We start from the raw sequence: 56296 nt of genomic DNA on the forward strand, positions 1-56296 counted from the left end.
GTACCCCGGTGACTCCGCCCTGTGGCGGGTGCGGCTGTGGTGGCACGAGGTGGGCGACCCGGCCGGGGCCCGGTTCCGCCTGGTCGTCGGGCCCGACGCACCCGCACCCACCCCCTCGTGAAAGTTTGCACAAAGCGGCGCATACGATAGGCGCCGTGTTGAACCCATTCGCATACCTCGCCGCCCGCTGGACCCCGTCACCCCGGATCGTCCAGCGTGCCGCCGGGATCGCGGTCCTGATGAGCGTGCTCATCGTCGTCACCGGCGGCGCGGTGCGGCTGACCGGCTCCGGCCTCGGCTGCGACACCTGGCCCAAGTGCACGGACGACAGCCTGATCGTCACCCAGGCGCAGGGCTTCCACGGTGCCGTCGAGTTCGGCAACCGGATGCTCACGTACGTGCTCTGCGCGGCCGTGGGAGGCGTGATCCTCACGGCCCGTTCCGCCAAGCCGTGGCGGCGCTCCCTGACGAAGCTCGGCTGGACCCAGTTCGCCCTCGTCATGGGCAACGCCGTCCTCGGCGGCATCACCGTGCTGACGGGCCTGAACCCGTACAGCGTGGCCGGGCACTTCCTGCTGGCGACCAGCCTGCTGGCCGTCACCACGATCACCTGGCAGCGCACCCGTGAGGGTGACGGCGCCCCCCGGCCCCGCGTGCCGGGTCCCGTCCGCAAGCTCTCGTGGGCCCTGATCGCCACCACCCTGGTGCTGATCGCGGCGGGCACCGTCGTGACCGGCTCCGGGCCGCACGCCGGTGACAAGAGCGAGATCAAGCGGATGCCGTTCGACTGGGCGGCCACCGCCCACGTCCACGCGATCTCCGCGTGGCTGGTGTGCGCGCTGGGCGTCGCGATGTGGCTGGTGCTGCGGGTGGTCGACGCCCCCGCCGACACCCGGGCGCGCGCCCGCGACCTGCTGGTCGTACTGCTCGCCCAGGGCGCCGTCGGCTACGTGCAGTTCTTCACCTCGCTGCCCGAGGTGCTGGTCGCCGCCCACATGCTCGGCTCCTGCCTGGTGTGGATCTGCGTACTGCGCGTGGCCCTGAGCCTGCGCGAGCGCTCCGACGAACCGGCCGGGACCCCGGCCCGCGAGGACGCCGCGCTCTCGGCGGTCTGATCCAGGGGGTTCAACGCCCGCCCCCTTCGCCGAGCCGGTACACGCGGCGGGCGTTGCCCGCCGCGAGCATCGCCGCGACCCGGTCCGCGTCCCCGCGCGACCAGGACCCGTCCGCGACCCAGCCGCCCAGGACGCGGCCCAGCGCCTCGCGGAACACCAGGGCCGCGGTCGCGTGCAGCTCGGGCAGGCCTCGGCCGCCGCTGGAGAACAGCAGCTTCCCGAACGGCGCGAGCTCCAGCAGCTCGGCCAGGACGGCGGCGGCCCGCGCCCCCGCCGGCGCCAGGGCCGGCCCGAGGTCGGCGTGGACGTGCGGGTACCGCGCCGCGAGCCGTGCCGTGTGCCGGTGGTGCGGGTACCCCCCGAGCAGGACGAGCCGCGTCCCGAGCCCCGCCGTGGCCCGGGCGAAGGCGGCCAGCGGCTCCGGCTCGGCCGCACCGGTGTGCAGCTGGAGCGGCAGCCCCGACAGCACGGCCGTCCACAGCAGGTGGCGCAGGAGTACGGGGTCCCGCAGCGGCCCTCCCCGGGCCCGCCCGGCCAGCCACCGTCCCGCCGCCCCGCGCACCTCGCCCGGGCCGGGCGGATACGGGGCTCCGGCCAGGGCGGCCGCGTATCCGGCCCGGGCCCCGCAGCCGAAGGCGACGGCCCCGGCGGCGGCGTGGTGGACGGCTCCGGAGAGCTCGGCGAGGAAGGCGGCGACCGTCCCGCAGGCGTCGGCGGCCCGTTCGGCCAGGGACTCCAGCCGGACCACCTCGAAGGCCTCGGCGTCGCCCGCGAGGGCCAGCTCCTTGGGGCCGCTGAGGTCCCCGGGGGCTCCCGTGTCGACGAGGTAGGCGCCCACCCCGGAGCCCCGCAGCAGCCGCCGCGCGCTCTCGGCGGCCCCGAGCTCGCGCCGCCGGGCCAGGTAACGGGCGGGCGCGCAGTGCGGCTCCAGGCCGAGCAGGGGCGGGCACCAGCGGCGTACGGCGAAGCCGGTCTGGGTGTCGAAGAAGGTGGTGCCGGCGGCGGGCGGGCCGGCCGAGTGGACCAGCTGGGCCTCGAAGGTGGCGAGCCCCAGCTCCGTACGGAGCACCCCGTGGCAGTGCTGGTCCACCAGGGGCGGCGTTTCGATCATCCGGGCATCCCGTTGCGGACGTGAGGAAGCGGCTTCCACACGTCCTAACGGGTGAGCGGGGTGTGAAGTATTGCCCCGGTCGTTGACCGGCCGGGTCAGGCGGCCGGGTTGGCCGGTCCGCCCACCTGGATCCCGGCCATCCGGGTCCACTCGTACGGGCCGGTCCTCACGCGCGCGGCGAGGTCCCCGTCAAAGTCCTCGTGGAGGGTCAGCCCCGCCTTCTCGGCGGCGAGCTGCGCCACGGCGTACGTGGGGGCGACCAGGTCGCCCCAGCCGCCGTCGGTGCCCACGAGGACGATCCGGGTGCCGGCCTGGCCGATGTGCGCGAGCTGGCCCTCGGCGCCGCCGTGCTGCTTGGCGAACGCGCCGATCTGCCGGGCCAGCTTCGCCGCCGTGCGGCTGTGCTTCTTGTCCGCGGCCTCTGCGGGCTGTGCGGTGTCTGCGGTCTCTGCCATGGACGGCATGCTACCGGCGGGTAACCAAGGGAGGAAGTGTCAGCGGAGGAAGGGATCCACGGCCACGGCCACGAAGAGCAGCGACACATAGGTGATCGACCAGTGGAACAGGCGCATCTCCTTGAGCTTCGCGCCCGTGATCCCGGCCTTCGCCCGCGCGCTCAGCGCGTGCGCCTCCCACAGCCACCAGCCGCCCGCCAGCAGCGCGACGGAGGTGTAGAACCAGCCGGTGTACCCCAGCGGGGTCAGCAGCAGCGAGACGGCGACCATCACCCAGCTGTAGAGGACGATCTGGCGCGCCACGGCCTTGTTGCCCGCCACCACCGGCAGCATCGGCACGCCGACCCGCGCGTAGTCGTCCTTCACCTTCATCGACAGCGGCCAGTAGTGCGGCGGCGTCCAGAAGAAGATGACGAGGAAGAGGATGACGGCGGCCCAGGAGACCTCGTTGCGCACGGCCGACCAGCCGATGAGCACCGGCATGCAGCCGGCGATCCCGCCCCAGACGATGTTCTGCGCGGTCCGCCGCTTCAGCAGCATCGTGTAGACGACCACGTAGAAGAGGAGCGCGCCGAGGGCGAGCGCGGCCGACAGCCAGTTGACGAGCAGGCCGAAGAACAGGGTCGAGACCACCCCGAGCGTGATGCCGAAGACCAGGCACTCGCGCGGGCTCACCATGCCGGTCACCAGCGGCCGCTGCGACGTACGGTCCATCAGGGCGTCGATGTCGCGGTCGATGTACATGTTCAGCGCGTTGGCGCCGCCCGCCGACAGGTAGCCGCCGAAGCAGGTGGCGAGCACCAGCCACAACGACGGCACGCCCTGCTGGGCGAGGAACATCACCGGCACTGTGGTGATCAGCAGAAGTTCGATGATCCGCGGCTTGGTCAAAGCCACGAAAGCCATGGCCCGGGCCCCGAACGGCCGGTGACCGGGGCTCGTCCCGAGCACCCCCGCTGGACGGGATTCGACGGCCGTCACGCACACCCCTGAGAGAGAATCCAGCAAGCTTCCGAAGCGATGCCTCCAGTAAATGAAGGCTCGGTAAAGGCTTGCGCGTACCACGCCACTGTAGACGTAGCTCTTGCCCCGCCCTGCGCGGGGGTCGCCTCGTGTTGGGCCGATCGGACCGACGGCAAGATCATCGACGACGGATCCCAGGTGAACGGCGGGCACCGGGACGGCGACGCACTGCCTGCACTCGAATAGCCGCACGCGCTGGCGGGGGTAGGCTCGGAATCGCCCCGGTGTCACCGTTCGTCACCGGGAAAACAACATGTGGAGAGGAGCCCTGACCCGGTGAGCACCAAGCCGACCACCCCAGAGCTCGAGTGGACCGAACTGGACCAGCGGGCCGTCGACACCGCCCGCATCCTGGCCGCCGACGCGGTCCAGAAGGTCGGGAACGGACACCCCGGTACGGCGATGAGCCTGGCCCCCGCCGCGTACACGCTTTTCCAGAAGGTCATGCGGCACGACCCTGCGGACCCGCAGTGGGTCGGCCGTGACCGTTTCGTGCTCTCCGCGGGGCACTCGTCCCTGACCCTTTACACCCAGCTCTACCTCGGCGGGTTCGGCCTGGAGCTGGAGGACCTCGAGTCCTTCCGCACCTGGGGCTCCAAGACCCCCGGCCACCCGGAGTACGGCCACACCGCCGGCGTCGAGACCACCACCGGCCCGCTGGGCCAGGGCATCGCGAACGCGGTGGGCATGGCCATGGCCGCCCGCTACGAGCGCGGTCTGTTCGACCCGGAGGCCCCCGCCGGCACCTCCCCCTTCGACCACATGATCTACGCGATCGCGGGCGACGGCTGCCTCCAGGAGGGCATCTCCCACGAGGCGTCCGCGCTGGCCGGCCACCAGAAGCTCGGCAACCTGGTGCTGCTGTGGGACGACAACCACATCTCCATCGAGGGTGACACGGAGACGGCCGTCTCCGAGGACACCATGAAGCGCTACGAGGCGTACGGCTGGCACGTCCAGCGCGTCGAGCAGCAGGCCAACGGCGACCTCGACCCCAAGGCCCTGTACGCCGCCCTCCAGGCCGCCAAGGCCGAGACCGGCCGCCCGTCCTTCATCGCGGCCCGCTCGATCATCGCCTGGCCCGCGCCGCACGCCCAGAACACCGAGGCCGCCCACGGCTCGGCGCTCGGCGACGACGAGGTCGCCGCGACCAAGCGCGTGCTCGGCTTCGACCCGGAGAAGACCTTCGAGGTCTCCGACGAGGTCATCGCCCACACCCGCGGCCTGGTGGACCGGGGCCGCGACGCCCGCGCCGCCTGGGAGAAGGACTTCTCCGCCTGGCGCACCGCCAACCCGGAGCGCGCCGCCGCCTTCGACCGCATCGAGGCCAACGAGCTGCCCGAGGGCTGGGAGGACAAGCTCCCCGTCTTCGAGACCGGCAAGGGCGTCGCCACCCGCGCCGCCTCCGGCAAGGTCCTGGAGGCCCTCGGCGCCGTCATCCCGGAGCTGTGGGGCGGCTCGGCCGACCTGGCCGGCTCCAACAACACCACCATCGACAAGAACTCCTCGTTCCTGCCGGTGGGCAACCCGCTGCCGGAGGCCGACCCGTACGGCCGCACCATCCACTTCGGCATCCGCGAGCACGCCATGGCCGCCGCCATGAACGGCATCGCGCTGCACGGCCACACCCGCATCTACGGCGGCACCTTCCTGGTGTTCTCCGACTACATGCGCAACGCCGTCCGCCTGTCCGCGCTGATGCACCTCCCGGTGACGTACGTGTGGACGCACGACTCCATCGGCCTCGGCGAGGACGGCCCGACCCACCAGCCGGTCGAGCACGTCGCCGCGCTGCGCGCCATCCCGGGCCTCAACGTCGTCCGCCCGGCCGACGCCAACGAGACGGCCATCGCCTGGCGCGAGATCCTGCGCCGCCACACCAAGGTGTTCGGCAAGGGCGCCCCGCACGGCCTGGCCCTCACCCGCCAGGGCGTGCCCACCTACGAGCGCAACGAGGACGCGGCCAAGGGCGGCTACGTGCTGTTCGAGGCCGAGGGCGGCAACGCCCAGGTCGTCCTGATCGGCACCGGCTCCGAGGTCCAGCTCGCCGTCGCGGCGCGCGAGGCGCTGCAGGCCGAGGGCGTGCCCGCCCGGGTCGTCTCGATGCCCTCCGTCGAGTGGTTCGAGGAGCAGTCCCAGGAGTACAAGGACAGCGTGCTGCCGCCTTCCGTCAAGGCGCGAGTCGCGGTCGAGGCCGGCATCGGCCTGACCTGGCACCGTTACGTCGGGGACGCGGGCCGGATCGTCTCGCTGGAGCACTTCGGTGCCTCGGCCGACGGCGCCGTGCTGTTCCGCGAGTTCGGCCTCACCGCCGAAGCCGTGACCGCAGCCGCCAAGGACTCCCTCGCCGCAGCTGCGCGCTGACCCGGTACAAGAACCAGTAGGAGATGCAATTCCGATGACAGACGCACTCAAGCGCCTCTCCGACGAGGGCGTGGCGATCTGGCTGGACGACCTGTCCCGCAAGCGCATCACGTCCGGCAACCTCGCCGAGCTGATCGACCAGCAGCACGTGGTCGGTGTCACCACCAACCCGTCGATCTTCCAGAAGGCCATCAGCAGCGGTGACGGCTACGAGCAGCAGCTCGCCGACCTCGCCGCCCGCAAGGTCACCGTCGACGAGGCCATCCGCATGATCACCACGGCGGACGTCCGCGACGCCGCCGACATCCTGCGCCCCCTCTACGACTCCACCGAGGGCCAGGACGGCCGCGTGTCGATCGAGGTCGACCCGCGTCTGGCGCACGACACCACGGCGACCGTCGCCGAGGCCAAGCAGCTCGCCTGGCTGGTGGACCGCCCGAACACGCTCATCAAGATCCCGGCGACCAAGGCCGGCCTGCCGGCGATCACCGAGGTCATCGGCCGGGGCATCAGCGTCAACGTCACGCTGATCTTCTCGCTGGAGCGCTACCGCGAGGTCATGGACGCCTACCTGGCGGGCCTGGAGAAGGCGAAGGCCGCCGGCCTGGACCTCTCCCTGATCCACTCGGTCGCCTCCTTCTTCGTGTCCCGCGTGGACAGCGAGATCGACAAGCGCCTGGACGCCGTCGGCACCGACGAGGCCAAGGCCCTGAAGGGCAAGGCGGCCCTCGCCAACGCCCGTCTGGCCTACGAGGCCTACGAGGAGGTCTTCTCCTCCGAGCGCTGGGCGGCCCTGGACCGGGCGCACGCCAACAAGCAGCGCCCGCTGTGGGCCTCCACGGGCGTCAAGGACCCGGCGTACAAGGACACCCTGTACGTGGTGGACCTGGTCGCCCCCGGCACCGTCAACACCATGCCCGAGGCGACCCTGGAGGCCACCGCCGACCACGGCGAGGTCACCGGCGACACCATCCGCGGCACGTACGACCAGTCGCGCGCCGAGCTCGACGCGGTCGCGAAGCTGGGCATCTCGTACGACGATGTGGTGCAGCTGCTCGAGGACGAAGGCGTCGAGAAGTTCGAGGCGTCCTGGAACGACCTTCTGAAGTCGACCGAGGCGGAACTGAAGCGCCTTACCCCCGCGGAGGACTGAGTAACTTGTCGGTAAACGGAGCGAACCCGCTTCGTGACGCACAGGACCGGCGGCTCCCGCGCATCGCGGGACCGTCCGGCCTGGTGATTTTCGGCGTTACGGGTGACCTGTCGCGCAAGAAGCTCATGCCCGCCGTCTACGACCTCGCCAACCGCGGCCTGCTGCCCCCGGGCTTCTCGCTGATCGGTTTCGCCCGCCGCGAGTGGCAGGACGAGGACTTCGCCCAGGAGGTGTACGAGGCCGTCAAGGAGCACTCGCGCACCCCCTTCCGTGAGGAGGTCTGGCAGCAGCTCGTGCAGGGCTGCCGGTTCGTCCAGGGCGAGTTCGACGACGACGCGGCCTTCGAGACCCTCAAGCAGACCATCGACGAACTCGACAAGGCCCAGGGCACGGGGGGCAACTTCGCCTTCTACCTCTCGGTGCCCCCGAAGTTCTTCCCCAAGGTGGTCCAGCAGCTCAAGAACCACGGTCTGGCCCAGAAGGAGGGTTCCTGGCGGCGCGCCGTCATCGAGAAGCCCTTCGGCCACGACCTCAAGAGCGCGGAAGAGCTCAACCAGGTCGTCCACGAGGTCTTCCCCCGTGACGAGGTCTTCCGGATCGACCACTACCTCGGCAAGGAGACCGTCCAGAACATCCTGGCGCTCCGCTTCGCCAACACCATGTTCGAGCCGATCTGGAACCGGTCGTACGTCGACCACGTGCAGATCACCATGGCGGAGGACATCGGCATCGGCGGCCGGGCCGGGTACTACGACGGCATCGGCGCCGCCCGTGACGTCATCCAGAACCACCTGCTCCAGCTGCTGGCGCTGACGGCGATGGAGGAGCCCGGCTCCTTCCACCCCAAGGCCCTGGTGGCGGAGAAGCTGAAGGTGCTCAGCGCCGTCCAGATCCCCGAGGACCTCGGCAAGCACACCGTGCGCGGCCAGTACTCGGCGGCCTGGCAGGGCGGCGAGAAGGTCAAGGGGTACCTGGAGGAGGACGGGATCAACCCGAACTCCAAGACCGACACCTACGCGGCCATCCGCCTGGAGATCAACAACCGCCGCTGGGCGGGCGTCCCGTTCTACCTGCGCACGGGCAAGCGCCTGGGCCGCCGGGTGACCGAGATCGCGGTGGTCTTCAAGCGGGCGCCGTACCTGCCGTTCGAATCGGGCGCGACCGAGGAGCTGGGGCAGAACGCCCTGGTCATCCGGGTCCAGCCGGACGAGGGCGTGACGGTCCGCTTCGGCTCCAAGGTGCCCGGCACCTCCATGGAGGTCCGGGACGTCACGATGGACTTCGCCTACGGCGAGTCCTTCACGGAGTCCAGCCCCGAGGCCTACGAGCGGCTCATCCTCGACGTCCTCCTCGGCGACGCGAACCTCTTCCCGCGTCACCAGGAAGTCGAGCTGTCCTGGAACATCCTCGACCCGATCGAGGAGTACTGGGACAAGCACGGCAAGCCCGCGCAGTACCCGGCGGGCACGTGGGGGCCGGTCGAGGCGGACGAGATGCTCGCACGAGACGGACGGAGCTGGCGCCGGCCATGAAGATCGACCTCACGGAGACCACCTCCAGCAAGATCAACGCCGCGTTGGTGCAGGCGCGCCGGGACATCGGCACGCCGGCCATCGGCATGGTCCTCACGCTGGTGATCGTGACCGATGAAGAGAACGCGTACGACGCGCTCAAGTCGGCGAACGACGCGTCCCACGAACACCCTTCGCGGATCGTCGTCGTGGTCAAGCGGGTCAGCCGCTCCCCGCGCAGCCGCCGCGAAGCCCGGCTCGACGCGGAGATCCGTGTCGGTGCGGACTCCGGTACCGGCGAAACCGTCGTACTGCGTCTGCACGGCGAACTGGTCGACCACGCCCAGTCGGTCGTGCTGCCCCTGCTGCTGCCCGACGCCCCCGTGGTGGTCTGGTGGCCGGAGGGCGCTCCGGCGGACCTGGCGGGCGACCCGCTGGGCGCGCTGGGGCAGCGCCGGATCACGGACACGTACTCCTCCGAGCACCCGATCGACGCGCTCGGCGCACGGGCGGAGGCGTACGCCCCGGGCGACACGGACCTGTCCTGGACCCGGATCACCCCGTGGCGCTCGATGCTGGCCGCCGCGCTGGACCAGGTGACGCTGTCGCCGGTCGTCTCGGCGACCGTCGAGGGCGAGGACGAGAACCCCAGCTGCGAGCTGCTGGCCATGTGGCTGGCGGACCGCCTCGGGGCTCCGGTCAACCGGACCCTGTCAGGGGGGCCGGGGCTGACCGCCGTGCGCATGGAGACCAAGGACGGCGCGATCGTCCTGGACCGCGCGGACGGCTCGCTGGCCACGCTGTCCATGCCGGGGCAGCCCGACCGTGCGGTGGCGCTGAAGCGGCGTGACACGGCCGAGCTGCTGGCGGAGGAGCTCCGCCGGCTGGACCCGGACAACACGTACGAGGCGTCCCTGAAGTTCGGCGTCTCCCGCCTGTCGGCCGAGGCTCCGGCGGCTCCGGCCGAGGCGGCACCGGCCACCGAGGCCGCTGACGCGGAGGCTCCGGCCACGGAGGCCAAGCCGGCCGCCAAGCCGGCGCGCGCGTCGAAGCGGGCGTCGGCGAAGTAGCCGGCCCGCCGGGGGCGGGGCGGGGGATCCATCTCCCCGCCCCGCCCTTCGCCCGTTCCCCGGGGCTCCGCCCCGGACCCCGCGCGGCGATTGAGCGCACGGGCGCGGAGCGCACGTCCGGGGTCCGGGGCGGAGCCCCGGGAAACCACCACCAGAACTACCAAGAAGGCGGCAGCACATGGGTATGACGACTCCCCAGGTGGTCGTCCACCGGGACAAGGAGCTGATGGCCCAGGCGGCGGCCGCCCGGCTCATCACGAAGATCGTGGACGCGCAGGCCGCCCGCGGCAGCGCCTCCGTCGTCCTGACCGGCGGCCGCAACGGCAACGGCCTCCTCGCGGCGCTCGCCGCGGCCCCGGCGCGGGACGCGATCGACTGGTCCCGTATCGACCTGTGGTGGGGCGACGAGCGCTACGTCCCCGCCGACGACCCCGAGCGCAACCACGTACAGGCCCGTGAGGCCCTCCTGGACGCCGTCCCGGTGGACCCCGCGCGCGTGCACGCGATGCCCGCCTCCGACGGCCCGCACGGCGCCGACGTGGACGCCGCCGCGGCCGCGTACGCCGCCGAGCTGGCACGGGCGGCGACGCCCGAGGACCACGGCCCGGTCCCGCGGTTCGACGTGCTGATGCTGGGCGTCGGCCCGGACACCCACGTGGCCTCCCTGTTCCCCGAGCACCCGGCGGCCCGCGAGACCGAGCGCACCGTGGTCGGCGTCCACGGCGCTCCCAAGCCCCCGCCGACCCGCGTCTCCCTCACCCTCCCGGCGATCCGCGCGGCCCGCGAGGTGTGGCTGCTGGCGGCCGGCGAGGACAAGGCCGGCGCGGTGGCCATCGCCCTCGGCGGGGCGGGCGGGGTGCAGGCCCCGGCGGCCGAGGCCTACGGCCGCAGCCGCACCCTCTGGCTGCTGGACCGCGCAGCCGCGGCCAAGCTCCCCTCGGGGCTGTACCCGCCGGCCTCTTCCTGAGCCCGGACGCGAGAAGCGCCCCGTACCGGTCACCCGCCGGTACGGGGCGCTTCGCCCGTTCCTACCGCCGCCCGCGCAGCTCCCGGTACGCGGCCACCAGCGCCCGCGTCGACGGGTCCAGGTCGTCCACCTGCGCGCCCTCGGTCAGGGCCGGCTCCAGCCGCTTCGCGAGGACCTTGCCGAGCTCGACGCCCCACTGGTCGAAGGAGTCGATGTTCCACACCGCGCCCTGGACGAACACCTTGTGCTCGTAGAGGGCGATGAGCTGGCCCAGCACCGACGGGGTCAGTTCGCCCGCGAGGATCGTCGTCGTGGGGTGGTTGCCCTGGAAGGTCTTGTGCGGGACGAGCGCCTCGGCGACGCCTTCCGCGCGCACCTCCTCGGCCGTCTTGCCGAAGGCCAGGGCCTGGGTCTGGGCGAAGAAGTTCGCCATCAGCAGGTCGTGCTGGGCCGCCAGCGCCGGCTCCAGCTCGGCCACCGGGCGGGCGAAGCCGATGAAGTCCGCCGGGATCACCTTGGTGCCCTGGTGGATCAACTGGTAGTACGCGTGCTGCCCGTTGGTGCCGGGCGTGCCCCACACCACCGGACCGGTCTGCCACTCCACCGGATTGCCGTCGCGGTCCACGGACTTGCCGTTGGACTCCATGTCCAGCTGCTGCAAGTAGGCGGTGAAACGCGAGAGGTAGTGGCTGTACGGGAGCACCGCGTGCGACTGCGCGTCGAAGAAGGCGCCGTACCAGATGCCCAACAGGCCCAGCAGCAGCGGGGCGTTGTCCTCCGGCGCCGCGGTGCGGAAGTGCTCGTCCACGGTGTGGAAGCCGCCGAGCAGCTCGCGGAAGGCGTTCGCGCCGATCGCGATCATCAGGGAGAGCCCGATGGCCGAGTCGAAGGAGTAGCGGCCGCCGACCCAGTCCCAGAAGCCGAACATGTTGGCCGGGTCGATGCCGAACTCGGTGACCTTCTCGGCGTTGGTGGACAGGGCCACGAAGTGCCGTGCCACGGCGGCCTCGTCGCCGCCCAGCCCGGCCAGCAGCCACTGGCGCGCCGAGGTGGCGTTGGTGATGGTCTCGATGGTGGTGAAGGTCTTGGAGGCGATGATGAACAGCGTCTCGGCCGGGTCCAGGTCCCGTACGGCCTCGTGCAGGTCGGCGCCGTCCACGTTGGACACGAACCTCACCGTCAGCGAGCGGTCGGTGAAGGCGCGCAGGGCCTCGTAGGCCATCGCCGGGCCGAGGTCGGAGCCGCCGATGCCGATGTTGACGACGTTCTTGATGCGCTTGCCGGTGAAGCCGGTCCACTCCCCCGACCGGACCCGGCCGGAGAAGGCCGCCATCTTGTCGAGGACCTCGTGGACGGCGGGGACGACGTTCTCGCCGTCCACCTCGACGACCGCGTCGGCGGGGGCGCGCAGCGCGGTGTGCAGGACCGCGCGGTCCTCCGTCACGTTGATCTTCTCGCCGCGGAACATGGCGTCCCGCAGCTCCGCCACGCCCGTCGCCGCGGCCAGTTCGCGCAGCAGCGTGAGGGTCTCGTCGGTGACGAGGTGCTTCGAGTAGTCGATGTGCAGGTCGCCGACCCGCAGGGTGTACCCGGTGCCCCGGCCCGGGTCCGTCTCGAACAGCTCCCGCAGATGCGTCTGCCCCAGCGCTTCCCGGTGCTTGCCGAGTGCGTTCCACTCGGGCAGCCGATTGAGCCTCGTGCGGCTTTCCGCGTTCATCTCGGACATCAACCCACTTCTTCCGTCCTGTTGTGCCCCGCCACCTCCAACCTAAGGGATCCGAAGGGGGACAACGCACACAAAGGGGCCCGGCCCGCGGGATTCGTACTCCCACGGGCCGGGCCCCCAGTCACTCTTGAGCGTGGCCCCGGCCGAAGCCGTGTCAGATCTCGCCGCGGAGCTTGGCGAGGGCCTCGGCGAGGATCGCCTCGCCGTCGGCGTCGGTGCGGCGCTCCCGTACGTACGCGAGGTGCGTCTTGTACGGCTCGGTGCGCGGCGGTGCGGGCGGGTTGTCCCGGTCCTGGCCCGCCGGGAAGCCACAGCGCGGGCAGTCCCAGGTGTCGGGGACCTGCGCGTCGCTGGCGAAGCTGGGCTGCGTCTCGTGCCCGTTCGAGCACCAGAAGGAGATGCGCAGGCGGGGCGCGGATTCACCGCGCTCGGCCTCGCCCATCGGCCCGGCTCCGACCCGACTTCCACGAATCGCGTTGCCACTTGCCACGGTCGTAACTCCCTGCGTGATGGTGCCGCCCAGCGTGAGGGTATACCCGCTGTGGGCGCCTCAGTTTACGTAAAGACCGAGCGGGCCGGGCGAAATGGCCGGAACCGTCAGCTGCCGCTCGACTTCATCAGCAGGCCGAGCGCCACGATGCAGGCGAACCACAGGAGGCCGACGACGACCGTGATGCGGTCCAGGTTGCGCTCCGCCACGGAGGAGCCGCCGACGGAGGACTGCATGCCGCCACCGAACATGTCGGAAAGGCCGCCGCCCTTGCCCTTGTGCATCAGCACGAGCAGCATCAGCAGAGCGCTGAAGACGATCAGGGCGATCGAGAACCCCATAACCACGGCTGATTCCTACTTTCTGGGCTTACGTCTGCTGCGGGGAGGAAGCGGGGGCCGACGGCTGCGCCGGCAGCCCCCGGCCCCCGCAAGAGTACGACGGATCGGCCCTACCGCATACTCACTGGTCGCGGAAGCGGACGATCTTGACGAACTCGTCCACGTCCAGCGCCGCGCCGCCGATCAGGGCGCCGTCGACGTCGGGCTGGGCCATGATCGCGGCGATGTTGCCGGACTTCACGGAGCCGCCGTACTGGATGCGGACCTTGTCGGCCAGCTCCTGGGAGTACAGCTCGGCGAGCCGGCCGCGGATGGCCCCGCAGACCTCCTGGGCGTCCTCGGGGGTGGCGACCTCGCCGGTGCCGATCGCCCAGACGGGCTCGTAGGCGATCACGATGGACTCGACCTGCTCGGCCGGGACGTCCTTGAGGCCGCCGTCGACCTGGGCGAGGGTGTGCGCGACCTGGTTGCCCGCCTTGCGGACGTCGAGGCCCTCGCCGACGCAGAGGATCGGGGTGATCCCGTTGCGGTAGGCGGCCTTGACCTTGGCGTTGCAGATCTCGTCGGTCTCGCCGTGGTACTGGCGGCGCTCGCTGTGGCCGACGGCCACGAACGTGCACTTCAGCTTCGAGAGCATCGGGCCGGAGATCTCGCCGGTGTAGGCGCCGGAGTCCTGGGCCGAGATGTCCTGGGCGCCGTACTTGATCTTCAGCTTGTCGCCGTCGACCAGGGTCTGGACCGAGCGCAGGTCGGTGAAGGGCGGGAGTACGGCGACGTCGACCTCGTCGTAGTCCTTGTCGGCGAGCGCGAAGGCGAGCTTCTGGACGTGGGCGATGGCCTCGAGGTGGTTGAGGTTCATCTTCCAGTTGCCCGCCATGAGCGGGGTGCGGCCGTTTTCGACAGACGTCATGGTGGTTCAGCCCTCCAGGGCGGCGAGGCCGGGGAGCGTCTTGCCCTCGAGGTATTCGAGGCTGGCGCCACCACCGGTGGAAATGTGACCGAAGGCGTTCTCGTCGAAGCCCAGGATCCGGACGGCCGCGGCGCTGTCGCCGCCGCCGACCACGGTGAAGGCCTCGCTGTCGACGAGGGCCTGGGCGATCGCGCGGGTGCCGTTCGCGTAATCGGGGTGCTCGAAGACGCCGACGGGGCCGTTCCAGAAGACGGTCTCGGCGTCGGCGATCTTCGAGGCGTAGAGCTCGCGGGTCTTGGGGCCGATGTCCAGGCCCTCCTTGTCCGCGGGGATCTTGTCGGCGTCGACGGTCTCGAAGACGGCCGGGGTCCCGCCCTTGATGTCGGGGAAGTCCGCGGAGGCGAGGATGTCGACGGGGAGGACGAGCTCGACGCCGTTCTTCTCGGCGCGCTCCATGTACTCGGTGACGGTCGGGATCTGGTCCTGCTGGAGGAGGGAGATGCCGACCTCGTAGCCCTTGGCCTTGAGGAAGGTGTAGGCCATGCCGCCGCCGATGAGGATGCGGTCGGCCTTGCCGAGCAGCTCGTCGATGACGGCGAGCTTGTCGGAGACCTTGGCGCCGCCGAGGACGACCACGTAGGGGCGCTTGACCTCGGCGGTCAGCTTCTTCAGGACGCCGACCTCGGTGGCGATGAGGTAGCCGGCCGCGTGCGGGAGCAGCTTGGGCAGGTCGAAGACCGAGGCGTGCTTGCGGTGGACGGCGCCGAAGCCGTCGCCGACGTAGAGGTCGGCCAGCTCGGCGAGTTCGCGGGCGAAGGCCACGCGCTCGGCCTCGTCCTTGGAGGTCTCGCCGGCGTTGAAGCGCAGGTTCTCGATGACGGCGACCCGGCCGTCGGCGAGGGCCGCGACGGTCTCCTTGGCGGAGGAGCCGACGGTGTCGGTGGCGAAGGCGACCTCCGTGCCGAGCAGCTCGCCGAGCCGCTTGGCGGCCGGGGCGAGGGAGAAGTCGGGCTCGGTGCCGGTGCCCTTGGGGCGGCCGAGGTGCGAGGCGACGACCACGCGGGCGCCGGCCTCGGCGAGCTTGGCGATGGTGGGCTGGACGGCGCGGATACGGCCGTCGTCGGTGATCACGCCTTCCTTGAGCGGCACGTTGAGATCGGCGCGTACGAAGACCCGCTTGCCGGCGACGCCGTCCGCGAGAAGTTCGTCGATCGTCTTCATGTGTTTCTACTCCTTGTCCCCATACAGGGCTGTTACAGGTGCAGGGCGGATGGGACGGGGCAAGCGACAGGGCCCGTACGGCGCCTCATCGCGCCGAGCGGACCCTGTGCTCACATGGTGTTGCCTTGCCCTACGTTCTTAGAGCTGACCGCCGACGAAGACGGTGAGGTCGACGAGGCGGTTGGAGTAGCCCCACTCGTTGTCGTACCAGCCGACGACCTTGACCTGCGTACCGTCCTGCACCATGGTCAGCGAGGAGTCGAAGGTGCACGAAGCCGGCCAGTTCACGATGTCGGAGGAGACGATCGCGTCCTCGGTGTAGTCGAGGATGCCCTTGAGCTGACCTTCGGCGGCCTTCTGGAAGGCGGCGTTGATCTCTTCCTTGGTGGTCTCGCGGGAGAGCTCCAGGACGAGGTCGGTGACCGAGCCGGTCGGGACCGGGACGCGCATGGCGATGCCGTCGAGCTTGCCCTTGAGCTGCGGCAGGACCAGCGCGGTGGCCTTGGCGGCACCGGTGGAGGTCGGGATGATGTTTTCGGCGGCGGCGCGGGCGCGGCGCAGGTCCGAGTGCGGGAAGTCCAGGATGCGCTGGTCGTTCGTGTAGGCGTGGACCGTCGTCATCATGCCCTTGACGATGCCGAAGTTCTCGTCGAGGACCTTGGCCATCGGCGCCACGCAGTTGGTGGTGCAGGAGGCGTTGGAGATGACGTGGTGGTTGGCCGCGTCGTACTTGTCCTGGTTGACGCCCATCACGATGGTGATGTCCTCGTCCTTGGCCGGGGCCGAGATGAGGACCTTCTTCGCGCCGGCCGCGAGGTGCTTGGCGGCGTCGGCCTTCTTCGTGAAGATGCCGGTCGACTCGATGACGATGTCGGCGCCCAGCTCGCCCCAGGGGAGGTTCGCGGGGTCGCGCTCGGCGAACGTCTTGAAGGTCATGTCGCCCACCGTGATGGTGTCATCGGTGTGGGAGACGTCGGCCTTCAGACGGCCCAGGATGCTGTCGTACTTGAGCAGGTGCACCAGGGTGGCGTTGTCCGTCAGGTCGTTGACACCGACGACCTCGATGTCGGCCCCCTGCTCGAGAAGCGCCCGGAAGTAGTTGCGGCCAATGCGGCCAAAACCATTGATGCCTACGCGGATCGTCACGAACCGATCTCCTCGTTGGTGCGCCGGCCTGTCCCGCCGGCGAGCTGTATGGGATGTCCCCGACCGCTTACGACCCTACCTCTCCGTGAGCTTCGGAGTGGAATCGGCCGGAGCCGGACACGCCCCGGGGACACGTACCACTGCTGTGGCAAGGGACCCCGGGGACTTTGGTCCCGGTCACTCAACGTGAGTGACGGGATGGTCGCTGATCAGCCGTTCAGTGTGCGGAGCGCCTTACCGATCAGTAGGGCGCGGTCGGCCGCGGCCGGCAGGTGCTCCAGCCCGAAGCCGAACAGGACCGTGTCACGCGTAGTGACGGCCGCGAAGGACTTGAACAGCTCTCCGGTCCTGGACCAATCTCCCGGAACATCGGGACTTCCGGCGGGGGCGCCCTGGGCGGTCCAGGCCCCGAGGGAGGTCTCGAAGCCCTCGACGGCCTGGTCGGAGCCGCCCACGGAGACCCGGGCCTCGTCCGCGAAGACGCCGCGGCCGCCCGAACCGGGGTCGGTGATGTACGACAGGGAGACCTCGACGGTCTTCCCGGCGTAGGCGCTCAGGTCGAAGGAGACCTGCTTCCAGCCGCCGGAGGAGCCGGTGAAGCTGTTCCAGGCCCCGCTGGTACCGCTGGGTGAGCAGCCGCCGGCGCCGACGGTCAGGTAGTGGCGCAGGAACGGGTGGCCGTTGACGAAGAACCCGGCCCCGCACTCCGCCGGGACGGTGGCGGTGCTCAAGCCGTTCGCTTCCGGGAGTGTGGTCCAGTCCTCCGCGCCCGCCGTACGGGCCTCCAGGACGGCGTGGTCGTAGCCCTCCTCGGTGTCCCAGTTGAGGGCCGTCTTCAGCTTCGGCTGGTCGGCGGCCGTCACCTTGGTGAGGTCGATGGTGCGCGTGAGGCGCTTCCAGTCGTCGTCCTCGTGGGTGGCCGAGGCCATGCCGGTGCCGGCGTAGGGGGCGTACGGGTTCACGATGCCGGCGTACTGGCCCGCCTGGGCGCTCTTGAACTGCGGGAACCGCGCCGGCGGCAGGGTGTCGGAGGTGATGCTGAAGGCTCCCGGGGAGTTCAGCGGGTTGCCGGCGGCGTCGCCGAGTGCGCCCTTGGCCCCGGCGAGGGTGCCCGCGCCGGTGAAGCCGGCTGGGGCCTTGGCCGTGGTCCGGGCGTAGGCGCCGAGGTAGTACTGGCTGAAGTCGTCCGTCAGGGCCCGGCCGACCTTGGCCCGGCCGCCCGCCAGTTCACCGGCCTCGATCAGCCGGCCGCCCTCGTTGAGGAAGTCGCGGACCGCGAGCTGGGTGGGGCCGCCGGGGGCGCCGGCGCCGGTGTAGTGGACGGCGGTGCGGAAGTGGGAGAGCACGCCGAGGTGGTGCGGGACGCCCTGGACGGCCACGTCCCAGACGGCGGCGGACTTCCCGTTGGCCCGCAGCGCGTCGACGTAGCTCTGGGCGTGCTGCGCCTTCGCGCCCTCCTCCGCGATCACCAGGACGTCCGCGCGCGGGCGCTCGGCCACGGTGTACGTGAAGTGCTCGCTGGAGACCTGCCTGCCGCCGTCGCGGCCGGTGAACCAGACCTCGACCCGGTCACCCGGCCCGGTCCCGTCCACCTTGGCCCGGTACTCGTCGAACCAGTTGTTGTCCTCGCCGCCGTAGACGTCGCCGCCCTTCCACGCCCTGAGCTCGTCGTCGTGCGTACGGCCGCCGTTGACGCGGAAGTTGAGCAGCTTGTCCTTCAGCCCCTTGCGGGCGGTGACGGAGACCGTCTGGTCCTCGCCGCGCGCCACGTAGGAGGTGGTGAAGGGGTCGAGGGTGAAGTCGGCGGCGCTCGTCCCGACGGAGGAGGAGGGCCGGTCCGGGTGGGCGGCGCTCTCGCCGACGGACAGCGCGAAGGGGACGTTCTTGGCGAACTCCTGCTGGATCAGCTTCTCGTCGTCGGGGAAGTTGAACCCGGAGGCGCAGTCCTCGGGCTTCCAGCGGTCGTTCGGGTCGATCGCCGAGGCCGTCTGGCAGGTGGTCATCTCCGGCGTGAACATCATGACGCCGTTGGCGTTGGCCGCGTGGCCGTCGGCCTCGCCGTTGGTCGTGTACAGCTCGGAGGAGAGCTGCGGGTAGTAGCCGGGGACGGCCGGGTGCTCCGGGGTGCCCGCGAGCGCCTTGTAGGCAACGTCGTCCGGGGTGGGGGTGGCGACCTGCCAGCCGACTCCGTACAGCAGCAGTTCGGAGGCGGAGTGGTAGTTGATGGCGTACCGGAAGCCGATCCGCTTCTCGAAGGAGTCGAGGGCGACGGTCTCGGGCTCGGACTGCGCCGTGGGGCCGCGGTAGGTCTCGCTGGAGGGGGTCGGCGAGGAACCCTCGTCGTCGTAGCCCCACTTGTAGGCGAAGTTGCGGTTGAGGTCGACCCCGTCCACGGCGGTGATCCTGCCGTCCCCGTTGTTGTCGTGGAGGTTCTTGCGCCAGAGCCGGGCGCCGTCCGAGGTGAAGGTGTAGTCGTATCCGTCGGGGTTGGCGGAGAGCAGGAACCACAGTTCGGTGGAGTCCACCAGCTTGGTGATCCGGGCGTCCTTGCCGTAGTTGTCGAGGGTGTGGTGCATCAGCCGCCGGGTCATCTCGGGGGTGATCCACTCGCGGGCGTGCTGGTTGGACATGTACAGCACGGACGGCTTGTCGCCGTCCCGGGTCTTGCCCGCGTCCTTGGTGACCTTGAGGGCGAGGATGTCCTTGCCCCGGACGGTCTTGCCGATGGAGACGACCTTGGTGAGGCCGGGGTTCTGCCGCGCGGTCCGCAGGATCTCCTCCTGGAGGCCGCCCTTGCCGCTGTAGGGGCGGAAGACCCCGTCCCCGGCGGCCTGGCCGCGGGCCAGTCCCTGGGCGGACACCTTGCGCTCGGCGAGCTTGACCCCCTGGGCGGCGAGCCCTGCGGCCTGCTCCCCGGTGAGGAACAGCTCGACCTTCGCGGTCCCGGTCTCGGGTGCCCGCTCGGCGAGTTCGTGGGCGTCCTGGCCGGCGGCGAGGACGAGCGGGACCTGCTCGCGGGTGATGTCCGCGTCGTAGACCCGTACCTCGTCCGCTCCCGGGGCGGTGCCCGGCACGGGCCGTGCCTGGGCCGCGGCGGGCAGTGCGGCCAGTGTGGTTCCGATGACGAGTGCGCTTGCCGCGAGGATCGTTCTCGCGCGTTGCCTCATGTGCCCCCCTGGGCGTCGTGAGCCACGAAAGCGTTCGGGGGCCAGGCTCACGATCGGACGATGCTCATGTCAATGGGACAAACGGGACCGGGCCCGCACGGTTCACCCGTGCGGGCCCGGACACCCTGCGCAGGGGCGTACGCGCGGCCGGGTCAGCCGGCCATGTTGTCGGCCAGTTCCTCGCTGAGGTCCAGGTTGGACTCGGTACCGGGGATGCCGAGGTCCTGGGCGCGCTTGTCGGCCATCGCCAGCAGGCGGCGGATCCGGCCCGCGACGGCGTCCTTGGTCAGCGGCGGGTCGGCGAGCGCGCCCAGCTCCTCCAGGGAGGCCTGCTTGTGCTCCATGCGCAGCCGGCCGGCGGCCGCGAGGTGCTCGGGGACCTCCTCGCCGAGGATCTCCAGCGCGCGCTGGACCCGGGCCCCGGCGGCGACCGCGGCCCGCGCCGAGCGGCGCAGGTTGGCGTCGTCGAAGTTGGCGAGGCGGTTGGCGGTGGCGCGCACCTCGCGCCGCATCCGCCGCTCCTCCCAGGCCAGCACCGACTCGTGGGCGCCGAGGCGGGTCAGCAGGGCGCCGATCGCGTCGCCGTCGCGGACGACGACCCGGTCCACGCCGCGCACCTCGCGCGCCTTGGCGGCGATGGAGAGCCGCCGGGCGGCGCCCACCAGGGCCAGGGCTGCCTCGGGGCCGGGGCAGGTGACCTCCAGGGAGGAGGACCGGCCGGGCTCGGTGAGGGAGCCGTGGGCCAGGAAGGCACCGCGCCAGGCCGCCTCGGCGTCGCAGGTCGCCCCGGAGACCACCTGCGGGGGGAGCCCGCGGATGGGGCGTCCGCGACCGTCGACGAGGCCCGTCTGGCGTGCCAGCTGGTCCCCGCCGGCGACGACGCGGACGACGAAGCGGCTGCCCCGGCGCAGGCCGCCGGGGGCCATGACCACCAGGTCGGAGGAGTGACCGAAGATCTCCAGGATGTCCTTGCGCAGCCGTCTGGCCGCGATCCCGGTGTCCAGCTCCGCCTCGATGACGATCCGGCCGCTCACCAGGTGGAGGCCGCCCGCGAACCGAAGGATCGCCGAGACCTCCGCCTTCCTGCAGCAGGTCCGGGTGACGGGGAGGCGGGAGATCTCATCCTTCACCGCGGGCGTCATCGCCATGGGCCGATCCTTCCATGCATCCGAAAAATACGGTCGTACGCGGCGGCCAGCAGCTCCGGGTCGTGCTTCGGAGAGCCGTCCTGCCTGGCCACCGGCGCCAGCTCGACCGCGGCACCGAACCGCTTCGCGGCATCGGCGAGGGACTCGCGGTCGGGCACGGCGGCCTCGTCGGCCAGCACCACGTCCAGGGCGAGTTTAGGGGCGTGTCGGGCCAAAACCTCCAAATGACGCTGCGGAGAGAAGCCCTCTGTTTCGCCCGGCTGCGGGGCGAGGTTCAGCGAGAGGACCTTGCGGGCCTTCGTCGCCGCGAGGGCGTCCAGCAGCTCCGGCACCAGCAGGTGCGGGATGACGGAGGAGAACCACGATCCCGGACCGAGCACCACCCAGTCGGCGTCGAGCACGGCGGCGACGGCCTCCGGCACGGCCGGCGGGTCGCCCGGCACGACCTGGACGGAGAGCACCTCGCCCGGGGTCAGGGCCACGGTGGCCTGTCCCCGGACGGTGTCCACCTCGTCCGGGCGCGCCGGATCGTGCCCCCTGACCAGCGCCTGGAGCTCCAGGGGCACCGCGGACATGGGCAGCACCCGGCCCTGCGCCCCGAGCAGCCTCCCGACGAGGTCGAGGGCCTGGACGGGGTCGCCGAGCTGTTCCCACAGGGCGACGATCAGCAGGTTGCCGACGGCGTGCCCGTGCAGGTCGCCCTGGGACTGGAAGCGGTGCTGGATGACCCGGGCCCAGGTCTGGCCCCAGTCGTCGTCCCCGCACAGCGCGGCCAGCGCCTTGCGCAGGTCGCCGGGCGGCAGCACGCTCAGCTCCTCGCGGAGCCGTCCGCTGGAGCCGCCGTCGTCGGCGACGGTGACCACCGCGGTGAGCTCCCCGGTGATCCGGCGCAGGGCGGCGAGGGAGGCCGACAGGCCCATGCCGCCGCCGAGGGCGACGACCTTGGGCGCGACCACCTTGGCCGCCCCGCGGCGGCCGGCGCGGCCCGCGCCGTCCTCGCCCCGGGCGGGGTTCAGACGGCGCAGGCGGCGCAGCCGCAGGGTGCGTCCGGTCACTCGCGCCCCATGTCCCGGTGGACGACGACGGTCTCGACTCCCTCGGAGGCGAGGCGGGCGGCGAGCTTCTCGGACATGGCGACGCTGCGGTGCTTGCCGCCGGTACAGCCGACCGCGATGGTCACGTACCGCTTGCCCTCGCGGCGGTAGCCGGCGGCGATGAGCTGGAGCAGCTCGGTGTAGCGGTCGAGGAACTCCTTGGCGCCGGGCTGGCTGAAGACGTAGCCCGACACCTCCTCGTTGAGCCCGGTGAAGGGGCGCAGCTCCGGGACCCAGTGCGGGTTGGGGATGAAGCGGCAGTCGACCACGAGGTCGGCGTCGACGGGCAGGCCGTACTTGAAGCCGAAGGACATCACGGTGGCCCGCAGCTCGGGCTCCTCGTCGCCCGCGAACTGGGCGTCCATCTTGGCGCGCAGCTCGTGCACGTTCAGGCTGGAGGTGTCGATCACCAGGTCGGCGTCGCCGCGCAGCTCGCGCAGCAGGTCGCGCTCGGCGGCGATGCCGTCGACGATGCGGCCGTCACCCTGGAGGGGGTGCGGGCGGCGGACCGACTCGAAGCGGCGCACCAGCGCGTCGTCGGAGGACTCCAGGAAGACGATGCGCCGGGTGACCCCGCGGGCCTCCAGGTCGGCGAGGGACTCGCGCAGGGCGTCGAAGAACTGGCGGCCCCGGACGTCGACGACGACCGCGATCCGCGCCACGTTGCCCTGGGAGCGGGCGCCGAGCTCCACCATGGTGGGGATCAGGGCGGGCGGGAGGTTGTCGACGACGAACCAGCCGAGGTCCTCCAGGCACTTGGCCGCCGTGCTGCGGCCGGCTCCGGACATGCCGGAGATGATCACCAGCTCGGGAATGGCCGCCTCGGCGTTGTCGCCGGGCTCCACTGTCGTGCCCGTACTCACCTGTGCTCCGTCTCGGTCGTGCTCGGTCTCGTGCTCGGTCATAGCTCGGTCCCCCGTTCGGACGACGTCCCCGCGGGCGCGGGGGCCTCGTCCTCAATGATCTCTCCTGTCGCCGTGTTGACGGCAGGACCGGCGGGGACGGCCCGGGCGAGGGCCGCGGCCACGGTCTCGGCCGTCTTGCGGCCTATGCCGGGGACCTCGCAGATCTGGTCGATTGTCGCCTGTCTCAGCTTCTTCACCGAACCGAAGTGCTTCACGAGGGCGTGCTTGCGGCTCTCGCCGAGGCCGGGCACCTCGTCCAGCGGCCCTGCTTTCAGGCGCTTTCCGCGCTTGCTGCGCTGGTACTGGATGGCGAAGCGGTGGGCTTCGTCACGCACCCGCTGGAGGAGGTAGAGGCCCTCGCTGGTGCGGGGCAGGACGACGGGGTCGTCCTCGCCGGGCAGCCAGACCTCCTCCAGCCGCTTGGCGAGGCCGCACACGGCGACGTCGTCGATCCCGAGCTCGTCCAGGGCCCGCTTGGCGGCCGCCACCTGGGGCTGTCCGCCGTCGACGACGACGAGCTGCGGCGGGTACGCGAACCGCTTGGGCCGCCCGTCGTCCTCGGGCTCGCCGTCCTCGGGGGCCCACTCCCCCGTCTTCAGCTTCTCCTGGAGGTAGCGCCGGAAGCGCCGCGAGACGACCTCGTGCATGGACCGGACGTCGTCCTGCCCCTCGCCGTGCCAGATCTGCGTGTCTCCGACACGACCCTTCACCTGGAACCTGCGGTACTCGCTCTTGCGGGCGAGTCCGTCCTCGAAGACGACCATGGAGGCGACGACGTCGTCGCCCTGGAGGTGGGAGATGTCGAAGCACTCGATGCGCAGGGGCGCGCCGTCCAGCTCCAGGGCCTCGGCGATCTCCTCCAGGGCCCGCGAGCGGGTGGTGAGGTCGCTGGCGCGCTTGGTCTTGTGCAGGGCGAGGGACTGCTGGGCGTTGCGGTGGACGGTCTCCATGAGGGACTTCTTGTCCCCGCGCTGCGGGACGCGCAGGCTGACCTGCGACCCGCGCCGCTGCGCCAGCCACTGGCCGAGCGCGGCCGCGTCGTCCGGGACGACCGGGACGAGCACCTCCTTGGGCACGCTCTCCCCGCTCTCCTCGCCGTACAGCTGCTGGAGGGCGTGCTCGACGAGGCCGGCGGTGTCGACGGCCTCGACCTTGTCGGTGACCCAGCCGCGCTGTCCGCGGACCCGGCCGCCGCGCACGTGGAAGATCTGCACGGCCGCTTCGAGCTCGTCCTCGGCGACGGCGATCAGGTCGGCGTCGGTGGCGTCGGCGAGGACGACGGCGTTCTTCTCCATGGCCCGGCGCAGGGCCCCTATGTCGTCGCGCAGCCGGGCAGCCTTCTCGTACTCCATCTCCTCGGCCGCGGCGTGCATCTCCTTCTCCAGCCGGGAGAGGTAGGCGCCGGTGCGGCCGGCCATGAAGTCGCAGAAGTCCTCGGCCAGTTCGCGGTGGTCCTCGGGGCTGATCCGGCCGACACAGGGCGCCGAGCACTTGCCGATGTACCCGAGCAGGCAGGGGCGGCCGATCTGGGCGGACCGCTTGAACACCCCGGCGGAGCAGGTGCGCACGGGGAACACCCGCAGCATGAGGTCGACGGTCTCGCGGATCGCCCAGGCGTGCCCGTACGGCCCGAAGTAGCGCACGCCCTTCTTCTTGGGCCCGCGCATGACCTGTACGCGGGGGTACTCCTCGCCCAGCGTGACGGCGAGCGAGGGGTAGCTCTTGTCGTCCCGGTACTTCACGTTGAACCGGGGGTCGTACTCCTTGATCCAGGAGTACTCCAGCTGGAGCGCCTCGACCTCGGTGGAGACGACGGTCCACTCGACGGAGGCGGCCGTCGTCACCATGGTGGCGGTCCGGGGGTGCAGGCCGGCGAGGTCCTGGAAGTAGCTGGCCAGCCGCTGGCGCAGGCTCTTGGCCTTCCCGACGTAGATCACCCGGCGGTGCTCGTCGCGGAACTTGTAGACCCCAGGGGAGTCGGGAATCTCCCCGGGCTTGGGTCGGTAGCTGGAAGGGTCGGCCATGCCAACACCCTACTGGCGCGCTACGACAACGACCCCGCGCCTCGAACACCGGCGGGGCTGAGATCAGCCCCGCCCCGCAGGGCCCGGCCCGGCCACCATGGCCGGGCCGGGCCCGCGGGAAGGGGACCCGGGGTCACGCCCTCCCCCAGCTACCGCTGGGAGGTACCCCCAGCGGTGCGGCGCCGCCGCAGCAGGGCGACGGCCCCCGCCGCGCCCAGCGCCAGCGCCCCGGCGCCGCCGGCGAGCACCGCCCCCGGCCCGCCCCCGGCCCCGGCACCGTCACCGACGCCGGCCGGCGGGCCCGCCTCGGTGTAGCCCCCCGCCAGGCCCCGCTGTGCGTACGCGGAGCCCGGCAGCTTGTCCCCGTACGCCTTCACGACCCGTGCCCGGTAGGACCCGAGCGAGACCCCGTCCGGGCCCACGGCCCGTACGGCGTCCTCGTCCAGCGGCAGCACCCGCTCGCCGCCGGCGACGTACCAGGCGTCGATCTGCGGTTCCCGGAACACGGTCCCGCCGGGCAGTTTCGAGGCTCCGAGCGCCGCGTAGCGGAACTCGTCGTCGCCGGTGGCGATGTTCACGACCTGCCATCCGGCGCCGGTCTTCGCGGTCCACAGGGCCGCCTTCTGCCCGTCCGAGGAGACGGCCTCGCTCGCCAGGAACTCCAGCCGGGCCACCGGCGCCCCGGCCTTCCCGGCGACGAACTCCGGCGCCAGGTAGCTCACGGGGACCGCCTCCCCCTCGATCCGGGGCCGGGCGTCGGCGACCGAGACCTTCCCCTCCCGGGCGAAGAACCGGGACAGGGTCGCCAGGGTGCCGGGCGCTGCGGCGGCCTCGTGCGCGGCGGCCCGGTTCTCGGCCGTGGCGGTCTGCGGCTGCGGTACGGGCGCGGCGGCGGCCTGCCCGCTCAGGGCGGCGACCAGGGCGGCGGCCGCGAGGGCGGCGGCGGTGGCGCGTGCGGTCTTGGCGGTCACGCGGTCACGCCCCGATCCGGTAGAGGGAGTGGGTCCAGGAGAAGGTGTCGTTGTCCACGTACCAGGCGTGCGAGGCCCAGTTGTAGCGGTCGTTCGAGGGCCAGGGGTCGCCCCAGTAGACCCAGCTGCTGGCGGTGTCGTACCCGTAGAGGACGTGCATGTGCCCGCCGCCGTTGGACCACTGGATCCGGGTCTCGACCGGCCGGTTGGCGTTGATCTCGGTCTGCACGGTGGAGTACTGGAGCCAGCCGGTGACGTAGCTGCCGGAGTTGATGCCGGCCCAGCGCAGCGCCGTCTGGACGTTGCCCAGGGTGGCCTGGCTGTTGGGGCACTCGGTGCCCTGCTGGCGGTTGAAGGCGGCGTTGCAGAACTGGTTCTGGCTGTAGGTGCGGCCGAACCAGGTGGCGATGGTGTTGCCGCTCGCGGCCCAGCACCAGTTGGTCTTCTGCTGTGCCTGCATGGTGATGTCGAGCCGCTTGTACGCCAGGGCCGAGGCGGCTCCCGTGTCGGCGGCCGGGGCGGCGGTGGCGGTACCGGCGCCGAGGCCGAGGGGCAGCAGTACGAGCAGCAGGGCGGATATCAGGGAGGCGGCCGGGGACAGCCGCCTTCTTCTGTTGCGCATCGCGTTCCTCCCGAGGTGGGGACTCAGGTGTGTGGGGGTGAGGAGCGCGTCCGGACGCTGTGGAGGAGCATCAGGGTGTTGTCGCGATCAGGTCAACACGCTTCAATACGCGGTGACATTGCAGTGTGAACGGTGGGGCTGCGGTGTGAACGGTTGCTCTCGTTCCACCTGGTCTCCCCGAACCACGGCCCGGACCCCCACCCCGGCGCGTGTGAACGTTCACAGAGGAGTCGCCATGCGGCCGACCGGCGACACGCCAGGCACGACGGACAGGACGGGCACGGCGAACACGGCGGGCACGGCGGGCACCACGGACACGGCGGAGCTCGGACGGCTGCTGCGCGGCGGCCCCTTCCACCTCGCCCTGCGCGCCGCCCTCGCCGCGCGCGGGCTGCCGCTGCACCGGGTGCAGCACCGGCTCGCGGCGCGCGGCATCAAACTCGGGGTCACCAGCCTCAGCTACTGGCAGCAGGGCGCCCGGCGCCCGCGCCACCGGGAGTCGCTGCGGGCGGTCTCGGCCCTGGAGGAGATCCTGGAACTCCCCCGGGGCTCCCTGCTGCGGCTGCTGGCCGACCCGGCCCCGGCGGCCGGCCCGCCCCGCCCGGCCGCCCGCCCGTACCGGGCGCTGATGAGCGTCGGCGCGTCGGTGGAACGGCTGCTGGCCGGGCTGGAACTCCCGGCGGACGGCGGCCTGCACTCGGTCGGCCACCACGAGCGGGTCCGCATCGGCCCGGACGGCGAGCTGCGCACCCGCGAGTCCCAGCAGATCGTCCGCGCCCACCGTGACGGGGTCGACCGCTACCTGGCCGTCCACCACGGCGACCCCGGCTGTGACCCGGCCCGGGTGCGGGTGACGGCGTACGAGAACTGCCGCACGGGCCGGGTGCGCTGCCACCCGGAGGCCGGGGTGGTGGTGGCGGAGCTGCTCTTCGACGCGCGGCTGCGGCGCGGGGACACGTACGTCTTCGGCTACGGGGTCGAGGACGGCACGGGCGCGCGCAGTGCGGAGTACGTCCGCGGCTTCAGCTACGCGGGCGGCCAGTACATGCTCCAGGTCCGCTTCGACGAGGCCGCCCTGCCGGTCCGCTGCCACCGCTTCGCCCGCACCTCCGCGGCGGCCCCCCGCACGTCCCTGTCGGACCTCACCCCGAGCGGGCGCCACCGCGCGGTCCACCTGGTGGAGCAGTCGGTCCGCCCGGGGATCCTGGGCATCGCCTGGGACTGGGGCTAGGTGTGTTGCTTTCGGAGCGGGTCGGTTCAGCCCGCGATCAGCTTGCCGTTCTCCGCCTTGACCGGCACGGCCGGGAGGGGCTCGGCGGCCGGGCCGCGCAGGACCTTGCCCGTGGCGACGTCGAAGCGGCTGCCGTGGCAGGGGCAGTTGCCCTCGCCCTTGTCGATCTTGTCGAGGACGCAGCCGGCGTGGGTGCACTGGGCGCTGAAGGCCTTGTACTGGCCCTCGGCCGGGCAGCTGACGACGACCTTGTGCTCGCGGAAGAGCTTCGAGCCGCCGACGGGCACCTCCGCGACCGCGCCCAGCTCGACCGGCTCCTTCGGGACGGCGGGGCCGCCCGCGCCGCTGCCGCCCTCGGTCGAGCACGCGGCGAGCGAGGCTCCCGCGCCCACGGCCCCGGCGAGCGCGGCGGCACCCTTGAGGACGGTACGGCGGGCGGCGGGCTGGGACGCGGACATGTGGTTCTCCTGGCACGAGGCGGCGGACCCCGGGCGGGGTCCACCCGACCATACCGGCGGCGGATGGGATAGCTTCCCCCGCGTGATCGTCGTCGGTGGAGAAGCCCTGATCGACCTCGTGCCCCTGGCGGAGCCGCCGGGCGCGCTGCTGCCCCGGCCCGGGGGCGGACCGTACAACACCGCCCTGGCGCTGGGCCGGCTGGGGGCCGGGGTCGCCTTCTGCTCCCGGGTGTCGGCGGACGGCTTCGGCGAGGCGCTGCTCGCCGGGCTGCGGGCCGCGGGGGTGGACCTCTCACTGGTGCAGCGCGGGCCCGAGCCGACCACGCTGGCCGTGCCCTCGCTGGCGCCGGACGGCTCGGCCGCGTACGGGTTCTACGTGGAGGGCACCGCCGACCGGCTGTTCACCCTGCCGCCCGCGCTGCCCCCGGGGGCGCGGGCCCTGGCGCTCGGGACCTGCTCGCTGGTGCTGGAGCCGGGGGCGAGCGCGTACGAGGCCCTGCTGCGGCGGGAGTCGGGGCGGGGGCTGCTGACCCTGCTCGACCCCAACATCCGCCCGGCGCTGATCGCGGACCCGGCGGGCTACCGGGAGCGGTTCCTGGCCCGGCTGCCGTACGTCTCCGTGCTGAAGCTGTCCGAGGAGGACGCCGACTGGCTGGGCGGCCGGGTCGGGGACTGGCTGGCCGCCGGGCCCTCGGCCGTGGTGCTGACCCGGGGCGCGGCGGGGCTGACGGTGTGGACGGCGGACGGCGCGGAGTACGGTGCGGCGGCCCGTCCGGTGGCCGTCGCGGACACCATCGGCGCCGGGGACACCGTCAACGCGGCGCTGCTGCACCGGCTCACGGGGGCGGACCCGGGCGCGGTGGACTGGCCCGACGTCCTGGCCTTCGCCGCCCACGCGGCCGCGCTCACCTGCACCCGGGCGGGCTGTGAGCCCCCTTACGCGGACGAGCTCGGGCTCAGCCGATAGCGGCCCACAGGGTCCGGGCGAGCGCGGGGGCGAACTCCTCGACCGGCTGGACCACCTCGGCGCCGGAGAAGTGCAGGAAGAAGGCCCGCTGGAAGCAGGCGCCGAGGAGCAGGGCGGCGGCGGCGCGGGGGTCGGCGTCCGCCCTGAGCCGTCCGGCGCCGAGCTCCCGGCGCAGCCGTCCTTCGAGGGCGTCGCGCACCACGTGCGGGCCCGCGCCGATCTCCCGGACGCCCTCGCGGTGGCGGGTGAGCAGCGCGGGCTCGGCGAACAGCGAGGCGGCCATCGGCATGGCCTCGGCGTAGAAGAGCGAGGCGTGCCGGGCGATACCGGCCAGCGCCTCCTGGAGCGCGTCCCCGCCGGGGCCCGCGTCGGCGTCGAGGGCGGCCATGAGCGGCCCGGCGTTGGGCGTGCGCTCCATCAGCACCCGCACGAACAGCTCTTCCTTGTTGGCGTAGTGCTTGTAGAGCGCCGCCTCCGAGCAGCCGGCCTCGCGGGCGATGGCCTTGGTGGTGGTGTTGGCGAGACCGATGGTGCGCATGAGGGTCTCGGCGGCGTCCAGCAGCCGTTCGGAGGCGGGCCGGGTTGACTTCGGGGTGGGCATTCACTCACCCTAGTGGACAGAGGGGTGAGTGAATACTCACCCACCCGTCCCAACCATCCTCTCGACGGGGGTCCACGATGAAGATCACGGTGTTCGGAGCGACGGGCGGCGTGGGCCGCGAAGTGGTCCGGCAGGCCCTCGCCGCGGGCCACGAGGTGACGGCGGTCGTCCGCGACGCTGCACGGCTGGAGGCGCCGGCGCATGAGCGGCTACGGGTGGCGGTGGTGAAGGACCTCACCGACGAGGCGGCACTGCTGCCGGTCCTGGCGGGGCGGGACGCGGTGATCTCGGCGCTGGGCGCCGCGAACAACAAGCAGGCCCGGCTGACACCGGTCACCGGACCGGCCCTGCGGGCGGTGGTCGCGGCGATGCGGCGGACGGGGGTCGAGCGGCTGATGGCGGTCAGCGCGGCGCCGCTGGCGCCGGACGCGAAGGGGGACGGGCTGCTGATCCGGAGGGTGGCCTACCCGCTCCTGCGGTGGGCGCTGCGCGACCTGTACGCGGACCTCGCGGTCATGGAGTCCGTCATCGCGGAGGCGAGCGGGCTGCGGTGGACGGTGGTCCGGCCGCCGCGCCTGCTGAACCGGCTGGGCACCGGCTACTACCGCCGCTCCTTCGACGGCAACGTCCCGGGCGGCCGCGTGATCGCCCGCGCGGACGTGGCGACGGCCCTCCTGGACATCCTGACCGACCCCGCGGCGGAGGGACACGCGGTGGGCGTCGCGGCCTGACCCTGCCGGGGGCTGCGCCGGTACCGCTGCGCGGGGCGAGGTCCCCTACCCGCCCTTCGCCCGTTCCCCAGGGCAAGCCCCGGACCCCCTTGCGCTCAAACGCCGCGCGGGCTGGATTGCCCGCAGGGCAATTCCAGCCCCGCCGGCGTTTGAGGCGCGGGGTCTGGGGCGGAGCCCCAGGGAACGGAGGAAGGGCGGGGCGGGGAGACGGCTCCGCGCAGCGGCACCAGCACCCCCGGCCCCGCCCGGCTACGCCTTGCGCGCGGCGCGGGCCGTCTTCTTCGCGGCCGGCGCGGCGGCGGCCTTCTTCGCCGGAGCCGCCTTCTTCCGCACGGCCCGCGCCGCCGGCAACCCGGCGTCGGAGATCCGCTCCGCCCCCAGGATGTCCCGCAGGAACTTCCCCGTGTGGCTCGCGCCCACCGAGGCGACCTGCTCCGGCGTGCCCTCGGCGACGACGAGACCGCCGCCGTAGCCGCCCTCCGGGCCCATGTCGACGACCCAGTCCGCCGTCTTGATGACGTCGAGGTTGTGCTCGATGACGATCACCGAGTTCCCCTTGTCCACCAGCCCGGACAGCACCTTGATCAGCTTCGAGATGTCCTCGAAGTGCAGACCCGTCGTCGGCTCGTCCAGCACGTACACCGTCCGCCCCGTCGACCGCTTCTGCAGCTCCGACGCCAGCTTCACGCGCTGCGCCTCGCCGCCCGACAGGGTCGGCGCCGACTGGCCGAGGCGGACGTAGCCGAGACCGACCTCCGTCAGCGTCTTCAGGTGCCGCGCGATCGTCGGGACCGCCTCGAAGAACTCCAGCGCCTCCTCGATCGGCATGTTCAGGACTTCCGCGATGGACTTGCCCTTGTAGTGGACCTCCAGCGTCTCCCGGTTGTACCGGTCGCCGTGGCAGACCTCGCAGGGGACGTAGACGTCCGGCAGGAAGTTCATCTCGATCTTGATCGTGCCGTCACCGGAGCAGTTCTCGCACCGGCCGCCCTTGACGTTGAAGGAGAAGCGCCCGGGCAGGTAGCCCCGCACCTTCGCCTCCATCGTCTCCGCGAAGAGCTTGCGCACGTGGTCGAACACACCCGTGTACGTCGCCGGGTTGGACCTCGGCGTCCGGCCGATCGGCGACTGGTCGACGTGGACGACCTTGTCGACCAGGTCGTCGCCGTCCACCCGGGTGTGCCGCCCCGGCACGGACCGCGCGCCGTTCAGCTCGCGCGCCAGGTGCGTGTACAGGATGTCATTGACCAGCGTGGACTTGCCGGAGCCCGATACGCCCGTGACCGCCGTGAGGACGCCCAGCGGGAAGGACACGTCGATGTCCCGCAGGTTGTTCTCCTTGGCGCCGTGGACGGTGAGCCTGCGCTCCGCGTCCACGGGCCGGCGCACGTCCGGTACGGGGATGGACCTCTTGCCGGACAGGTACTGGCCCGTCATCGACTCGGTGTTCTTCAGCAGCTCCTTCAGCGAGCCGCTGTGCACCACCTTGCCGCCGTGCTCGCCCGCGCCCGGGCCGATGTCCACGACCCAGTCGGCGACCTTGATCGTGTCCTCGTCGTGCTCGACGACGATGAGCGTGTTGCCCATGTCCCGCAGCCGCACCAGCGTCTCGATCAGCCGGTGGTTGTCACGCTGGTGCAGGCCGATGGACGGCTCGTCCAGCACGTACAGCACACCGACCAGGCCGGAGCCGATCTGCGTCGCGAGGCGGATGCGCTGGGCCTCGCCGCCCGACAGGGTGCCGGCGGCGCGGTTGAGCGAGAGGTAGTCCAGGCCGACGTCCACGAGGAAGCGCAGCCGCTCGTTGACCTCCTTGAGGACCCGCTCGGCGATCTTCTTGTCGCGGGCGTCGAGCTTGAGCCGCCCCAGGAAGTCCGCGCACTCGCTGATCGACATCGCGGCGACCTCGGCGATGGACCGCTCCATCACCGTCACCGCGAGCACGATCGGCTTGAGCCGGGTGCCCTCGCAGGTCGGGCAGGGCACCTCGCGCATGTAGCCCTCGAAGCGCTCGCGGCTGGCGTCGCTCTCGGACTCGGAGTGGCGCCGCTTGACGAACGGCACGGCGCCCTCGAAGGCCGTGGTGTACGCGCGCTCGCGCCCGTACCGGTTGCGGTAGCGGACCTCGATCTGGGTCTTGTGCCCGTACAGCAGGGCCTTCTTGGCGCGCTGTGGCAGTCCCGCCCACGGGATGTCGGTGCGGAAGCCGAGTTCCCCGGCGAGCGCGCCGACCAGCCGCTGGAAGTAGTCCTTGGTGTGCCCGAGCGACCAGGGCGAGACGGCGCCCTCGTCCAGCGACTTGTCCTCGTCCGGGACGATCAGCTCCGGGTCCACCTCCATGCGGGTGCCGATGCCGGTGCACTCGGGGCAGGCGCCGAAGGGCGAGTTGAAGGAGAAGGAGCGCGGCTCCAGCTCCTCGAAGGACAGGTCGTCGTACGGGCAGTAGAGGTGCTCGGAGTACATCCGCTCACGCTCGGGGTCGTCCTCGGCGAGGTCGACGAAGTCCAGGATCACCATGCCGCCGGAGAGGCCGAGGGCGGTCTCCACGGAGTCCGTGAGCCGGCGCTTGGCGCTGTCCTTGACGGTGAGGCGGTCGACGACCACCTCGATGGTGTGCTTCTCCTGCTTCTTCAGCGTGGGCGGCTCGGAGAGCTGGACGGTCACCCCGTCCACCCGGGCCCGGCTGTAGCCCTTGGTCTGGAGGTCGGCGAAGAGGTCGACGAACTCGCCCTTGCGCTCGCGGACCAGCGGCGACAGCACCTGGAAGCGGCTGCCCTCGGGGAGCGCGAGGACCTTGTCCACGATCGCCTGCGGCGACTGCCGGGAGATCGGGCGGCGGCACTCGGGGCAGTGCGGCTTGCCGATGCGGGCGAAGAGCAGGCGGAGGTAGTCGTAGACCTCGGTGATGGTGCCGACGGTGGAGCGGGGGTTGCGCGAGGTCGACTTCTGGTCGATCGAGACGGCCGGGGAGAGGCCCTCGATGAAGTCGACGTCGGGCTTGTCCATCTGCCCCAGGAACTGGCGGGCGTACGACGAGAGCGACTCGACGTAGCGGCGCTGGCCCTCGGCGAAGATCGTGTCGAAGGCCAGGGAGGACTTGCCCGAGCCGGAGAGTCCGGTGAAGACGATGAGGGAATCGCGGGGCAGGTCGAGCGAGACGTTCTTCAGGTTGTGCTCGCGAGCGCCACGAACGATGAGACGGTCGGTCACGCCGGTCCGCACCTTTCTTGAGAGAGCGGGGGCACAGGCCCCCGGCTTGTCCAGGGTATGGGGGGCGCCTCTGCGATGGACTGTGTCTGGACTATCGAGCGTATAGCACGCACATTCGATTTACGGCACGCGCAAGAGGGCTTCACCCGATCGTGTGGCGGAGGCCGCCGGGCCACTACGCTCGGACCCATGACTGATCATGTGCACGACCTGGCCTCTGTACGTGAAGCCACGGACCGGCTGCTGAACGCGGTCGCGAAACTGGACAACGCCTCCCTCTCCGAGGAGTCACACCTCCCGGGATGGACCCGCGGCCACATCCTGGCCCACCTGGCGCGCAACGCCGACGCCCTCGTCAACGTCCTCGAGGGCCGTCCCATGTACGAGAGCGCCGCCGCCCGCGACGCGGACATCGAGCGCGACGCGGCCCGGCCCCTGGAAGAACACCTGACGGACCTCCGTGATTCCGGGGCCCGCTTCCTCGCCACCACCGAGCCCGACCAGGACTGGCAGCGCACGGTCGAGCTGCGCAACGGGGTCACCGACCTCGCCTCCAACGTGCCGTTCCGCCGCCTCGTCGAGGTGGAGCTCCACCACGTCGACCTGAACGTCGGCTACGAGCTCTCCGACCTCCCGCAGGAGTTCACCGACCGGGAGATCGCCTTCCTCGCCGACCGCTGGTCCGGCCGCCCCGACGTCCCCCCGGTCACCCTGACCGGCCCCGACGGCGAACACGTCGCGCGCACGGGCGGGACCGAGGGCACCCCGGTGACCCTCGCCGGCCCCAGGGCCGAGCTGCTCGGCTGGCTGGCCGGCCGCGGCGCCAAGGGCGCCCACCTGACCGTCGAGGCGGGCGACGGCCTGCCCGAGCTCCCCGCGCTCTAGGATTCCGACATGACGTACAGCGGAGCGGTGAAGGTCGGCGGTCCCGCCGACGTGCACGAACTCGCGGACCTGATGATCTCCAAGGTCGCGGTGGGTTCCATGAACAACAACGCGTACCTGCTGCGCTGCCGGGCCACCGGCGAGCAGCTCCTGATCGACGCGGCGGCCGAGCCGGAGACCCTGCTCAGCCTGATCGGCGACGACGGCATCGCCTCGGTCGTCACCACCCACCAGCACGGCGACCACTGGGGCGCGCTCCAGGCCGTGGTCGACGCCACCGGGGCGCGGACCTACGCGGGCGCCTACGACGCGGACGGCATCCCGGTCGCCACCGACGTCCTGGTCCAGGACGGGGACGTGATCACCGTCGGACGGGTCTCGCTGACCGCCCGCCACCTGGTCGGCCACACCCCCGGCTCCATCGCCCTGGTCTACGACGACCCGCACGGGCACCCGCACGTCTTCACCGGCGACTGCCTCTTCCCCGGCGGCGTGGGCAACACCTGGGGCGACGCGAAGAACTTCGCCAGTCTCATCGACGACGTCGAGACCAAGCTGTTCGGTCAGCTGCCGGACGAGACCTGGGTCTACCCGGGCCACGGGAACGACACCATGCTCGGCACCGAGCGCCCCCACCTCGCGGAATGGCGCGAGCGCGGCTGGTGACCCGCGCGCGCATGCGCCGCCGTCAACACCGCGCGGCCATGCGCTCCTTCCGGTCGACCTCGACCGAACGCATGTCCCGAGGGGGCGGGCTGGGGTAGTTGCTGCACCATGCGACACCACCCCTCCCCGCCCTCCGTCCCCTCGCCCGCCGCCGCGCCCCCGTCCGGCGCCGCCGCCCCCTCGATGCTGCGGCTCGCCCTGGCCTCCCTGGTCGGGACCGCCATCGAGTTCTACGACTTCTTCGTCTACGGCACGGCCGCCGCCCTGGTGCTCGGCCCGCTCTTCTTCCCCTCGTTCTCCCCGCTCGCGGGAACCCTCGCCGCCTTCGGCACGTTCGGGGTCGGCTTCCTGGCCCGCCCGCTGGGCTCCGTCGTCTTCGGGCACGTGGGCGACCGCTACGGGCGCCGTCCGGTGCTGCTCGCCTCGCTGCTGCTGACCGGGCTGGCGACGGTGGCGGTGGGGTGCGTGCCCTCGTACGCCTCCCTCGGGATCGCCGCTCCCGTCCTGCTGCTCCTGCTGCGCTTCCTCCAGGGGCTCGGCCTCGGCGGCGAGTGGGGCGGGGCGGTGCTGCTGACCGCCGAGCACGCCCCCGAGGGCCGGCGCGGGCTGTGGTCGAGCTTCCCGCAGATGGGACCGGCCGCCGGCTTCCTGCTGGCCAACGGGCTGACGCTGGCCCTGTCCGGCCTCCTGAGCGACGCGGAGTTCAGTGCCTGGGGCTGGCGGGTGCCGTTCTGGTGCGCCGGTCTGCTGGCGCTGGCCGGGCTGTGGCTGCGCCGGTCGGTCGAGGAGACCCCGCAGTTCCAGGCCCTGACCGAGACCGGCCGGCGGGCCGAGGCCCCGCTCCCGGAGGTGCTGCGCGGCCACTGGCGGCTGCTCCTGCTGACCGGCGGGGCGATGTCGGTCGGGTACTCCGTCTTCTACGCGGTGACCACCTGGTCGCTGGCCTACACCACGGGCCGTCTGGGCGTGGACCGCACGCTGATGCTGGCGGTGGTGATGGCGGCCGTCCTGCTGATGGGGCTGGTGACGGCGCCGCTGGCGGCGCTGGGCGACCGCTGGGGGCGGCGGCCGATGTGCCTCGCGGGCGGCGCGGCCTGCGCGGCGTGGATGTTCCCGTTCGTGGCCCTGCTGAGCAGCGGGAACCCGCTGCTGGTGACGGTGGGCTGCGTCGGCGCCCTGCTGGCGATGGTCGTCATGTATGCGGTGGTGGGCGCCTACCTGCCCGAGCTGTACGCGCCGCGGATCCGCTGCACCGGCGCGGCCGTCGGCTACAACCTGGGCGGGGTGCTGGGCGGGGCCCTGACCCCGGTCGTGGCGACGGCCCTGGCGGCGGGGTCCGGCCCGCCGTGGGGCGTGGCGGTGTACCTGACGGTGGTCGCCCTGGTCAGCCTCGGCTGCTTCGCCCTCCTCCCGGAGACCGCCCCGGCCCCGGTGCGGGCCCGGGGCGGTACGGGTGCGGACGCGGGAGCGGGGGCGGCCGGAGCGGCCGCCCCCGCGTAGCGTCCCGTACCGGGTCAGGCGTCGACGCTCCGCGTCTCCTCGGCGGCGGCTTCCGCCGCCGCCTGCTTCTTCGAGGCGATCAGGCTGGTGATCGTGGTGATCACCAGGACGCCGCAGATGACGCCCAGGGAGACCGGGATGGAGATCTGCGGGACGTGCACCCCGGACTCGTGCAGGGCGTGCAGCACCAGCTTGACGCCGATGAAGCCCAGGATCACGGACAGGCCGTAGCTGAGGTGGACCAGCTTCTTGAGCAGGCCGCCGATCAGGAAGTACAGCTGGCGCAGGCCCATGAGGGCGAAGGCGTTGGCGGTGAAGACGATGTACGGGTCCTGGGTGAGGCCGAAGATCGCCGGGATGGAGTCCAGGGCGAAGAGGACGTCGGTGGTGCCGATGGCGAGCATGACCACCATCAGCGGGGTCATGATGCGCTTGCCATGGGCGCGGATGAACAGCTTGGTGCCGTGGTAGCGGTCGGCGACGCCGAACTTCCTCTCGACCGACTTGAGGAGGCGGTTCTCCTCGAACTCCTCTTCCTCGTCGCCCTTGCGGGCCTCCTGGATCAGCTTCCAGGCGGTGTAGATCAGGAAGGCGCCGAAGATGTAGAAGACCCACGAGAAGGTGGTGATGATCGCGGCGCCGGCGGCGATGAAGACCGCGCGCAGGACGAGGGCGATCAGGACGCCGACCAGCAGGACGCGCTGCTGGAGGTGGGAGGGCACCGAGAACTTCGCCATGATCAGGACGAAGACGAAGAGGTTGTCCACGCTCAGGGACTTCTCGGTGATGAACCCGGCGAAGAACTCCTGGGAGGCCTGGGCGTTGCCGGAGAACAGCAGGCCGAGGCCGAAGAGGGCGGCGAGGACGATCCAGACGACCGTCCAGACGCCCGCCTCCTTGAGGGACACGTCATGGGGCTTGCGGCCGATGAGGAAGTCGGCGCCGATGAGGATGCACAGACCGGCGATGGTCAGCACCCATAGGGTCAACGAAACGTCCACGGTATTCACGCCTCCGGCGGATGGCTCAGCACATGGTCAGCGTCATCGCTGCCGGAGGTCTCTTCCACCCGGCCGGCTCTCGGGCCGCGGGCCGGCGCCCCGGGATTGCCCTGTTCGCATGAACCGAGCGATCCGTATTGACGGGCACGCCGCGCAGGAAACAGCAGGAATACTCCCCTCCGCAGGTCTCAGGGTACCCGCGGAAGGGGTCAAAGGTAAAGGGATTCCCAAAGAGGGGTCACTGGATGGTCATCGACCGGTCACGGGCCGCCCGCGTCCGCCTACGGCCGGGCGGCCCGGCGGGCCCGCGCGACCCGGTCCAGTGCCTGGTGGAGGACCCGGCTGCCCTGCGGGGGCAGGTCCGGCTCGAAGGTCCAGGCGTGCTGGACCCAGGGGTCGGCGAGGTGGTGGTCCGGTACGGGCGACAGCCGCATCAGCGAGCGCCACAGGGGGTCCAGCAGCGGTCCGTAGGCGGAGGCCTCGTCGCGGTCGGCGACCATCAGCAGGTGCACGCCGGCCGAGGGGCCCTCGTCGGCCAGGTAGCGCAGCTGGGTGACGGCGCGGTCGTCGAAGCCGTGCGGGAAGTCGTGCACGATGAGCAGCTGCTCGGCCGGGTCGAGGTCCGGGGGAAGGTCCTCAGGGGCTCCGGCGCGCAGCGCCATCTGGACGAGGTCCACGCGCCGGGTCAGCCGGGCGAGGGTCTCGGCGACCCCGGCGGCGCCGGCGGCGGGCGGCGCGGCGAGCACTCCGGCGGCCACGAGCGGGGCGAGCGCGGCGGAGCCGGCCCCGGCGGCGTCGATGACGTGGACGGAGAACCGGTCGGCGGGGTGGACGGCGAGGAGCCTGGCCGCGTGGGCGACGGCCATGTCCATGGCGGCGCGGCGCAGCCGGTCGGTGTCCATGGTCATGGCGGCCTCGGAGCCGGTGCGGCCGTTGTCGATCCACAGGCCGCGCTCCATCGGGAGCCGCATCAGCATGGGGATCTTCAGGCCGGGGCTCTCGGGCAGGCTGAGGTTGCCCAGGCGCAGGGCGAGGGGGCCTTCCTCGGGGGTGCCTCCGCCGTGCCAGACGGGGTTGTCCCAGCGGGCGTACGCGGCCGGCAGCGCGGGTTCGACCACCTCGGACTCGGCGGTGAGCTGGGCGAGGTCGCGGTCGAGGACGGCGCGGGCCTGGGCGACCAGGTCGTCGCGGCGGGCCCGGGCGGCCTCGCGGGCGTCGCCGCCGGAGCCGCCGAGCCGGTGGCGGGGGTCGGACAGGGCCTCGTCCAGCTCGCGGTCGAGGCGGCTGTCGGCGAAGTCGACGGCGCCGCGGTAGGCGGCGACGGTACGGGCCAGGTCCTCGAACATGCCCCAGACCTGGTTGTAGAGGCGCTCGTCCATGGACCAGCCGCTCGCGTCCCCGGCGACCGGGACGGGGGGCGCGTCGGGGTCGGCGGGGGCCGGGGCCGGGCGGGGCGCCGGCTCGGGCGCCTCGGCGGTGGTGCGGCGGCGGCGCGGGTGGGCGTAGTCGATGGTCGGGCCACCCCCACCGGGTGCGCCTCCGCCGGGCGTGCCTCCGCCGGGTGCGCCTCCGCCGGGTCCGGGCGAGGCGGGGCCGGCCGGGGCGGGTGCGGAGCCGGGCGTGCCGGCGTACGGGGTGGCGGGGGCCGGGAGGGGGTCGGGGGGCTCGGGGACGGTCCCGGGCGTGCGCGGGGCGGCGTCCCGGTCCTGCGCGTGCGGCGGGAGCGCGGCGAGCGAGCGCTCGGCCTCCCCGCCGGGCGCGGCGGCGCGCAGGGCCTCGGCGGCCAGGGCCGCGGCCTCCGGTGCGGCCAGCCCGCCGTCGGTGAGGAGGGCCGCGAGTCCGTCGGCGTACCCCTGGCCGACGGCCCGGACCTTCCAGGCGCCCTGGCGCCGGTAGAGCTCCAGGGCGGTCAGGGCGGTCTCGGCGTCGAGGCCGGTGAGGGCGAAGGCGGCGAACCCGTCCCCGCCCGGCTCGGCGACCACCACATGCGGTGCGGGGACCGCCCCGAAGCGCGGGGGGCCGTCGGGCGGCAGGACGAGGAGCAGGCCGATGCTGTGGACCTCCGGCCCGACGGCGTCGAGGTCGACGGCGAGGGTGTGCCTCTCGGCGGCTTCGCCGGGGACCCGGATCCCGGGCGGGGCGGGGGCGCCGGGATGCGCGAGGGCGGCCGGGCCGCCGAGGCGTCCCCGCTCGTCGGCCAGCGAGGCCAGGGCGAGCAGGGCGGTGCCCGCCGTGACCCTGACCTCCACCGTGCCGTGGGGCACGGGGTGGTTCTGCCCCCGGACCAGTTCGGCCGTCATCGTGCAGCCCCTCCCCCGTGCCTTCTTCTCTTGTTCCGCGTCGTGCTTACAGGTGCGGCAGGATCGCCGGCATCAGGTCCTGGAAGGTCCGGCCGTTGGCCGGGGTGCCGAGGGCCGTCATCTGCCAGCCGCCGCCGGCCCGGGACACCTTCGCCATGATCTGCGCGGTGTACTGGCCGCCGCCGTCGAGGGTGTAGCGGGCCAGTTCCTGGCCGTTGGTCTCGTCGACGATGCGGCAGAACGCGTTCTGCACTTCCTGGAAGGTCTGGCCGGTGAACGAGTTCACCGTGAAGACGATCGTGTCGATGTGCACCGGCACGCGCTGGAGGTCGACGAGGATGGCCTCGTCGTCCCCGCCCTGGCCGACGCCGCCGACGAGGTTGTCACCGGTGTGGCGGACGGAGCCGTCGTCGCTCTGCAGGTGCCGGAAGAACACCACGTCCACGGGCTGCTTGTCGGCGAACAGCACCGCCGAGGCGTCCAGGTCGATCTCGCGGGTGCGCGAGCCGAACAGCCCGCGGCGCTTGGCCGCCTGCCAGCCGAGGCCCATGCGGACCGCGGTCAGCGTGCCGCCGCCCTGCTTCTCCAGACTGATGGCCTGACCCTTGGTCATGTTGACCGTCACGCGCGTCCCCTCTCCATAGCCACCCCCAGGCAGCGTGTACCTGCGGCTGTTCCCACACCCTACTGACCGCCCCGGGGGTCAGGCGAGGCCCGCTTCGCGCATCTGCCGGAGCTCCTTCTTGAGCTCGCCCACCTCGTCCCGGATGCGGGCCGCGACCTCGAACTGGAGCTCGGCGGCCGCGCCCCTCATCCGCTCCGTCATCTGCTCGATGAGGGCGGCCAGTTCGGCGGCGGGGCGGTCCGTGGGCACCTCGGCGGCCTTCGCCCCCTTGGCTCCCTTGCCGGCCTTCGTCCGGGCGGCCTCGCCGAGCGCCGGGACCGGGGCCTTGGCGCCCTTGCCGTCCTTGGCCTGCCGGTAGCCGGTGCCGAGCAGCTGCTCGGTGTCGAGCTCCTCGCGGGCGATGGTGGCGACGATGTCGTTGATCTTCTTGCGGAGCGGCTGCGGGTCGATCCCGTTGGCCGTGTTGTACGCGATCTGCTTCTCGCGGCGCCGGTTGGTCTCCTCGATGGCCCGCTCCATCGCCGGGGTCATCTTGTCCGCGTACATGTGGACCTGGCCGGAGACGTTGCGCGCGGCGCGGCCGATGGTCTGGATGAGGGAGGTCCCGGAGCGCAGGAAGCCCTCCTTGTCGGCGTCGAGGATCGCCACCAGCGACACCTCGGGGAGGTCGAGGCCCTCGCGCAGCAGGTTGATGCCGACCAGGACGTCGTACTCTCCGGCGCGCAGCTCGCGCAGCAGCTCGATGCGGCGCAGGGTGTCGACGTCGCTGTGCAGGTAGCGGACCTGGATGCCGAGCTCCAGGAAGTAGTCGGTGAGGTCCTCCGCCATTTTCTTGGTGAGGGTGGTGACCAGGACCCGCTCGTCCTTCTCCACCCGCTGGCGGATCTCGTGGACCAGGTCGTCGATCTGGCCCTCGGTGGGCTTGACGACGACCTCGGGGTCGACGAGGCCGGTGGGGCGGATGATCTGCTCGACGAAGCCGTCGGCGCGCGAGAGCTCGTAGTTCCCGGGGGTGGCCGACAGGTAGACGGTCTGGCCGATCCGCTCCTGGAACTCCTCCCATTTCAGCGGCCGGTTGTCCAGGGCCGAGGGCAGGCGGAAGCCGTGGTCGACGAGGGTCCGCTTGCGGGAGGCGTCGCCCTCGTACATGGCGCCGATCTGCGGCACGGTGACGTGCGACTCGTCGATGACGAGGAGGAAGTCCTCGGGGAAGTAGTCGATCAGGGTGTTGGGAGCCGAGCCGCGCTCCCGGTCGTCCATGTGCAGCGAGTAGTTCTCGATGCCGGAGCAGGAGCCGATCTGGCGCATCATCTCCAGGTCGTAGGTGGTGCGCATGCGCAGCCGCTGGGCCTCCAGCATCTTGCCCTGCTTCTCCAGCTCGGCGAGGCGCTCCGCCAGCTCGGCCTCGATGCCGCGGATCGCCTTCTCCATGCGCTCGGGGCCGGCGACGTAGTGGCTGGCGGGGAAGACGTACAGCTCGCGGTCCTCGCTGATGACCTCGCCGGTCAGCGGGTGCAGGGTGGAGAGGGCCTCGATCTCGTCGCCGAACATCTCGATGCGGACGGCCAGTTCCTCGTAGACCGGGAAGATCTCGATGGTGTCGCCGCGCACCCGGAAGGTCCCACGGGTGAAGGCCACGTCGTTGCGGGTGTACTGGATGTCGACGAAGCGGCGCAGCAGCTGGTCCCGGTCGATCTCCTCGCCCACCTTGAGCGGGACCATCCGGTCCACGTACTCCTGGGGGGTGCCGAGGCCGTAGATGCACGAGACGGAGGCGACGACGATCACGTCACGCCGGGTGAGCAGCGAGTTGGTCGCGGAGTGGCGCAGCCGCTCCACCTCCTCGTTGATCGAGGAGTCCTTCTCGATGTAGGTGTCCGACTGCGGAACGTAGGCCTCGGGCTGATAGTAGTCGTAGTACGACACGAAGTATTCGACGGCGTTGTTCGGCAGGAGCTCGCGGAACTCGTTCGCCAGCTGGGCGGCGAGGGTCTTGTTCGGCGCCATCACCAGGGTCGGGCGCTGGAGCTTCTCGATCATCCAGGCGGTGGTCGCCGACTTGCCGGTGCCGGTGGCACCGAGCAGGACGACGTCCTTCTCACCCGCGCGGATGCGCTTCTCCAGCTCGGCGATGGCCGCCGGCTGGTCGCCGCTGGGCTGGTAGGGGCTGACGACCTCGAAAGGCGCCACCGTGCGTTCGATCTTCGATACGGGCCGCATGACTCCACCGTACGGCCCCCCACTGACACTCGGGCGCGCGCACGCGCCCCGCCCCCGTCCGGAGGGGTCCCCGGGCCCGGGAGGGGTCCGTCGGACGGAGCGGACCTCCTCCTTTCTGGTCCGTTTGTCGTAGTTCGGTGGCGTCGGTGTGATCTTCGAGCCCATGATCGCGGTGAACGCTCCGCCGTGAAGTGCACAGCCACGACGACTGCCGGTCCGCACCCGGCTGACGCAGGAACAGGGCTCGCCCGACCCGAGGAGAACGCACATGTACGTCCGATCCGCCACCGCGGCAGCCGCCGCCTTCCTGGGCTTCACCCTGACCCTGCTGGGCGGGACGGCGTCGGCCGCCGCCCCCGGACCCGGATCCGCCACCGGCGCGACGGGGCTCCTGGGTCCGACCGTGTACGCCCACCGGGGGGCCTCCGCGTACGCCCCGGAGAACACCCTCGAAGCGATCGACCTGGCGATGCGGCTGGGCTTCGACTGGGTCGAGAACGACGTCCAGCGGACCAGGGACGGCGAGCTGGTGGTGATCCACGACGACACCCTGGCCCGCACCACCGACGTCGAGCAGGTCTTCCCCGACCGCAAGCCCTGGCGGGTCAAGGACTTCACGGCGGCGGAGATCGCCCGGCTGGACGCGGGGAGCTGGTTCTCGCCCCGCTTCGCCGGCGCCCGGGTGCCGACGCTGCGCGCGTACATGGAGCGGGTCCAGCAGAACCGGCAGAGGCTGCTGCTGGAGATCAAGAAGCCGGAGCTCTACCCCGGGATCGAGGAGCAGACGCTGGAGCTCCTGGACGGACTGGGCTGGCTCGACGAGAACCACGTCGCGCGCCGCCTGGTGGTGCAGAGCTTCAGCGCCGACTCCGTGCGGATCGTGCACCGGCTGCGCCCCGACCTGGTCACGGCCTTCCTGGGGACCCCGACCGTCGCCGACCTGCCCCGGTACGCCGAGTTCACGGACCGGATCAACCCGTGGCACACGACGATCTCGGCGGACTGGGTGAAGGCGGTGCACGGGCTGCGGGGGGCGCACGGCAAGGCCATGGAGGTGGACACCTGGATCGTGGACGACGCGCCCACGGCCCGGAAGGTCCGCGAGATGGGGGTGGACGGGATCATCACGAACGCGCCGGACGTCGTACGGGGGGCCGTGGGCGGCTTCTAGGGGGTCGGGCTCGGCTCGGCGGCGGCGCTGTCGGCGGGGCGCCGTACCGTGGAGGCGTGGACAGCACCGAGCGGCCCCGCGGGCCGCACCTCGAATGGACCGTCCTCCCCAGCGAGATCGGTCCCCTGCTCCTGGCCGCGACCCCCGAGGGGCTGGTCCGGGTGGAGTTCCATGCCGGGCCGGACCGGGCCGGCCGGATGATCGACGCCCTGGTCTCCCGGCTCGGCGCCGACGCCTGGCGCCCGGAACCGGGCCGGGAGGTCCTGCTGGCGGAGCCGATACGCCAGCTGAAGGCCTACTTCGCCGGTACGCTGCGCCGCTTCGACCTGCCGCTGGACTGGCGGCTCAGCTCCGGGTTCAACCGCCAGGTGCTGCTGGAGCTCGACCGCTCGGTGCCCTACGGCTCGGTGGTCGGCTACGGGGAGCTGGCGGCCCGGGTCGGGCAGCCGGGGGCGGCCCAGGCCGTGGGCAACGCCATGGGCTCGAACCCGCTGCCGCTGGTGGTCGCCTGCCACCGGGTGGTGGAGAACGACGGCGGCATCGGGGGCTTCGGGGGCGGGCTGGAGGCCAAGCGGACCCTGCTCGCGCTGGAGGGCGTCCTCCCGCGGCCGCTCTTCTAGGCCGTGCGGGTCGGGCCCCCGTGACCGCGTCGGTCCCCTTCCACCCGGTTCCCCCCGGCGGTGGGGGGTGGGACACTGCGGCGGTGCTTCCTGCTGCCGCCCGTGGCCCCGCCGCCCGCCGTCCCGCCCCGGACCTCCCGCCCGCGCGCCCGCGACGGGGGTGTCCGGCGTGACCGCCTCCCCCTCGACCCCGCCCGCGGCCTCCCGCGCCGCCGGGGGGACCGCGCCGCCCGTGACCGCCGCCGATCTGCCCCGGATCCAGCGCCGGATCTCCACGGTGCTCATCGCCGGCCAGATGCTGGGCGGCCTGGGCGTGCCCATCAGCATCGCCCTGGCCCCCGTACTGGCCACCGAGATCAGCGGCACCGAGGCGCTGTCCGGGTTCGCCTCCACCGCCGCGGTGATCGGCACCGCCCTGGTCTCCCTGCCGCTCGCCGCCCTGACCACCGCCCGGGGGCGCCGGGCGGGGCTGCTGGCCGGGTACGCGATCGGCACGGCCGGAGCCGGCCTGGTCGTGCTGGCCGCCGCCGTACGGAGCTTCCCGCTGCTCATGCTGGGCATGGCCGCCTTCGGCGCCGCCTCCTCCGCCAACCTCCAGGCCCGCTTCGCCGCCGCCGACCTCGCCGCCCCCGACCGGCGGGCCCGCGCGATCTCGGTGGTGGTCTGGGCCTCCACCATCGGCGCGGTGCTCGGCCCCAACCTCTCCGCCCCGGCCAGCGACAGCTTCGCCGGCACCTCCATACCCCAGACGGCGGGGCCCTTCGTCTGGGCCGCCGCCGTGTTCGTCCTCACCGGCACCCTGCTCGGCGTCCTGCTGCGGCCGGACCCGCTGCTCACCGCGCGGGCGCTGGCCGCGCCCGGGGAGGAGTCCCGCCAGGGGCGCTCCCTGCGCGCCGGGGTGGCCGCCGTCAAGGCCTCGCCGCGGGCCCGGCTCGCGCTGCTCACCGTCGCGGTGTCACACACCACCATGGTCTCGATCATGGTGATGACCCCGGTCGACCTCGGCCACCACGGCGCCGGCCTCAAGCTGGTCGGGCTGGTGATCAGCGGGCACATCGCGGGCATGTTCGCCTTCTCGCCCGTCATGGGCTGGCTCGCCGACCGGCTCGGCCGGTTCTCCGTGATCGGCCTCGCGGCCGGGCTGCTCTCCCTCGCCGCCCTGCTCGCCGGTACGGCCGACGGCGACCACGCGCAGAGCGCGGCCGGTCTCTTCCTGCTCGGCCTCGGCTGGTCCGCCGGCATGGTCTCCGGCTCGGCGCTGCTCACCGACTCGGTGCCGCAGCCCGCGCGGGCCGCCGTACAGGGCCTGAGCGACCTGACGATGAACGCGGCGGCGGGCCTGGGCGGCGCGGCCGCCGGCCTGGTGATGTCCCAGGCCGGCTACGGCTGGCTGAACGCCATCGGCGCCGCGCTGCTGCTGCCGATGGCGGGGCTGGCCCTGTTCACCGCCCGGCGCCATCCGGCCGACGCCTCCCGGTAGCGCGGCGGAGGCCGCCGGGCGGGGCCGTCAGAGGTTGATGTGGTAGGCCTTGCGCAGGGTCTCGTGGACCGTCCAGGTGGTCTTGTCGCCCTCCCGCAGCACGCAGGCGGAGCCGGGACCCAGCTCCAGCGTCGCACCGCCCTCGACCTCGACGGTGGCGCGGCCGCCGACGACCACGAACAGCTCGTCGGCCTCGGTGTCGGTGACCACCCCGGGGGTGATCTGCCAGATGCCCCGGATCTGGGAGCCGTCCTCGGACTCCCAGAGCACCTTGCCCGTCACCACGGGGGTGCCGGAGACGATCTGGGCGGGGTCGAGGTCCTCGGCCTCCAGCTCGCCGTCGGGGACGTCGGCGACGGAGACGGCGAAGGAGGCGGGGGCGCTGTGGTCACTGGTGCTCATGGTGCGCCAGCCTAGGGTGGCGGCCCCGGCCACGGGGTGATCAGAGCGTCCAGCACGGGCGCGGCGCACACGTCATTCCGTCGAGCCGGGGGGCGGCTTCGCGCCGGAGTGGGAGGGGCGCGTTTGGGGGCGCGCGTCCCGTGCCATGGATGGGGACATGCCACAGCACAGAGCATCCGAGGTCCCGGTCCTGTCGGAAGAGGTGCGCGAGGCGCTCGCCGCGCGCCGGCCCGTCGTCGCCCTGGAGTCGACGATCATCGCCCACGGCCTGCCCCGCCCCCGCAACCTGGCGGTGGGCCTGGAGCTGGAGGACCTCGTACGGGCGGAGGGCGCGGTCCCGGCGACGGTCGCGGTGGTCGACGGGGTGGCGTACGCGGGCCTGGACAAGGCCCGCCTGGAGCGGATCGCGGCCGGCGGGGACGTGCGCAAGCTCGGCCACCGCGACCTGGCCCCGGCCCTCGCGACGGGCGCCACGGGCGCCACGACGGTCTCGGCGACGGCCCTCCTGGCCGCGCGGGCCGGCCTGCGGGTCTTCGCCACGGGCGGGCTGGGCGGCGTGCACCGGGAGTTCGCGCGGACCCAGGACGAGTCGGCGGACCTGTCGCTGCTGGCGCGGACCCGGATCACGGTGGTGTGCGCGGGCGTGAAGTCGATCCTGGACGTGCCCGCCACGCTCCAGCGGCTGGAGACGCTCGGCGTCGGGATCGTCGGCTACCGCACCCGCGCCTTTCCGGGCTTCTACCTGGCCGACTCCGGCGAGCCGGTCGACTGGACGGTGGAGCGCCCGGAGGAGGTCGCCGAGGTGATGGCCGCTCAGGATGCCGTCGCCGGGCCGGAATCGGCCCTGATCGTGGCCAACCCGGTCGACCCCGCCGACGAGTTGGACCCCGCCGTGCACGACCGGGTCCTGGCGGAGGCCCTGGCCGGGTGCCGGGAGCGCGGGATCACCGGGCAGGCGGTGACGCCGTTCCTGCTGGAGTACCTGGTACGGGCCACCGGCGGGGCTTCCCTGGAGGCGAACCTGGCGGCGGTACGGGGCAACGTGCGGCTCGGGGCGCGGATCGCGGCGGCGTGGGCGGCCCGGGCGTGACGGGGGCACCGGGGGCGCTGCTGGTCGTCGGGGACGTGGTCACGGACGTGGTGGCGGTGCACCGGGAGCCCCTCGCCCCGGCCACCGACACCGCCGCCCGGATCCGCACCCTGCCCGGCGGTGCCGGAGCCAACGCGGCCTGCTGGGCGGCGCGTACGGGCACCGCCGAGGTACGGCTCCTCGCCCGGGTGGGCTGCGAGTCGGCGCGCTGGCACGAGCGGGCGCTGGTCGACGCGGGGGTGCGGCCCCGGCTGGTGGTCGACCCGGCGGAGCCGACCGGCACGGTGGTGGCGCTGGTCGGGGCGGACGCGGAGCGGACGTTCCTGACGGACAGCGGGGCCTCCCTGCGGCTGTGCCCCGCCGACTGGGCGCCCGCGCTGCTGGACGGCGCGGCCCACCTCCACCTGTCCGGCTACCTGTTCTTCGCCGAGTCCAGCCGCGAGCTGGCCCTGGTGGCGCTGCGGGCCGCGCGCACGCGGGGGGTCCCGGTGAGCGTGGACCCCGCGTCGGCGGGGTTCCTGGCGGGGCTGGGTCCCGGGGCCTTCCTGTCGGCGGTGGCGGGGGCCGCGGTCCTCCTGCCGAACGAGGACGAGGCCCGGCTGCTGGCGGGCCTGCCGGACACGGCCCGGGCCGCCGAGGCCCTCAGCCTGCGGGTGCCGCTGGTGGTGGTGACGCGGGGCACGGGCGGGGCGCTCGTCGCCGAGGACGGCCGGATCACGGCCGAGGTGGCGGCGGAGCCGGTGGAGGCGGTGGACACGACGGGTGCGGGCGACGCCTTCACCGGCGCCTTCCTGGCGGCGCGCCTCACGGGCGCCACCCCGGCCGCCGCCGCCCGCGCGGGCTGCCGCGCGGCGGCCCGGGCGATAACCCGCCTGGGCGGCCGCCCCTGACCCGCCGCACGGGGCCTTCTCCCCGCGCGGCGGCGGCCCGGGCGCTACGGGCGGCGGAGCCCGGTCCAGGCCGGGTGGCGGGGGTCGTCCGCGCGGACGAGGGCGTCCGCCACCGACCCCGGGTCGGTCTCCCGCGCGTAGCGGGCGAACGCCGGCAGCGTCCAGCGCTCCTCGGCCGGCGTCCGCCGGGCCAGCGCCCCCTCCGAGAGGCTGATGTGCACGCTCAGGTCGAAGGGGAACCACTGCCCCAGCAGCAGCGGCCCGTGCACGATCAGGACCCCGCCCGCCGGGAGCTCGACGTACGGGCTGCGCGTGGCCCGGTCGGTCACCGGGTCCCACAGGTCCGGCAGGACGCGCCCGCTGCCGTCCGGGTCGGTCGGCGCGAAGACCTCCCGCCACAGCGCGCCCGTGTCGTACCAGCCGCCGAGGTACGCGTCCACGTCCTGGCGCCCGAACTCGAACCGCAGCGAGGCCGGCCGCAGGAACCCGCCGGCCGCCACCACCAGCGCGGATCGCCCGCGCTGCCGCAGGGCTTCGGCCAGTTCGCCCGCCAGCACCCCGGTGCCGGCCGCCGGCGCCCCGTCGATGCCCACGCGCTGCCACGCGCCGCCCTCCCGGGGCGGCTCGTCGAGGTGGCCGGCGAGCCGCTCGGCCATCCGCTGCCAGGTGATCGCTTCCAGCTTCACGAACCCATTGTCAGTGGTCGCCCTTAGCGTTTTTCACGAGGGATCACCGGTGAACAGGAGCCGGCGGCCCGACTCTTGGGGAGGGGTCTGTCATGGCTCGGGAGACGACGTACCTGGAGCTGTCGCAGGAGGACGGCGCCGCGCACAAGTTCTACGAGGTGACCCTCGACGGCCTCACCGTCTCCGTGCGCTACGGCCGCATCGGCGCGGCCGGCCAGCTGCAGAGCTCGTCGTTCCCGACGGCGGACAAGGCCCGGGCGGCCGCGGCCAAGAAGATCGGCGAGAAGGTCCGCAAGGGGTACGCGCCGGCGGTGCGGGGGGCGCGGGCCGCGCGGTCGGTGACCCGCCGGCAGGTGGCCTCGGCGCCGTCGACGGCCCGCGCGGTGGCGCCGGTGCTGTGGCGCTTCCGCACCGGCTCGGCGGCCTTCGGCATCCACGTGGACGAGGACCGCTGCTGGGTCGGCAACCAGGCCGGTGACGTCTACACCGTCAGCCACGGCGGCGAGGTCCTCGCCCGCTACTCCCTGCCGGACGGGGTGAAGTGCCTGGTCGCGGACGAGTTCTGGATCTACGCGGGCTGCGACGACGGCACGGTGTACGACCTGTCGTCCAAGGTGCCGTTCGGGGCGTACGGCATAGCGGCCGATGTGGACATCTACTGGCTCGACATCCACGAGGGCGTGCTCAACGTCTCCGACGCCAACGGCGGTCTGACCGTCATCGACCACGAGGACGAGCACCAGTGGTCACGCAGGTCCGCCGGCGGGGGCGCCTGGATGGTCCGGGCGGACGAGCGGGCGGTGTACCACGGCCACAGCGGCGGTGTGACGGCCTACGCGGCGGACGGCACGGGCCAGCTGTGGCACACCGGGACGCCCGGCGGGGTGCTGTTCGGCTGGCAGGAGCGGGACGCGGTGTACGCGGGGACGGTGCGCAACACCGTGCAGCGCCTGTCGAAGGCGACGGGCGCGGTCGAGGCCTCGTACGCGTGCGACGCGGCGGTCTACTCGTGCGCGACGTCGCCGGACGGGCGGCACGTGTTCGCCGGTGACTCCTCGTCCTCGGTGTACTGCTTCGGCGCCGACGGGCGCAGGCTGTGGAAGCTGGGCACCGGCGGGGGGTCCGCGCTGTCGATGCAGTACCTGGACGAGCGGCTCTACCTGGTGACGACGGACGGCTCGCTGGTGTGCGTGGACGCGAGCGAGGCGGCGATCGCGGCGGCCCGGCGGGGTTCCGTGCCGGCCGCCGTGGACGTGAAGTCGGCGGCGGCGCTGCCGGTGTTCACCCCGGCGGCCTCGCCCGCGGCGGTGGCGACGGTCTCGGTGGCGGCGGCCCCCTCGGGCGGCGTGGTCGTCGAGTGCGTGCAGGTGGGCGGGCGGATGCGGGTGCAGGTGGTGTCGGACGGCTTCGAGCCGGACTGGAACGTCCAGTTCCCGCGCGGGATCCGGGAGGCCGGGGCCCGGTACGTGGTGGACGGGCTGCACGCGGCGACCGGGGGGTTCTACCGGGTCCGCGGGGAGATACGCCGGCTGGTCTGACCGGCCGGGGCCGGTGCGGCCCCGCGCGGGGGCGGTGCCGTGGTGGACGGGGGTCTCCACGGCACCGCGCCCGGGCGGGGCGCGTGACCGGTCCAGGGTGCCTCGCCCGGAGCGGTCAGGGGGTGTGGTCCGGGCAGCCGCAGAAGGCGGCGCCCGGCGGGGGCGGGGCGGGGACGGCCCAGGGGTCGTCGTCGGCGAGTGCGCAGGTGATGTGGAGGACGACGGGCTCGGCGGTGAGGTTGCGGCCGAGGTGGACGTGGTCGCCGCCCTCGGGTTCGACGAAGGTGGCCCCGGCCGGGTGTACCTCGACGGCGCCGTCGCCCAGGATCCGGGTGAGGGTGCCGGAGGCGACGACCGCCATCAGCGGTACGAGGTGGTAGTGCCAGCCCGTGCAGCCGCCGGGCGGTATGACGACCTCCCGGCCCGTGAGGTCCGCGGGGACCCCCGTTCCCGGGAGCCGTTCCCTCGTCGCCTGCCGTCCGCCCATGTGCTCTCCTCCACGGGCTCGCCTGCGGCCCTTGGCGGCTCACGCTAGGTGGAGGTCACGAGGTCCGGACAGATTTTCGCAATAACCAATTACCCATCTCCATAAGGTGATAGAGGGACCGGTCGGCGGTATCACATCGGCATGAGTCTCGTCGTCTTCGAGTCACTGAGGCCGATCCACTGCGCCGAGTGCCGGCGGGGCCCCCTGAGGCACGTCGTCCGCGAGTCCGGGGTGCCGCGCTGTCTCGACTGCGCGGATCTCGGACACCTCGTCTACCTGCCGCGCGGGAACGCGGCGCTCACCCGCCGCGCGCGGGAGGCCAGTTCACTGTCGGCCGTCGTCGTGCGCCGGCACCGGGGGCGCCGGCGCTACGAACGGCAGGGGCTGCTGGTCGAGGACGCCGCCCTGGCCCGCGCCGAGCGGGCCTGTCTGGCGGACGCCGAGGCCCGGGCCCGGCGCCGGGCCCGGGACCGGCTGCGCCGCGCGGCCGAGGACGTCCGGTTCACGGCGGCGTTCGCCGCCGAGATCCTGCGGCTGTTCCCGGGCTGTCCGCCCGAGCGGGCGCGGGCGATCGCCGCCCACGCCTCGCTGCGCGGCAGCGGCCGGGTCGGCCGCACCGCGGCCGGCCGGGCCCTGGACGAGCAGGCGGTGTCGATGGCGGTCCGGGCGGCCGTGCGCCACACCGACACCGAGTACGACGCGCTGCTGATGGCGGGAGTGCACCGGTTCGAGGCCCGCGCCCGGCTGGCCGCCCGGATCGACGCGATCCTCGACGGCTGGCGTGCGGGGCCCGTCAGTTGACGCGGAAGCGGCGGTAGAGGAGCACCCCGCCCAGGAGCAGGGCGCCGCTGCCGGGCAGCAGGTAGCCCAGCCCGTCGGATCCGGTGTGGGCGAGGGCCGAGGGGGCGCCGGGCGGCAGGGACGGGGCCGACGGGGTGACCGGCCGCTCGCTGACCGGCGGCAGCGGCTGGGGCGGCGTGCCGCCGGTGGGGGTCTCGCCGTTGACGGAGGTGTTCCCGTGAGAGCCGTTGCCGGCGCCGACGACGCTCACCGAGTTGCCGCTGACGTTGAGCGGGAGGTCGACGGGCAACTGGACGCCGTTGCCGGACAGCACCCCCGGCGAATCCTTTCCCCGCCCGTCCGCTCCGGCCCCGCCCCCCTGGCCGGAGCCGGGTTTCCCGGGATGGGAGGGCCTCGGATCGGGATGGCCGCCGTCCGGGGACGCGTTGGTACAGCGGTTGCCTGCGGCCGGGTTGAGCACACCGGCCACGCTCACGGTGTTCCCGCACACGTTCACCGGGACGTGCACCGGCAGCTGCACCAGGTTCCCCGAGAGCAGACCCGGCGAGCGCTCCGCGGACCCGCCCGCGTCCGCGTCGGCGTGGGCGAGGCCGCCCACGCCCGCCACCGCCAGTCCGCCACCCACGGCCATCGCCGCGATCACACCGTTCCGACGACTGAGACGCATCGGCTTTTCCTGCCTTCCGGAGGGGTTTCACGGGCGTCGCGCCCGTACCGGGGACAACGCGGTGAACCCGTTCGGGTTATAGAGCCGGTAGGCATTTCACTCCATCGTGTACTGGGTAATGCCTACCTCATGACTGAACGACCACTACTCCTGCTGGACGTGGACGGCCCGCTCAACCCCTTCCGGTCCCTCTCCGCGGGCCTGCGCGGCTACACGAGCCACCGCATGCGCCCGGACGTCTGGCTCTCCTACCGCGACCCGGAGTCCCGCCGTGCCCGGCGGGGCGTGCGGGTGCGCCTCCACCCCTCGCACGGCGCCCGTCTGCTGGCCCTGCCCTTCGACCTCACCTGGGCCACCGCCTGGACGCACCAGGCCAACACCCTGATCTCCCCGCACATCGGGCTGCCCGCCGACCTGCCCGTCGTCGACTGGCCGGTGCTCTTCGCCCGCGACCCGGACGGCCTGTCCTGGAAGACCCGCCACCTCCTGGAGTGGGCCGCCGGGCGCCCCTTCGCCTGGGTCGACGACATGATCACCCCGCAGGACCGGGCCTGGGTCCGCGAACACCACCCGGCGCCCGCCCTGCTGCTGCGCGTCCTGCCCCGGCACGGCCTGCGCGACCGGGATTTCGCCACCCTGTCCTCCTGGGCGGCCGGGCTCAGCCCCGCAGGGCGCTGACCGGATCCGGGGACGGCCGGCCGGTGGGCCACCAGTCATCCGTCCCCGGCCGGCACTCGTAGGCGTACCAGAGCCCGTCACGGCCCAGCCGCAGTTGACGCGTGCGGTCCGTGAGCCGGTTGCGCTCGGGACGGAAGGAGCCCAGGCCGGCGGCGAGCAGGGCGGGACGGGCCCGGTCGAAGGGGCCGGCCGGCGGGTCCCACGGCTCGTCGAGGACGGTGAGCGCGGGCAGAGCGCCCTGCCGCCAGGCCGCGGCGGCCCTGGCCAGGTCGGTGGTGGTCCGCCCGGTGGCCCGGGCCAGGTCGCGGTAGAGGGTGCGGGCCGCCCCGGTGAGGCCCGCCGTGGGGTGCGCGGAGGCCAGCCGGACGGCGTCCTGCCACAGGCCGAGCCCCGCGATCGGATCCTCGCCCGTGGTCAGCAGGGCCAGGGCGCGGGCGGCGGCGTCGGTCGCGAGCTGCTCCAGCGCCAGCGGGTCCGGGGCCGCCGGGTCGGCGGGATAGGCGGGCGGCGACCCCACCGCATCCGGCGCGGGGAGCGGAGCGGGCAGCGGGGGCAGGACGCGGCGGGCCACCGCCGCGCGGGCCGGGACGCCGGGGAAGTCCGGTGCGGTGTCGGGCCGTTCCCGCGCCGCGTGGGCGGCGTTGCGCCGGGCCAGGTCGTCGAGGAGCTCGCGCTCGCCCCGGCCGCGCAGGAGCAGCAGGACGAACGGATCGGCGTCGAGGAGGCGGGCCGCCCGGTAGCAGAGGGCGGCGGCGTGCTTGCAGGGCGGCCGCGCCGGGTCCGGGCAGGAGCAGCGGGCCCCGAGCTCGCCCGCACCGGGCAGGATCCGCCCGGCGAGGGACCGCGGGACCTCCCGCTCCAGCAGCGCGGCCAGTGCGGTCGGATCCGCCGCCACCGCCTCCAGCACCTCGGCCCACTCGGAATCCGTGAAGGCGCCCAGGGTCAGTTCCGTGCGGTACGGGCGGACCCGGCCGCCCCGGACGTAGGCGACGATCCGGCCGGGGGTGACGGTGACCGCGTCGACGTGGCCCTCGGAGGCGTAGGTACGGCCTCGGGCCAGGCGGGCGGCGTCGGGGGCGCGCTCCTCCAGGGCGCGCACCCAGGCGCGGCCCCACCAGGTGGCGGCCTCCACCCCGGCGGGGACGGTCTCGAAGGTGCGGCGGCGGTCGTCCCGCGCGGTGATCATCCGGGCCTCCGCAGCGAGACGAGATCGGCCAGCTGTCGGTCGGTGAGTTCGGTCAGGGCGGTCTCCCCGGTGCCGAGGACGGCGTCGGCGAGGGCGCGTTTGGAGGCGAGGAGTTCGGCGATGCGGTCCTCGACGGTGCCTTCGGCGATGATGCGGTGGACCTGGACGGGCTGGGTCTGGCCGATGCGGTAGGCGCGGTCGGTGGCCTGTTCCTCGACGGCGGGGTTCCACCAGCGGTCGTAGTGGATGACGTGCCCCGCGCGGGTGAGGTTGAGGCCGGTGCCGGCGGCCTTGAGGGAGAGCAGGAAGACGGGGACCTCACCGGACTGGAAGCGGTCGACGAGTTCCTCGCGGCGGGGGACGGGGGTGCCGCCGTGGAGGAGCTGGGTGGGGATGTTCCGGGCGGCGAGGTGGCGTTCGAGGATGCGGGCCATGGTCACGTACTGGGTGAAGACCAGCACGGAGCCGCCCTCGGCCAGGATCGTGTCCAGCAGCTCGTCGAGCAGGGCGAGCTTGCCCGACCGGTGCGGGATGCGCGGATCGGCCTCCCTCAGGTACTGCGCCGGGTGGTTGCAGATCTGCTTGAGCGAGGCCAGCAGCTTCATGATCATGCCGCGCCGCTCGATGCCCTCGCTCCCCTCGATCACGGCCATCGCCTCCTCCACCGCCGCCTGGTAGAGCGAGACCTGCTCCCGCGTCAGGGACACCGGGTGGTCGGTCTCGGTCTTGGGCGGCAGCTCCGGGGCGATACCGGGGTCGGACTTCCTGCGGCGCAGCAGGAACGGCCGCACCAGCGCCGCCAGCCGGGCGACGGCCGCCTCGTTGCCCCCGTCCTCCTCCTGCTGGTGCTCCACCGGGCGGGCGTGGCGGGCCCGGAAGGTGGTGAGCGGTCCGAGCAGGCCGGGCGTGGTCCAGTCGAGCAGGGCCCACAGGTCGGACAGGTTGTTCTCCACCGGGGTGCCGGTGAGCGCGACCCGGGCCGGGGCGGGGATGGTGCGCAGGGCCTTCGCGGTCGCCGAGTGGGGGTTCTTGACGTGCTGCGCCTCATCGGCGACGACCAGCCCCCAGCTCTGGGCGGCCAGACGCCCCGCCGAGGCCCGCATCGTCCCGTAGGTGGTCAGGACGAAGCCGCCGTCGAGGGAGTCGAGGCTGCGGTCCCCGCCGTGGAAACGCCGCACCGCCACCCCCGGAGCGAACCGCTCGATCTCCCGCTGCCAGTTCCCCAGCAACGACGCCGGACACACCACCAGCGTCGGCTCCGGACGCGCCCGCCGCAGATGCAGCGCGATCAGCGTCACCGTCTTGCCCAGCCCCATGTCATCCGCCAGACAACCCCCCAGCCCCAGCGAACACATCAGATCCAGCCACGCCAGACCCCGCAGCTGATAATCCCGCAACACCGCCTTCAACCCCGCCGGAGCCACCACCGGCCCCACCTCACCCGTCAACCGGTCCCGCAGCGCCGCCAGCGCCCCCACCGGAACCGCCTCCACGGCCTCCCCGTCCACCTCGGCCGTCCCCGTCAGGACGGTGGCCAGCGCGTCCACCGGGTCCAGGAGCCCCAGCTCCCGCTTGCGCGCCTTGCGCACGAGCTCCGGATCGACCCGCACCCACTGGTCGCGCAGCCGCACCACCGGCCGGTGGGCCTGCGCGAGGGCGTCCATCTCCGAG

Annotated in this window: 50 protein-coding genes (2 of these 50 running past the window's edge); 21 read left to right on the forward strand and 29 right to left on the reverse strand. The window is 72.8% G+C overall.

Translation table 11 applies throughout. The annotated features are described in order from the left end of the window. Together ABT403_RS11190 and ABT403_RS11195 are read left to right on the forward strand one after the other, a co-directional pair. Positions 1-121 carry the 3' end of a hypothetical protein gene (locus tag ABT403_RS11190; protein WP_344154494.1) on the forward strand. The gene continues 1016 nt to the left of window position 1, outside the view, so 121 of the gene's 1137 nt are visible here — the last part of the coding sequence; its start codon lies off the left edge, out of view; the stop codon is at positions 119-121. Positions 122-125: 4 nt separating this feature from the next. Continuing rightward, a complete protein-coding gene (locus ABT403_RS11195; RefSeq protein ID WP_344154491.1) occupies positions 126-1115 on the forward strand; it encodes a COX15/CtaA family protein in 990 nt (329 codons plus the stop codon). Positions 1116-1125: 10 nt separating this feature from the next. Here the strand turns inward: ABT403_RS11195 and ABT403_RS11200 are convergent, their stop codons facing one another. The 3 genes from ABT403_RS11200 to ABT403_RS11210 all read right to left on the reverse strand — a co-directional run bounded on the left by ABT403_RS11200 (position 1126) and on the right by ABT403_RS11210 (position 3668). Beyond that, the gene (locus ABT403_RS11200) at positions 1126-2226 is read right to left on the reverse strand and encodes an amidohydrolase family protein (RefSeq protein ID WP_344154489.1); all 1101 of its coding nucleotides are present in this window, start codon (positions 2224-2226) and stop codon (positions 1126-1128) included. A 95-nt stretch (positions 2227-2321) separates the two neighbouring features. Further along, complete coding sequence (locus ABT403_RS11205; RefSeq protein WP_344154486.1) at positions 2322-2690, reverse strand: hypothetical protein; 369 nt, start codon at positions 2688-2690, stop codon at positions 2322-2324. A gap of 30 nt (positions 2691-2720) precedes the next feature. Next, positions 2721-3668 (reverse strand): heme o synthase, encoded by a 948-nt coding sequence (locus tag ABT403_RS11210; protein WP_344154897.1) that lies wholly within the window; start codon positions 3666-3668, stop codon positions 2721-2723. A gap of 312 nt (positions 3669-3980) precedes the next feature. Between ABT403_RS11210 and tkt the strand changes: the two genes are divergently transcribed. The 5 genes from tkt to pgl all read left to right on the forward strand — a co-directional run bounded on the left by tkt (position 3981) and on the right by pgl (position 10769). Further along, positions 3981-6068, forward strand: a complete 2088-nt coding sequence (gene tkt, locus ABT403_RS11215; RefSeq protein WP_344154482.1) for a transketolase — start codon at positions 3981-3983, stop codon at positions 6066-6068. A gap of 34 nt (positions 6069-6102) precedes the next feature. Continuing rightward, on the forward strand, positions 6103-7221 hold the full coding sequence (tal, locus tag ABT403_RS11220; RefSeq protein ID WP_344154480.1) for a transaldolase: 1119 nt from the start codon (positions 6103-6105) through the stop codon (positions 7219-7221). Positions 7222-7226: 5 nt separating this feature from the next. Next, positions 7227-8753 (forward strand): glucose-6-phosphate dehydrogenase, encoded by a 1527-nt coding sequence (gene zwf, locus ABT403_RS11225; RefSeq protein WP_344154477.1) that lies wholly within the window; start codon positions 7227-7229, stop codon positions 8751-8753. Then, the gene (gene opcA / locus ABT403_RS11230; protein ID WP_344154474.1) at positions 8750-9802 is read left to right on the forward strand and encodes a glucose-6-phosphate dehydrogenase assembly protein OpcA; all 1053 of its coding nucleotides are present in this window, start codon (positions 8750-8752) and stop codon (positions 9800-9802) included. The genes zwf and opcA overlap by 4 nt, the downstream gene beginning before the upstream one ends. Before the next feature lie 184 nt (positions 9803-9986). Further along, positions 9987-10769: a 6-phosphogluconolactonase gene (pgl, locus tag ABT403_RS11235; protein WP_344154471.1), complete on the forward strand. Its 783-nt coding sequence runs from the start codon at positions 9987-9989 to the stop codon at positions 10767-10769. 61 nt (positions 10770-10830) lie between these two features. Here the strand turns inward: pgl and pgi are convergent, their stop codons facing one another. From pgi to ABT403_RS11300, 13 genes are all read right to left on the reverse strand, one after another. Beyond that, the gene (gene pgi / locus ABT403_RS11240) at positions 10831-12486 is read right to left on the reverse strand and encodes a glucose-6-phosphate isomerase (RefSeq protein ID WP_344154894.1); all 1656 of its coding nucleotides are present in this window, start codon (positions 12484-12486) and stop codon (positions 10831-10833) included. A gap of 163 nt (positions 12487-12649) precedes the next feature. Next, positions 12650-12985: an RNA polymerase-binding protein RbpA gene (locus ABT403_RS11245; RefSeq protein ID WP_007263454.1), complete on the reverse strand. Its 336-nt coding sequence runs from the start codon at positions 12983-12985 to the stop codon at positions 12650-12652. Positions 12986-13092: 107 nt separating this feature from the next. After that, positions 13093-13326, reverse strand: coding sequence for a preprotein translocase subunit SecG (secG, locus tag ABT403_RS11250; protein WP_042819242.1), 234 nt, complete (start codon positions 13324-13326; stop codon positions 13093-13095). A gap of 121 nt (positions 13327-13447) precedes the next feature. Continuing rightward, complete coding sequence (gene tpiA / locus ABT403_RS11255) at positions 13448-14236, reverse strand: triose-phosphate isomerase (protein WP_344154457.1); 789 nt, start codon at positions 14234-14236, stop codon at positions 13448-13450. 6 nt (positions 14237-14242) lie between these two features. After that, complete coding sequence (locus ABT403_RS11260) at positions 14243-15457, reverse strand: phosphoglycerate kinase (protein ID WP_344154454.1); 1215 nt, start codon at positions 15455-15457, stop codon at positions 14243-14245. Between the two features lie 138 nt (positions 15458-15595). Beyond that, entirely contained in the window at positions 15596-16603 is a 1008-nt protein-coding gene (gene gap, locus ABT403_RS11265; RefSeq protein ID WP_344154451.1) for a type I glyceraldehyde-3-phosphate dehydrogenase, read from the reverse strand. 209 nt (positions 16604-16812) lie between these two features. Next, positions 16813-19770, reverse strand: a complete 2958-nt coding sequence (locus tag ABT403_RS11270; RefSeq protein WP_344154448.1) for a M14 family metallopeptidase — start codon at positions 19768-19770, stop codon at positions 16813-16815. Positions 19771-19922: 152 nt separating this feature from the next. Further along, a complete protein-coding gene (gene whiA / locus ABT403_RS11275; RefSeq protein ID WP_030237199.1) occupies positions 19923-20918 on the reverse strand; it encodes a DNA-binding protein WhiA in 996 nt (331 codons plus the stop codon). Beyond that, on the reverse strand, positions 20909-21973 hold the full coding sequence (locus ABT403_RS11280; protein WP_344154436.1) for a gluconeogenesis factor YvcK family protein: 1065 nt from the start codon (positions 21971-21973) through the stop codon (positions 20909-20911). Before ABT403_RS11280 ends, whiA begins: the two co-directional genes overlap by 10 nt. Next, on the reverse strand, positions 21970-22917 hold the full coding sequence (gene rapZ / locus ABT403_RS11285) for an RNase adapter RapZ (RefSeq protein ID WP_344154433.1): 948 nt from the start codon (positions 22915-22917) through the stop codon (positions 21970-21972). The genes ABT403_RS11280 and rapZ overlap by 4 nt, the downstream gene beginning before the upstream one ends. Further along, entirely contained in the window at positions 22914-24941 is a 2028-nt protein-coding gene (gene uvrC / locus ABT403_RS11290) for an excinuclease ABC subunit UvrC (protein WP_344154430.1), read from the reverse strand. Before uvrC ends, rapZ begins: the two co-directional genes overlap by 4 nt. A 149-nt stretch (positions 24942-25090) precedes the next feature. Further along, entirely contained in the window at positions 25091-25912 is an 822-nt protein-coding gene (locus tag ABT403_RS11295; protein ID WP_344154427.1) for a hypothetical protein, read from the reverse strand. Between the two features lie 4 nt (positions 25913-25916). Further along, positions 25917-26534, reverse strand: a complete 618-nt coding sequence (locus ABT403_RS11300) for a papain-like cysteine protease family protein (protein WP_344154423.1) — start codon at positions 26532-26534, stop codon at positions 25917-25919. Positions 26535-26769: 235 nt separating this feature from the next. Here ABT403_RS11300 and ABT403_RS11305 point away from each other — a divergent pair, with 235 nt between their 5' ends. Further along, positions 26770-27765: a hypothetical protein gene (locus ABT403_RS11305; protein WP_344154420.1), complete on the forward strand. Its 996-nt coding sequence runs from the start codon at positions 26770-26772 to the stop codon at positions 27763-27765. A 26-nt stretch (positions 27766-27791) separates the two neighbouring features. On the opposite strand, the gene ABT403_RS11310 is transcribed toward ABT403_RS11305, so the two are convergent. After that, the gene (locus ABT403_RS11310; RefSeq protein ID WP_344154417.1) at positions 27792-28223 is read right to left on the reverse strand and encodes a Rieske (2Fe-2S) protein; all 432 of its coding nucleotides are present in this window, start codon (positions 28221-28223) and stop codon (positions 27792-27794) included. A gap of 82 nt (positions 28224-28305) precedes the next feature. Between ABT403_RS11310 and ABT403_RS11315 the strand changes: the two genes are divergently transcribed. Beyond that, positions 28306-29190: a carbohydrate kinase family protein gene (locus tag ABT403_RS11315; RefSeq protein ID WP_344154414.1), complete on the forward strand. Its 885-nt coding sequence runs from the start codon at positions 28306-28308 to the stop codon at positions 29188-29190. Here the strand turns inward: ABT403_RS11315 and ABT403_RS11320 are convergent. Beyond that, positions 29180-29791, reverse strand: a complete 612-nt coding sequence (locus ABT403_RS11320; protein ID WP_344154411.1) for a TetR/AcrR family transcriptional regulator — start codon at positions 29789-29791, stop codon at positions 29180-29182. The genes ABT403_RS11315 and ABT403_RS11320 overlap by 11 nt on opposite strands. Before the next feature lie 77 nt (positions 29792-29868). Between ABT403_RS11320 and ABT403_RS11325 the strand changes: the two genes are divergently transcribed. Continuing rightward, positions 29869-30522 carry an NAD(P)-dependent oxidoreductase gene (locus ABT403_RS11325; protein ID WP_344154408.1) on the forward strand — a complete coding sequence of 218 codons (654 nt, stop codon included), beginning with the start codon at positions 29869-29871 and terminating at the stop codon, positions 30520-30522. A 249-nt stretch (positions 30523-30771) separates the two neighbouring features. On the opposite strand, the gene uvrA is transcribed toward ABT403_RS11325, so the two are convergent. Next, the gene (gene uvrA, locus ABT403_RS11330; RefSeq protein WP_344154405.1) at positions 30772-33732 is read right to left on the reverse strand and encodes an excinuclease ABC subunit UvrA; all 2961 of its coding nucleotides are present in this window, start codon (positions 33730-33732) and stop codon (positions 30772-30774) included. A 189-nt stretch (positions 33733-33921) separates the two neighbouring features. Here uvrA and ABT403_RS11335 point away from each other — a divergent pair, with 189 nt between their 5' ends. From ABT403_RS11335 to ABT403_RS11345, 3 genes are all read left to right on the forward strand, one after another. Then, a complete protein-coding gene (locus ABT403_RS11335) occupies positions 33922-34617 on the forward strand; it encodes a maleylpyruvate isomerase family mycothiol-dependent enzyme (RefSeq protein ID WP_344154402.1) in 696 nt (231 codons plus the stop codon). 9 nt (positions 34618-34626) lie between these two features. After that, positions 34627-35283 carry an MBL fold metallo-hydrolase gene (locus tag ABT403_RS11340; RefSeq protein ID WP_344154399.1) on the forward strand — a complete coding sequence of 219 codons (657 nt, stop codon included), beginning with the start codon at positions 34627-34629 and terminating at the stop codon, positions 35281-35283. Positions 35284-35466: 183 nt separating this feature from the next. After that, positions 35467-36783 (forward strand): MFS transporter, encoded by a 1317-nt coding sequence (locus tag ABT403_RS11345; protein ID WP_344154887.1) that lies wholly within the window; start codon positions 35467-35469, stop codon positions 36781-36783. A gap of 14 nt (positions 36784-36797) precedes the next feature. Here the strand turns inward: ABT403_RS11345 and ABT403_RS11350 are convergent, their stop codons facing one another. The 4 genes from ABT403_RS11350 to uvrB form a co-directional block, all read right to left on the reverse strand. After that, a complete protein-coding gene (locus tag ABT403_RS11350; RefSeq protein WP_344154396.1) occupies positions 36798-37784 on the reverse strand; it encodes a TerC family protein in 987 nt (328 codons plus the stop codon). 281 nt (positions 37785-38065) lie between these two features. After that, entirely contained in the window at positions 38066-40084 is a 2019-nt protein-coding gene (locus tag ABT403_RS11355) for a TerD family protein (RefSeq protein ID WP_344154391.1), read from the reverse strand. Between the two features lie 46 nt (positions 40085-40130). Then, positions 40131-40709 (reverse strand): TerD family protein, encoded by a 579-nt coding sequence (locus ABT403_RS11360; RefSeq protein ID WP_344154388.1) that lies wholly within the window; start codon positions 40707-40709, stop codon positions 40131-40133. A gap of 78 nt (positions 40710-40787) precedes the next feature. Next, the gene (uvrB, locus tag ABT403_RS11365) at positions 40788-42929 is read right to left on the reverse strand and encodes an excinuclease ABC subunit UvrB (RefSeq protein ID WP_344154385.1); all 2142 of its coding nucleotides are present in this window, start codon (positions 42927-42929) and stop codon (positions 40788-40790) included. Between the two features lie 268 nt (positions 42930-43197). On the opposite strand from uvrB, the gene ABT403_RS11370 reads away from it, so the two are divergent. The 3 genes from ABT403_RS11370 (at position 43198) to ABT403_RS11380 (ending at position 46200) form a co-directional block, all read left to right on the forward strand. After that, the gene (locus tag ABT403_RS11370; protein ID WP_344154382.1) at positions 43198-44100 is read left to right on the forward strand and encodes a glycerophosphodiester phosphodiesterase; all 903 of its coding nucleotides are present in this window, start codon (positions 43198-43200) and stop codon (positions 44098-44100) included. Positions 44101-44156: 56 nt separating this feature from the next. Continuing rightward, positions 44157-44720, forward strand: coding sequence for a methylated-DNA--[protein]-cysteine S-methyltransferase (locus ABT403_RS11375; protein WP_344154380.1), 564 nt, complete (start codon positions 44157-44159; stop codon positions 44718-44720). Positions 44721-44889: 169 nt separating this feature from the next. Further along, complete coding sequence (locus ABT403_RS11380) at positions 44890-46200, forward strand: MFS transporter (RefSeq protein ID WP_425580135.1); 1311 nt, start codon at positions 44890-44892, stop codon at positions 46198-46200. A 27-nt stretch (positions 46201-46227) separates the two neighbouring features. Here the strand turns inward: ABT403_RS11380 and ABT403_RS11385 are convergent, their stop codons facing one another. Further along, positions 46228-46602, reverse strand: a complete 375-nt coding sequence (locus ABT403_RS11385) for a cupin domain-containing protein (RefSeq protein WP_344154377.1) — start codon at positions 46600-46602, stop codon at positions 46228-46230. 157 nt (positions 46603-46759) lie between these two features. On the opposite strand from ABT403_RS11385, the gene ABT403_RS11390 reads away from it, so the two are divergent. Then, positions 46760-47692, forward strand: a complete 933-nt coding sequence (locus ABT403_RS11390; protein WP_344154374.1) for a pseudouridine-5'-phosphate glycosidase — start codon at positions 46760-46762, stop codon at positions 47690-47692. After that, positions 47689-48582, forward strand: a complete 894-nt coding sequence (locus ABT403_RS11395; RefSeq protein WP_344154371.1) for a carbohydrate kinase family protein — start codon at positions 47689-47691, stop codon at positions 48580-48582. Before ABT403_RS11390 ends, ABT403_RS11395 begins: the two co-directional genes overlap by 4 nt. A gap of 44 nt (positions 48583-48626) precedes the next feature. On the opposite strand, the gene ABT403_RS11400 is transcribed toward ABT403_RS11395, so the two are convergent. After that, on the reverse strand, positions 48627-49268 hold the full coding sequence (locus ABT403_RS11400; RefSeq protein ID WP_344154368.1) for a nucleoside/nucleotide kinase family protein: 642 nt from the start codon (positions 49266-49268) through the stop codon (positions 48627-48629). Between the two features lie 92 nt (positions 49269-49360). Here ABT403_RS11400 and ABT403_RS11405 point away from each other — a divergent pair, with 92 nt between their 5' ends. Continuing rightward, positions 49361-50806 carry a WGR domain-containing protein gene (locus ABT403_RS11405; protein ID WP_344154365.1) on the forward strand — a complete coding sequence of 482 codons (1446 nt, stop codon included), beginning with the start codon at positions 49361-49363 and terminating at the stop codon, positions 50804-50806. Positions 50807-50921: 115 nt separating this feature from the next. Here ABT403_RS11405 and ABT403_RS11410 read toward each other — a convergent pair whose 3' ends face one another. Beyond that, a complete protein-coding gene (locus tag ABT403_RS11410; protein WP_344154362.1) occupies positions 50922-51293 on the reverse strand; it encodes a cupin domain-containing protein in 372 nt (123 codons plus the stop codon). A gap of 141 nt (positions 51294-51434) precedes the next feature. On the opposite strand from ABT403_RS11410, the gene ABT403_RS11415 reads away from it, so the two are divergent. Next, on the forward strand, positions 51435-52094 hold the full coding sequence (locus tag ABT403_RS11415; RefSeq protein ID WP_344154359.1) for a DUF2293 domain-containing protein: 660 nt from the start codon (positions 51435-51437) through the stop codon (positions 52092-52094). Here the strand turns inward: ABT403_RS11415 and ABT403_RS11420 are convergent. After that, positions 52087-52761, reverse strand: a complete 675-nt coding sequence (locus ABT403_RS11420; RefSeq protein WP_344154356.1) for a chaplin — start codon at positions 52759-52761, stop codon at positions 52087-52089. The genes ABT403_RS11415 and ABT403_RS11420 overlap by 8 nt on opposite strands. Positions 52762-52890: 129 nt before the next feature. On the opposite strand from ABT403_RS11420, the gene ABT403_RS11425 reads away from it, so the two are divergent. Next, positions 52891-53439, forward strand: a complete 549-nt coding sequence (locus ABT403_RS11425) for a hypothetical protein (RefSeq protein ID WP_344154353.1) — start codon at positions 52891-52893, stop codon at positions 53437-53439. Here the strand turns inward: ABT403_RS11425 and ABT403_RS11430 are convergent. After that, positions 53420-54625: an SWIM zinc finger family protein gene (locus ABT403_RS11430; RefSeq protein ID WP_344154350.1), complete on the reverse strand. Its 1206-nt coding sequence runs from the start codon at positions 54623-54625 to the stop codon at positions 53420-53422. The two genes, ABT403_RS11425 and ABT403_RS11430, sit on opposite strands and share 20 nt — an antisense overlap. After that, positions 54622-56296: the 3' portion of an SCO1167/SCO6262 family helicase gene (locus tag ABT403_RS11435; protein WP_344154881.1), read on the reverse strand. 1145 nt of this gene lie beyond the right edge of the window; only the last 1675 of its 2820 coding nucleotides appear in the window; its start codon lies off the right edge, out of view — the gene reads right to left on this strand; its stop codon occupies positions 54622-54624. Before ABT403_RS11435 ends, ABT403_RS11430 begins: the two co-directional genes overlap by 4 nt.

Origin of the sequence: Streptomyces sp. NPDC000075, from assembly GCF_040301925.1 — a bacterium.
Classification (GTDB): Bacteria; Actinomycetota; Actinomycetes; order Streptomycetales; family Streptomycetaceae; genus Streptomyces; species Streptomyces polychromogenes.

Excerpts from the sequence above, each read along its gene's own strand:
- ABT403_RS11200 (WP_344154489.1), bottom strand. The coding sequence starts at position 2,226 with ATGATCGAAACGCCGCCCCTGGTGGACCAGCACTGCCACGGGGTGCTC.
- ABT403_RS11205 (WP_344154486.1), bottom strand. The coding sequence starts at position 2,690 with ATGCCGTCCATGGCAGAGACCGCAGACACCGCACAGCCCGCAGAGGCC.
- tal (WP_344154480.1), top strand. The coding sequence starts at position 6,103 with ATGACAGACGCACTCAAGCGCCTCTCCGACGAGGGCGTGGCGATCTGG.
- opcA (WP_344154474.1), top strand. The coding sequence starts at position 8,750 with ATGAAGATCGACCTCACGGAGACCACCTCCAGCAAGATCAACGCCGCG.
- pgl (WP_344154471.1), top strand. The coding sequence starts at position 9,987 with ATGACGACTCCCCAGGTGGTCGTCCACCGGGACAAGGAGCTGATGGCC.
- pgi (WP_344154894.1), bottom strand. The coding sequence starts at position 12,486 with ATGAACGCGGAAAGCCGCACGAGGCTCAATCGGCTGCCCGAGTGGAAC.
- secG (WP_042819242.1), bottom strand. The coding sequence starts at position 13,326 with ATGGGGTTCTCGATCGCCCTGATCGTCTTCAGCGCTCTGCTGATGCTG.
- tpiA (WP_344154457.1), bottom strand. The coding sequence starts at position 14,236 with ATGACGTCTGTCGAAAACGGCCGCACCCCGCTCATGGCGGGCAACTGG.
- ABT403_RS11260 (WP_344154454.1), bottom strand. The coding sequence starts at position 15,457 with ATGAAGACGATCGACGAACTTCTCGCGGACGGCGTCGCCGGCAAGCGG.
- ABT403_RS11270 (WP_344154448.1), bottom strand. The coding sequence starts at position 19,770 with ATGAGGCAACGCGCGAGAACGATCCTCGCGGCAAGCGCACTCGTCATC.
- whiA (WP_030237199.1), bottom strand. The coding sequence starts at position 20,918 with ATGGCGATGACGCCCGCGGTGAAGGATGAGATCTCCCGCCTCCCCGTC.
- rapZ (WP_344154433.1), bottom strand. The coding sequence starts at position 22,917 with ATGACCGAGCACGAGACCGAGCACGACCGAGACGGAGCACAGGTGAGT.
- uvrC (WP_344154430.1), bottom strand. The coding sequence starts at position 24,941 with ATGGCCGACCCTTCCAGCTACCGACCCAAGCCCGGGGAGATTCCCGAC.
- ABT403_RS11300 (WP_344154423.1), bottom strand. The coding sequence starts at position 26,534 with ATGCGCAACAGAAGAAGGCGGCTGTCCCCGGCCGCCTCCCTGATATCC.
- ABT403_RS11305 (WP_344154420.1), top strand. The coding sequence starts at position 26,770 with ATGCGGCCGACCGGCGACACGCCAGGCACGACGGACAGGACGGGCACG.
- ABT403_RS11310 (WP_344154417.1), bottom strand. The coding sequence starts at position 28,223 with ATGTCCGCGTCCCAGCCCGCCGCCCGCCGTACCGTCCTCAAGGGTGCC.
- ABT403_RS11320 (WP_344154411.1), bottom strand. The coding sequence starts at position 29,791 with ATGCCCACCCCGAAGTCAACCCGGCCCGCCTCCGAACGGCTGCTGGAC.
- ABT403_RS11325 (WP_344154408.1), top strand. The coding sequence starts at position 29,869 with ATGAAGATCACGGTGTTCGGAGCGACGGGCGGCGTGGGCCGCGAAGTG.
- ABT403_RS11335 (WP_344154402.1), top strand. The coding sequence starts at position 33,922 with ATGACTGATCATGTGCACGACCTGGCCTCTGTACGTGAAGCCACGGAC.
- ABT403_RS11340 (WP_344154399.1), top strand. The coding sequence starts at position 34,627 with ATGACGTACAGCGGAGCGGTGAAGGTCGGCGGTCCCGCCGACGTGCAC.
- ABT403_RS11345 (WP_344154887.1), top strand. The coding sequence starts at position 35,467 with ATGCTGCGGCTCGCCCTGGCCTCCCTGGTCGGGACCGCCATCGAGTTC.
- ABT403_RS11355 (WP_344154391.1), bottom strand. The coding sequence starts at position 40,084 with ATGACGGCCGAACTGGTCCGGGGGCAGAACCACCCCGTGCCCCACGGC.
- uvrB (WP_344154385.1), bottom strand. The coding sequence starts at position 42,929 with ATGCGGCCCGTATCGAAGATCGAACGCACGGTGGCGCCTTTCGAGGTC.
- ABT403_RS11370 (WP_344154382.1), top strand. The coding sequence starts at position 43,198 with ATGTACGTCCGATCCGCCACCGCGGCAGCCGCCGCCTTCCTGGGCTTC.
- ABT403_RS11385 (WP_344154377.1), bottom strand. The coding sequence starts at position 46,602 with ATGAGCACCAGTGACCACAGCGCCCCCGCCTCCTTCGCCGTCTCCGTC.
- ABT403_RS11390 (WP_344154374.1), top strand. The coding sequence starts at position 46,760 with ATGCCACAGCACAGAGCATCCGAGGTCCCGGTCCTGTCGGAAGAGGTG.
- ABT403_RS11405 (WP_344154365.1), top strand. The coding sequence starts at position 49,361 with ATGGCTCGGGAGACGACGTACCTGGAGCTGTCGCAGGAGGACGGCGCC.
- ABT403_RS11410 (WP_344154362.1), bottom strand. The coding sequence starts at position 51,293 with ATGGGCGGACGGCAGGCGACGAGGGAACGGCTCCCGGGAACGGGGGTC.
- ABT403_RS11415 (WP_344154359.1), top strand. The coding sequence starts at position 51,435 with ATGAGTCTCGTCGTCTTCGAGTCACTGAGGCCGATCCACTGCGCCGAG.
- ABT403_RS11420 (WP_344154356.1), bottom strand. The coding sequence starts at position 52,761 with ATGCGTCTCAGTCGTCGGAACGGTGTGATCGCGGCGATGGCCGTGGGT.
- ABT403_RS11425 (WP_344154353.1), top strand. The coding sequence starts at position 52,891 with ATGACTGAACGACCACTACTCCTGCTGGACGTGGACGGCCCGCTCAAC.
- ABT403_RS11430 (WP_344154350.1), bottom strand. The coding sequence starts at position 54,625 with ATGATCACCGCGCGGGACGACCGCCGCCGCACCTTCGAGACCGTCCCC.